The following is a 57,671-nucleotide window of genomic DNA, read 5'->3' on the forward strand; positions in this document are numbered from 1 at the left end:
CCTTTATTTATTGCCGCTTCAGAAATAATGAAGAAAATAGGTTAAGAAGATATTCAACCTTACATCGGTTAGTACGCCGTCAATTTCCACAAGGCTTAAAAGGAATGATCGCCCAGCAAGGAATTAATTTATTAAAGTGGAACAACAATCCAATTGATTTTCGAGTCCATACGAATAAAGATGAGCACGGAAATTGGCGGATAAGTGCGATCGCCGCAAAAATTTCTGGTACAGGTAGCATTACGACCCATGTAAAAAGTGGTGGTGAAGTAAAAACGGTGAAAGAAATCCTCCGTGATATTGGCGCAAATCCAGGGATAACTAAAAAAATACATGAGACTGCCTTATTATTGAGCGAAAAAATTGATGAAAAGATGCCTGGCTTCATTGGCGAAATTGGATTTGATATAGGTGTGGATCAAAGTGAGCATGTATGGATGTTTGAGGCAAATTCCAAACCTGGTAGGACGATTTTTTCTCATCCAAAATTAAAAGCTGATGACTTACAATCAAGGCGACTCCCGTTAGAATACGCAATCTATTTATTCAAGCAGTCCGTTGAAAAACAGCCAGAACTTGTGAATGCTAATGGACATTTTTTACAATTATAAAGAAAATAAGTGGCAGAGTAACTGCACAAATACGAGTCTATTTGGTAAAAATCTCCTTGAAGTTACTCCTGGGAACATCAATGGTCATCCCGGTTTTCCAGTAAAGAAACGAGACGACAAAGTCGGCCCTCTTGTTGCTATTTTAACAAGTAAGGAAGGCCGCCCTGATTTTTATGGAAATCGCTCTACATTTAAGCGCATTCACGACTGTTTACAATCATCAGGCGGGATCTCCTTTGTGATGACACCAGAAGGTTATGACGGTGAAAAAATCGTAGGCTACCTTTATGATGATGGGGAGTGGCGAAAAGTTCACTTCCCTCTTCCTGATATTATCTATAATCGAGTAGCTTCTTACAAAGCTGAAAAACAGTTAGGAGCAATCCGAAACATGGCGTTTAATAACGCTATTCCTTTTTATAACCCGCATTTTTTTGAGAAATGGGAAACATACAAACAATTAAATGAGAACGAGTTCTTGAAAAAGTATTTACCAGATACAGAGCTCTTAGAATCTAAAGCACAACTGGAAAACTGGCTTGTTCTATATCGTTCTATTCTTATAAAACCTATTCTTAGTAATCGTGGTAACGGAATTTTTCTAATCAATAAATTAGACGATCTTATTGAAGTAAAATCCAATAACTCGAGAAAACAATATGAAAGTATCAGTGACGTTTGGGATGAACTTAATCCCTCACAGCAGAGGAGCAACATTATTCAAAGAAAAGTAAACTTAAAACAATACAATAAGCGCCCTTTTGACTTACGAATATTAGTCCAACGTAAAAAAGATTTATGGGAAATTACCGGCATCGGTGTTCGCCGTGCTGCGGACAATGCGATCACAACACATGTACCTTGGGGTGGGCAAGTTCTTCCCTTTGAAACGATTAGTACGGGATTATCTATCGAAGAGGTAGACTTTCTAGCAGACCAAGTTGCCAGGCAGCTTGAACTGGCATACGGCTACTTATGTGAATTTTCGATTGACCTTGGCATTGACGAGGACGGACACCTTTGGATATTCGAAGTAAATTCAAAACCAATGAAATTCGATGAACCACATATTCAAGAAAAAGCACTAACTACCCTAATTGAATGCTTTAATGCAGATGCTGGATTTAGTTAGGAAGTTGCTAAACAAAAAAATAATGCTAAAACAGATTTAATTGACTGTTATTATAAAGGCTGTCCCAAGCCAAAGTATCAGCACCTCGTTTTTTATGATCCACTTCTGTAATTCGTATCACTTCAAGATGAGTTGACACTTTTGGGACAGCACTGTTTTAAATAAGTAATTATTACATAAACTACTTTTGAAATTCTATATTTAAAGGAGGAATTGTCTATGAATATAAAAAAAGACTCGCTACATGATGGCAGAGATAAAACATATGTTGATGTCGATCGGATGACAAACGAAGGAGTAGCAGGTGGAACGGTTACTGACCGATATGACCAACCGCAAATCGAAGACGCTCAAAAGTTTAAAGAGGAAGAACGTCCAAGAGAAGTTTAAAATTTTTGATTTTTATCTAACATTCGATAATACAAATAATGATTTATTAAAAAAGGTTGTTTTATAAGCATCTGTTTGATACCCTTTCAGTTAAGACATGTTAATTGGAAGGGTTTTTTATGATGTTAGAACAACTAAAATTAATTTTAAAAGATGCACTTATTGATGAAAATGATGTTGAACAACATAGGCAATGTTTACAATACAAAACTAATGATGGTGTAGTTCTTTCGTTATGTAAAGATACTTTGACTGAAGAACAAATTAATTTATTAGATATCTTTTTAACACCAATGCAAAAACAAAGCGTTAACGACACAGAATTTTTTTGGCAGACTTTACTTACAACTGGCAATATGATGTCTAGTTACCAGCCTTCACCATCGTCAACGTACCGATTTATTCACTTTTACATAAACGGAAATTTACAAGATAAAGTTGATTTTTCCGAAGCGATCGAGAGCTTATTTCAAAGTGAGGCTATCCTTGTGTGGATTGCCCAGAATGAAGGAGTTATCGTTGAATATCTAACAAATGAAGATCTTGACGCTGAAGTCGAGAGCCTAGTGGATACAATCATGACCGATTTTTTTGTGAAATTGTCTATTTTTGAAGGCAGCATCTTTACGAACTTGGAAGATGCAAAACAGATATTTGATTGGGAAAAATCTGCATTTTTATTGGGCAGAAGGGTGTTACCTAAACTAGCGGTAATTCGAAAGGAACAATTAATTCCCTACTTACTAACTTATGAAGTCTCAAAAATGACAAACACAATGTTGTTAAATTCAATATCCCACTTACTTGAGGATAAAGAGCTTTTAAAAACGATAAAAGTTTTCTTTGAGTCAAACTTAAACACAACTTTAGCTTCGAAAAAATTATTTATGCACAGAAATAGCTTACAGTATCGAATAGATAAATTTATTGAGAGAACCGGAATTGACATTAAGGAATTCCAACAAGCAGCGGCTATCTATATGCTAATTGCTCTTGACGAAACGGCGAAAGGATAAGCTTTTTGCAATGTGCACAAATTGAGGATGAAATCTTTGTGCACGCTTACAATTTACCTTAGGCTAATCTATGGGTACAATAAAGTCATCCTATAATAAGAAATTGGAGGCGTTAGTAATGGCTGAAATTACTTTAAAAAATATTTATAAAATTTACGAAGGTGGAGTTGAAGCTGTATCAGATTTTAACCTTGACATCAAAGATAAGGAATTTATCGTTTTCGTAGGTCCATCTGGTTGTGGTAAATCAACAACACTTCGTATGATCGCTGGTCTTGAAGATATCTCTAAAGGTGAATTATATATTGGCGACCGCCTTGTAAATGATGTTGCTCCAAAAGATCGTGACATCGCCATGGTATTCCAAAACTATGCACTATATCCGCATATGAATGTATATGAAAATATGGCATTTGGACTTAAGCTTCGTAAGTTTAAAAAAGACGAAATCGACCGTCGTGTAAGAGAAGCAGCGGCTATCCTAGGCTTAACTGAAATGCTTGACCGTAAACCAAAAGCAATGTCAGGTGGTCAACGTCAGCGTGTCGCTTTAGGACGTGCGATCGTTCGTGATCCTCAAGTATTCTTAATGGATGAGCCATTATCAAACCTTGATGCAAAATTACGTGTACAAATGCGTGCTGAAATTACAAAATTACACCAACGTTTACAATCAACAACAATTTATGTAACACATGACCAAACAGAAGCAATGACAATGGCAACTCGAATTGTTATTATGAAAGACGGAGTTATCCAACAGGTTGGAGCACCAAAAGAAGTTTACGATTTGCCAGAAAACGTATTCGTTGGTGGCTTTATTGGATCACCAGCAATGAACTTCCTAAACGGAAAGCTTGTAAATGGTTATTTCGAAATGGGCGATGTGAAAATCAAAGTCCCTGAAGGAAAACTTAAAATGTTAGCTAAATATGCTAATACTGAAATTCTTTTAGGAATTCGTCCAGAAGATATCCATGATGAGCCTGTATTTATAGAGTCTTCTGCTGAGACTAAAATTACTGCAATGATTGATGTAGCTGAATTAATGGGTGCTGAATCATACCTTTACTCTAAAGTTGCTGACCAAGATTTCATTGCTCGAGTAGACTCGCGTACTGACATCAAAAACGGTCAAAATATTACATTAGCTTTGGATATGAACAAAGCTCATTTCTTCGATACAAAAACTGAATTACGTATTCGTTAATAACATTTGGCTTTAATAAAAAACGTTTACCTATTAAGAAAGAGGTCCGCTAGTATTAGTGGGCCTCTTCTTCTATTAGGATTGTTTTTTCTAATTGACAATTGGAACAATAAAACACATGAGGACATAGCTGCCTTTGTTGATCATTTTCTATTCCATCAAATAACTTCATACCATCAATGTCTAGATAAGCACTATAATCATCAAAATAATCCATTAGCCTACCTTTTTCATCCATGACAGTGTTACATGTTTCACAAGTCACTGATACAGACTGAATTCCATTGCATAAAGGACACATACCCATAAGATGACTTCCTTTTTTAATTTTCTTATCTACTTGAAGAAGGGGATGGTATAAGCCATCCCCTAATGCCAAAATATTAAATTATTCTTACTGAATACGGCCACCTAGCTGTTGCTCAGCCATTTGGACAAGACGCTTCGTGATTTCTCCACCAACTGAACCATTTGCACGTGCTGTTGCATCTGGACCTAATTGTACACCAAATTCAGTAGCAATTTCATACTTCATTTGGTCTAATGCTTGTTGTACACCAGGAACTAATAATTGATTTGAGCTGTTGTTGTTTGCCAAGATAATCACCTCCTCTTGTAATACTATTTTGTTTCATTTCGCTCTAAGTATGTGCATTATTTTCTAGTAAATATTAACATAAAAGCGGAAGCGTCCTGATCAGGACCGACAAGCAATTAAAAAAGCGGCCTTATGCAAAGACCGCTAATTCCCAATAAGTGATTGTGTCTAAAATACCAATTAAAACAATAATAATTCCTGCACTTCGCTGCACAATCAAACCGATTTTTCTACCTTTTTTCATAAAAGTTCCACTTAGTCCAAAGTACCAAAGAAGAAATACAGAAATGATGATTGGAATTGATGTTCCTAATGCAAAAACAGTTGGAATAATCACACCATACGGAACAGCCAAAGCCATTGGCATAAGGACGATAAAAAATAAAATAAACATTGTTGGGCAAAAACCTAAGGAAAAACTAAGTCCTAATAAAAATGAACCTAACCGTCCGCCCCGTTCTTTATTATTTTTCCATAGGGAGAACGTCCAACGCATTGTAAATAAACCAATTAAGTAAAGTCCGATAATGATTAACATTGGGCCTAAAAGCTTCCTAACCCATGGAAAATAAGTGATTAGTGATTGTTGGAATTCTACTCCTAAGATCCAGACGATAAATCCTAACGCTGAAAAAGCAACAATCTTTCCTAATATAAAAAAGAAAGTCTCACTCCAAGCTGCTTTTTTCTGCAAGGAATGATTTCCAAAAAGAGTAATTGCACTTAAATTCCCAGTAAATTGACACGGTGCTAGAGCCCCCACAATACCTAGCAAAAGTGCAGATAAGATGGGAAGATGTTCAGTTCCATATGCTGCATTCATGAATGGTTCGCTCAAAAAATGACTAATTTGTTGAAAAAATTGATACATACTTTTTATTCACCACCTCTAATGGGTATATTTCTATTTTTTCATAGGTTATCAAAAAAATATAGAGGAAGTATGAAGAAACATTGGCAAAGTTTTGCGTCATTTTATGATCTGCTCTTAGTCACCTTTATCAGTTCAGCTTACGAGTCAGTTTCTATTAATATCACGGTAAATCGATTAATAAGAAACGTGTAGTCTCTTTAGCATCAATAAACAATGTCGTCGTATCCGTGATCCTTGCTGTATCACGTGTCATAAGCGTACATTGATTATTTAAAACAATCTCACCATCAATAACAAATAAGTAAATTTTTCGATCACTTTCTTGTGTATATGTGCTTTTATTTCCAACTTCGAGATCTGAAAGATAAAGTGTAGTGTCTTGTTGAATATAAGCAACGTTTTCAGAAGAGTTTTTTGAGACAACTGGTAATAGATTATTTTTCATCTTTTCGATTGGAAACTTCGTTTTTTGATAAGATGGTTGCAAATTTTCCTTATCAGGTAAGATCCACAACTGTAAGAAGCTAACTGGCTCTGCTTTGGAAGGATTAACTTCTGAATGAAAAATTCCTGTTCCTGCAGACATACGTTGAATTTCTCCAAATTGAGTAATAGCCGTATGTCCTTCACTATCTTCATGCTTCAATTGTCCTTGTAAAACAATTGAAACTATTTCCATTTCCTTATGTGGATGCATGCCAAAACCATTATTTGGTTGAACAATATCATCATTAAATACTCGAAGAGGACCAAATTGAAGGTTGCTCGGATCATAATAATTAGCAAAAGAAAAACTAAAGTTACTAGTTAGCCAACCATGCTCTGCTTTATAGCGTTCATTTGCACGAACAACTTTAATCATAATTTTTACCACCCTTTCTCTACCTAGTATTATTTATTGAAACTAAATATATTGCAAATACATTGCATTTCTAAGACAGAAAAAACGTCCACAAGCCTGTAACTCACTTGCAGACGTTCCTTCTTTTAAATCACATTCTCACTCATCTTCTCAACCTGCTGACCTAGTTGAAGCTGATACATTTGATAATATTTTCCTTTTTGCTGCATCAGCTGATTGTGGTTGCCCCTTTCGACGATTTTCCCACTATCAAGAACTAAGATTTGATTAGCGTTTTTGATTGTTGATAAGCGGTGGGCGATAATGAAGGTTGTTCGCCCCTTCTTTAATACTTCCAAAGCCTCTTGAATGATCGCTTCTGTTTCCGTATCAACACTTGCCGTCGCTTCATCTAATATTAAAATCGCCGGATTAAAGGCAAGCGCTCTAGCAAATGAGATAAGTTGTCGCTCTCCAGCTGATAATGTACTCCCTTTTTCAATCACAGGCTCATCTAGACCTTTTGGTAGACGATTAAATAATTTGTCAGCCCCAACATCTTGAATTGCTTTCTCAACTTGCGCTCGAGAAATTCTTGGATCATTCAAACTTACATTTGTAGCAATTGTTCCTGTGAATAAAAATGGGTCTTGGAGAACGATTGCCATATGCTCTCTTAATTCTTGTTTAGATATTTTCAAAATATCAATTCCATCTACTGTAATTTTCCCATGCGTATGATCATAAAAGCGGAACAAAACATTCATAATCGAACTTTTCCCAGAACCGGTATGCCCTACTAGCGCTACTGTTTCTCCTTGTTTTGCTTCCAAAGAGATATTGTTTAAAACATAGTCATTGTCAGTATAAGCAAATGAAACATTATCAAAGCGAACATTCCCTTTATACCTCGGTAAGATTTTACTTGAAACATCTTCACCTGTCTCATCTAATAACTCAAAGACCCTCTCTCCGGCAACACGAGCTTGTTCTAACTGTGCTAATTGATTTACTAATTGTGAGATCGGTTGAAAAAGACGATTTAAGTAGTCAACAAACGCATACAATACACCTAATGAAATAACAGTACCAACGCCAAGTGAGGCACCACCAAAATACCAAATTAAAGTTACAAAAGCTAAGTTACGAAAGACACCGACTAAATTGTGCGAAGTTAACGAATTTAGTTTTAATAACTTACTTTGAAACTTGAAGTGTTCTTGATTAAGTTGTTCAAACTCTTGACTCGATTTTTTTTCTCTGCCAAAAGCTTGAATAATCCTCATACCTTGAATTGACTCATTAATCATTCCATTTATCTCACTTAATACTGAACGAATTCGGTGATTATATTTTGAGGCGTAGACTCGGTATAACTTTATCCACACAACTAAAATTGGTACTAGCACTAAAGAGATTAACGCTAATTTTGCATCTAATAAAAATAACGCAATATAAATCCCTGCCATATAGATAATAGAAGTAAAAAACGTTGCAAGTACTGTTACATACAAATCACGAATTGCTTCCGTATCATTTGTTACCCTTGAAACGATTTTCCCTGCTGGAAGGCGATCAAAATACTCCACTGGTAATTGCTGAATTTTTGAAAAGACATCTAAACGCATTTTTTGAATTATTTTATTGGCAGACATCTGTAATAAATATTTTTGACCGTAATGAAACAGCGCTGCAATACAAATCAATCCAAAGTAAATTCCCATTAGTTGAACTAGCATAGGTATTTCAGGTTGAAAAAACGTAAATGCCTCTTTGTTAGCTAACTTTTTGACAAGATAACTCGCTTTCTCTCCTTGATTGGAGATGACAAGCTGATCCTCAATTAGCTCCCTTTTCCCATCAAAAGAAACTGATTCATCAATGAAATAGTAAGCTCGATCAATCTGTAAAATACGTACTTCTTTGAGTAAGTCATGATCCTTAACACGATCTTCACGAATATAGAAACGATCGTTAAATTGTACAGCATCTTCGCTTAAAGTCGTTTCATACCATGGAAATTCGACACCTAGTATATGAGTATCAATCATTTTTTTGGCAATAAATGGCCCTGTTAGTTCAGCAGCAACAGCCATTGTTAATAAAGCTAATGCTATCAGAATTGATTTTTTAAAGGTTAATGCATATTGAAATAAGCGTTTACTTACATTCATTTAGTTCACCTGCCCTTCATCTGTGCTCGTATCTAGAAGAAGTTGATGTTCATACTGCTGTTTATACCAGCCATGATTATTGATGAGTTGTTCATGTGTCCCTTCTTCAACCACTTGACCATCCTCTAAAACGAGAATCCAATCGGCATGCTTTACAGCAGACAGGCGATGCGTCGAAATGAAGGTCGTTTTACCGCCTCGTTCCTGACGAATATTCTCAATTATTTTTGCTTCTGTTTTTCCATCGACAGCTGACATCGCATCATCTAAAATCAGAATTTCAGGATTTACAAGCAATGCTCTTGCTATCGAAATTCGTTGTTTTTGTCCCCCCGATAAGGAAACTCCTTTTTCACCTACAAGTGTTTCTAAGCCTAGTGGCAGTGTCGCAACATCATTTCGAAAGCTTGAAAGTTCCAACACTCGGTACAACTCATGTTCACTAGCATCTTCCCTACCAAATAAAATATTTTCCTTTATCGTTCTTGAAAATAAAATTTGTTCCTGGGGAACATAGCCAATCCAGCCTTTTAGTGTATTCATTTCTATCTTTTCAAGAGCAATTCCAGAAATAGTAATTGATCCAGAGCCAATTGGGTATTCCCTTAATAACTGTTTTAGTAATGTTGTTTTGCCACTCCCTGTTTTCCCAACAACCCCTAATGTTTGCCCTCGTTTTAACGTAAAATCAATGTTTCGTAAATTCTCTGTTTGCGAACTTGGGTAACGGAAGGTAACATCTGAAAAGGAAATCGTTTCAGGTTTTGCCATCGCCACTAGGAAGCCACCCTCTTGAACGTCAGGTTCATATGTTAACGTTTCAGTTACTCGGTCTAAGGAGGCATTTCCTCGTTGCATGATATTTATAAGTTCACCAATAGCAAACATTGGCCAAATTAACATACCTAAATAAATATTAAAGGTAACTAATTGACCTAGCGTTATTTCGTTGTGAAAGACAAGAAATGCTCCATATCCTAACCCAATTAAATAGCTAAGTCCTACAAGGACTTTAATTGTCGGTTCAAATAAGGCATCGATCTTGGCTACGGATATGTTTTTTTCTAATACATCATCAGTGACATGTTTAAAGCGTTTTTCATCTGCCCCCTCTTGTACATATGCTCGAACAACACGAACACCAGCAATTGACTCTAACACCTGATCATTCATATCTCCAAACGCATTTTGGGCTTTAGTAAAACGCTCATGAACGATTTTCCCATAAACCTTCATCAATATCGCCATAATCGGTAATGGTAAGAGCGCAGCTAAAGTAAGTTTCCAACTTACAAGAAAGCCCATTGTAAAAAGGATAATGACTAAAAACATCGTCGAATCTACTAAAGTTAAAATTCCAAAGCCTGCAGTAAGGGATACCGCTTTTAAATCATTCGTAGCCCGCGCCATTAGGTCACCAGTACGATTCTTTTCAAAAAAAGTTGGTGTCATCTTTAAGAAATGGCTCATCATTTTAGAACGATACTTTCTTTCTAAAAGAAAAGCACTACCAAAAAGCTTATTTAACCAAACGTATGAAAAAACATACATCAACAAAGTGAGTAAACCAAATCCCAATAGTATTTGCATGAGAACTTCTTTAGTTAATGACCCTTGATGAATTAAGTCAATCGAAATTCCAATTAGCTTTGGTGGAATAACCTCTAATAAACTTACAATCAATAAAAATACGATTGCAATCGTGTACTGACGCCAATTTTCTTTAAAAAACCAGCTTAATTTTTTTAAGACTGAAAACAAGCCGTTTCATCCCCTTCTTTTATCGTTAATTTTTATCTGGCGATCTTTTAAGCAAGCCTTCTATATAGGCTCTAAGTTAACAGCAAAGTAAAATGACATCGCCTGACATTTACATTCTGGGTTGAAGGCTACTGTAAGAAAGGAGAGTAGCTAACCACTCTCTTTCTCTTCTTCCTTTGACTTCTTTACCTTCTCCTCGTAAATAAGAATGAGTTGCATAAGTTGTTCCATGACTAATCCCTCCAAAATTTTTTTATATTAAACACAGATTGTGTTAATACCAAAGGTAAGTTTCTAAATAAAGAAAAAAACACACCATCAGAATCGGTGTGCTTTAACGCAATTTGAAAATATTTTTTATAATAACGTCCCATTTGCAGGAAAACTTTCCTACGTTTAACTAGGAAAGAAACCCACTACTGAACCAATATAAAAAAGCGCATGCCACACCATTGTGACACACACTTAACTCAATAATAAACGTAGATTATACTCTAGAATCCAGGTGGGTCACTTTAGATAATATTAAGTTGATTTTGTTTACAACTGTAATCTGCTTCATTATTTAACCCTCCCTTTCCAAAATTTTCATAATTTTAGTGCGACTTAATATTACCACCAACTAAAATCTGATGTCAACAATAATTTTTTTTATAGTAAAATTAAACGGTGCGATTTCTTACTTTTGAACTATTTTCTTTATCGCTAAGATACCACGGAAGGCTGGCTTACTGTTTCACCTTCCTCTTGATCTCTAACCTCTTCTTTATATAAATGATCGTCAAACATATAAAGTAAAGACAATAATAGTCCTCGCTGTAAATTGTTTCTAATAATACTTTTGTTATATTTTAGCTTTAGTACGTTTAATTCCACTAAAATTTTATCTAAGCTAAAGAGAGCTCCGATACTAGCTACCATTACCCACTTCTTACGTAGTACAAATATTGCTGTATAGAGCACGGAGATGAAAAGACTATACAAAGTTGCAAAAGCAATGTGACCCCGTGCTCCATCCTTAAACCAAGGAACTTTAAAAAAATATGCATTAAAAAGAACAACCAAATAAAACATATAAGTTGAATATAGGGTAAAACTTTTCAAAAAAACTGTTATACCTTTTAAAAGTGGTTTATCGCCTATTCTGTATAACGATTTATAAAAATAGTCTGAGAAGAGAAAAAAAACAATAGTAAAAACACCAGTATATATAGTTTTCCACCAAAATTGCTTATAGATCTTTAATTTCTTAAATATGATTTCAATGATCATTAAGTACCCTGAAAAGAAAAGTTTCCAATGGATCTTAAGCTTAAAATTAGTAATAAAAGTAGCAATTGCTGGGACGATAAAAAATTGAGATATACTTGCTCCTAGAATATTATCAAAATAAACTCTTTTGAAGAACTTTGGATAATACCGATAAGCTTTAAGTAAAACGAGGACAATATATTCAAAAATATACGCTAAACCGGTCAGTGTAAAGAAGTGAATAATCATTATTTTTTTATCTTTATTTCTTTTATAGGCTATGTAGAAAAAGATCAAACCTTGGATCCATAAACATGAGTAAAGGAGAAAACTTCTTTTAGCTTTCATTATAGCGACTCCTTTTTTACTTAGAGGGTTATTTTAGTGTCGTTTTAAAACGAAAATTATATCTATCTAAGTTTATTTACAATCTCAGACTGGCCAATAAGGATACTAACTACTAGAAATCGGTAAATTCAGTCCGTAAACATGACGAATATGGACATTAACTCCTAGAAATCGGTAAATTCAGTCCACAAACATGACGAATATGGACATTAAATCCCAGAAACTGGTAAATTCAGTCCGCAAACATGACGAATAAGGACATCAGCTCCTAAAAACTGGTAAAATCAGTCCGCAAACATGACGAATAAGGACGTTAACCCCTAAAAACTGGTAAATTAAGTCCGCAAACATGACGAATAAGGACGTTAACCCCTAAAAACTGGTGAATTAAGTCCGCAAACATGACGAATAAGGACGTTAACCCCTAAAAACTGGTGAATTAAGTCCGCAAACATGACGAATAAGGACGTTAACCCCTAAAAACTGGTAAATTCAGTCCGATAACATAGCGAATAAGGACACTAACTCCTATAAAACAAAAATTCTCATCCCACTCTATTTTTCAGGCTATCAGATGCTATTGTCATGCAACGATATTAATAAGAGGCTGTCCTAGAAGCAAAGTGTTAGCCAACACAAATACCTAAATTAGAGTATGAGATCATTGACCCCTAATCAAATAGTATACTGTGGCGAGCTATACTTACCGGGCAGCCTCTTAGTTAAATGCGATTTACCTTAGCTTCAATTAAATCTGCTACAAGAACGTATCGTTGCTTTGCTGGTCCAACAAAAGTGAAAGGATAACAAGTACTAACAGTCAACGTTGCTTTTGGTTTTGGAACGATAACTGTTAAATCGTCAGCTTCAACAATTCTCACTTTCCTAACTTTATAAGTCAACATTTCACTATTATTTTCAACCTTAAGTATGTCTCCTATCGTTACTTCATCCAACTTCTGAAAAACTGTATCACGATGACCAGATAAAACAGCGTTATTATTTTCACCTGGAAAAGCGGTTCCGATGACATGTCCAACTCCCTTTATCAGTTCATCATCATTTGTCCCATGATAAATCGGGATTGAAATCTTTAATTTAGGGATGTGAAGCCTACCGATTTCCTCGCCAACTTCAGGCTTAGCTTCTTTTGTAGTCCTCTTCATTCTTGTCATTTCCACAGATTTTGTAGACACGCTATTAGCCTGTGATACCTCAACTTTTTTTACAGCATTCATTCCTTTATAAATGAGGGTGATATTAAAAAACAATACATATAAACCGAAAATTATTAGAATTGTTCCTACTAAAAATAATCCCATTTTCCCGTTTTTCTTTGGCGCGATCAAACGATAACTCTCCTTCTAACTACTAACATTACAAGCCCAGCAACAATGAGCAAAATACTTACTAACACTTTTGCAACATAATGCCCGGCAGTTATTGGAAGTTTTTCCTTGACTAGAACTTCTTGATACTGCAGCGCAAGTTTTACAATTTCACCAAACTGCTCTAATGATTCGTACATTAAATGAGAATCAACCATATCTTCACTAAAAATAAATGTAGCTAATACATCACCATCTAAATTATGAAGAGCCATATATAAACTAGATCCATCTACTGTGTCTCGTGTTACTAAGCTCTGGAGTTCGGTTGGTGTCATAGAATCATCTTTTACTAAGTAATATCTTGCATCGATATTTAGTGCGCTAAACATCTCGTCCCAAAGCGAGAAAATTTGCTCCTGTTCTTCTCTTGATAACTCGTCAACACCTTGTAAATATGAAAGAGCTTCTAGCGATTCAAAAAGATTGGCTAACTTTTGATTAGAAACCTCTTCGTCTAATGAACTAACATGGTCAAATACATTTTCCATTTCATCTTCTGTTAAACCAAACAGAGACAAAAAGTCGCTTACAATAGCAAATTCTTCTTGATATCGCAAGAAAAATTGTACATCTATCTCTAGATCATCAATGAATTTATAATCGTCTAATGTCTCACCATATTCGGCCAATAACGTCTCTAAGTCATTATGAGTCATATTATACTTTCCTAATAAATCATTGAGGTTATTGTTAGTGATAGACGGACCAACAAACGTCTTTAATTCCTCAAGTGAATGAAACGCATCTATAGAAGAATTTAAAGTAGCTAAATACTCTTCTAGTTCTCCTTGCGTCCAGTTGAGAGTCGACAAATATTCTTCCAAATGCCCCTCATTTACTTGAGCTTTTGTTACTTGTTGGAATGAGCCAATTGAAAATATCATGACCAAAAAACATGTAAAAAATAAAACACTACGCTTCATTATTTATCCTCCTACGAAATGAGATAATAATTGTAGTGTTTGTTAGAAAAAGAAATATATACCATTAGTCATTTAAAATTGGAGACTTCTGGCTCGATTATTGCCATCAAGTATTTGTAGCAAATCTGCTAATGTATTTTTGCCACGATCTTGAATATGCTTCAATAATTCACAAAAAAGATGTGCTGTCGTTAATGCATCACCAATAGCCGAATGTCTTTGAAATATACTTGTGCTGAACGTTTTAGCGTAGTGTTCTAAATCCCTCATATCCCAGGAAGGATTTAGGTAACCTATCATATCCAACGTATCAAAACAAAGGGGGGAATCGTACGTAAATTTTTCCCTAGCTAATTCTTTTTTTAACACCATTAAATCAAAGCTAATATAATGACCAACCAAACCATCACTACCGCAATTTTCTATAAATCGAAAAAAGTCTTCTATTGATTGTAAAGCTGCGGGTGCATCTTTAACCATGTGATTATCAATACCAGTAAGCGTAATTATATTATTAGGAATGTCTCGATTAGGATTAACATAAGTTTGGAATTGATAGTCAGTTACTTTTAAATTTTCAACGTGAACCGCCCCAATTTCGATTAAACGGTCTGAAGCACCAATCGCAAAGCCCGTTGTTTCTGTGTCAAAGACCGTAAAAGACAGCTGATCTAAGGGGGTATTCAGTGATGGTTGCCGATCTAGTTCATAGTTCATTTTTTTCCGTTTCCAAAACATCACGGTCACTCCCTTTATCATTTTTGCAAACTATTTAGTGAGTAATGAAACAGCTGAAATGAATTAGCATTGCTCACTAAGGAGATAGCTTCTTGCTCCATTAGAGCATACCAAAAGCCGCTAAGACCTGTTGTTGTACTTGTTTTACCGTTTTTAAAGCTTTAATCAAAGCTTCCTTATCCCTAGATTTCATTTGGGTAAAGGTAATTTTAGAAGAGCTTTTTTCACCGCGCTGATACTTTAGCCACGCTTGAGTCACTCTTATTCCTAAAATTACTTCAAAGGCATCTCTTAATTCTTCAGCAAATGTCTCTGTAAAAATGCCGATATTAACAAGAGCTGCTATTCGTTCAGTAGGTGTACCGAAAGCGACATTATTTAACGTTGATAGCGTTTGCAAGCAGTGGTGTAACGGAAATAAGGCATCCATCTTAATATCAATCGAATTTCTCTCTATTCGAAACATTGCACGAATTGGATGATCTAAATTCGGGACAGGTCGATCCTTTTCTAGTTCAGCGAGACGATATAATATTGTTCCTGATTCTTTAACATGAGCCATTACCATTTCTTTAAATTGATCATTTAACAGGGCATCTCCACAAAGCATACGAAACGAAAAGAAGTTTTGTACTAATAGTAAATTTTCATTTGTAGCCCGTAATGCCCAACCCTTTAAGCGGTCTTTCCATTTATTCATTGAACCCCGCCACATCTCGTTATCGGACATCATATTCCCAATGCATCTTTCATAACCAGCTTGTTCTAAATAATTTACAATTTCCTCTCCTAACATTTTAAAATAATGATGGATCTCTTCATCATCTTTATCATTATCATAGACTAGGAAATGATCTTGATCTGTCAGTAAAAACTGCTCGCCTCTGCCACCACTCCCCATTTGGTACCAACAAAATCGAACAGGTGGTTTACCTAATCCCTTGTCTTCTAATGATTTGATTGCCAGTTCTAGACAATGTCTTACTAATCTGTCATAAAGCTTGGTGACAATCTCCAATGTATTTAAAATTGGAATTCTATCATTTAGTAAGCTAGCAAGAACTTCATAAATTGCATCTTTAACCGTTTCTATGTTTTCTATTGTTGATTTTTCAATCGTTTGTAATATTTGCAGTGTACCTCGATTTTTCTTACGCAGTAGATCTGACAATGTAATGATGCCAATCACTTCATCTTCTTGGACAACAGGCAAATGCTTAATCCCATTCATTAAAAAGCAAGACAAGGCTTCATAGTAGTAACTTTCCCGCGAAATTGTCCTTGGGTTTTCAGTCATAATCTCACGGACTGCATCGGATAATGGACGTTGCCGAGAAATGACCCGGCTAACTAAGTCTTTTTCAGTCACAATACCGACTAAGCGTTCATTCTTTAAAACTAAAACCGAGCTTTTCGAGTTTTCCACCATTTTCTGTGCCGCGTGTTGGATCGATTCCGTTTCCTGAACAGCAACGACCGGATGAGCCATAATATCCTGAACTCTACGCATAAATGGCTCACTTTCACCCCATTGGCTCGCTAGTTGAACCTGTTCAGTTAGTGAAGCATATATATCTTTTAAGCGAACGGCCACTTGTCTTAACACATAGTCACGAACCTGCTCATCAATCCAACGTTCTTCAAGGACTGAAAATGGGATTTGTAAACAATATGAATCTTCAACGGTAACAACACTTACATTAAATTTTGAATGATGATTAGACTTTTCACCTAAAAAATCTGCTAAACTAGAAAAACCAATACTATCCCCTGTTTGTAACACTTCTAACACTTCTTTATTATTCTGGTTTGTTTCTCCCTCAACTAAAACCTCAACCATACCTTCGAGAATTAACAAAAGACCTTCGCGAGGTGTTTTTGAATATAAGACTTTGTTAGACTTTTGATAATGCTTCAAAGAACATTTTTCAATTAATCGATAAAAATCCTTTTCTCCAAGACCGCGAAACAGTGGATGCTTATATATTTGATTATACAAGCTTTCAATTTTACGCTCCGCCAAGTGAGTTCCCCCTCATTGGTTATTCCTACTTCTAAACTATTTCTCCAGTCCGGTACTACCTCCTTATTATATTATTTTCCATTTTTTTGCGCTATAGTTGTTTGAAAATTAAAAATTTTTAACATAACTGAATGCCTTCGATTGAATAGGAAAAGAGGCTGCCTCATAGTATCAGTCACCTCGAACACTAAAAATAGACTTTGTACAAGTATACAAATACTATCTATAGTAAGACTTCGAGTCGTCTACCCTGTAGTAGTATCTACAGGAAAGTTCACTTTCTCTGATTGGATGTTTTGTAGCGATCATATTTTCATCCATGTTGGTGAAGTTGACTTTCTTTGGTGCTCTGATACTTATTGGAAAGCCTCTAAAACAGTTATTTCGTTAGTTTGATTTTCATTTCATCTCTAATACGTGATGGGTAGTCGGAAAGCTTTAAATGAAGATAATCTCCTTCTAGTCCTTGGAGCGTAAAAGCAACGCTTTTTTTATGATCACCTTCTTTTCGAAAGCTCATCCCATCGGATACTTCATACACTTTCCCCTTTTCATCATACATTTCCATGTTAAATAGGCTGAAAATACGGTCACGGTCTACTTCTTCTGTTGTTTTTACTGAGAACTCAAAATAGTAGTTGTCACCATTAATCTCCATTTCCTCTAAGACGAGGAGCTCTGGTCCTTTAACAATTGTTTTATTGGCTAAGTCAACAACAACGTCTAATTCATCCTTTGGAAGCGCTCGAATGCTAGTGGCTTCTAGAAACAATTCTTTTCCGTCTGTGAAATAGTTACTCTCTAAGTATAGATTCCAGTAATTTTCACTATAGCTAGTACCACTGAACTCAAGTGTTCCAGGATTACTAGCCTCCCCTTTTTCATTAGTTATTCTCAAATCTTCAAAGCCAAAAATTTTCATCGTGTTTTCCTCTGCGAATTCAACTTCAACTTCAACTCGTGTTGGAAAAATAGTGACATTATGAAATGTTAGCTTCTGTCCTGCAAAAAAAACTGTTTCATTAAGCTCAAACTCTCTTTTTACGTCTACGAATTTACTATGGTCAATCGGGATTTGAATTTCCCAATACTCATTTTGTAAAGGAATTTTCTTTCGATTTATATCTTTTAGTGAAAATGACGCTTGAACTATTAATATCTCCGGAATAACCATTTCATTTGAAGAAAAACTAACGTCGAATTTACCTTGACTTTTGTTATTATTTTTTGTTAGCTGGTCATGTTCTCTACCAAAAGTGTAAGCAGCTGCTATGCGTTTTCCACTGCTATCAAATAAATGTAATTCCTCGTTCATCGCATAATCAATATTACTAAAGTTCTCAACAGTATAAAATAAAACCAGGCGACTTTCATCAATAATCATTCCATCTACTGTAAATCCTAATCCATTTTGAATATCAGTGATGTTCACTTCTTCGTAAAAGTCATTTTCAATCGCTGACGTTAGGCCTTTATCGTTATGGATTAACTCGACAATTCCCTTCATACCAGGAATTTGACTGACAAACCCCGCAAACGCTGGTGAAACTCGAATAGATGTTAACATGACGATTATTAGGATACTTGCTGCTAAGCTAGACCATTTTAGTGTAGTCGATTTTTTTTGTTGTTGCTTTGCTTTTAACATTCCAAGGCGAATTGCATCATCTAGACCTGCTGGAATTTTCGGCTCATATATTTCATCTTTCATGCGACCGAGCTCCTGTTCCTCTTTTTCAAACATAGTAATCCTCCCTTTCCATCATTGTTCTCATTTCAAGTAGTGCTTTATGAAGCCATGTTTTAATTGTTCCCTCAGGGCGTTCTAACACTTTTGCGATTTCTGGAACTGTTAGATCATGTAGGTATTTTAAGATGACCACATGTTGATAATCAGCCTTTAGCTTGCCAAGAACTCGCTTCATTTCTAGTTTTGATGATGGCTCTTCATCATGGTGACTCTCTTCTTTCGTCAATTCAATAACAACTCGTTTTCTTCTTCTTTGTTCATCAATGCAATAGTTTATTAAAATTCGAATTAACCACGTTGAAAAATAACTAGGTTTTTTTAACTTCTTTAACTGCTTATAGGCCCGAAATGTTAGTTCTTGAATTGCTTCAACTGCATCAGCTTCATTTTTTACATATGAAAAAGCAATTCGATAAAGCTGCTCTTTGTGACTTTGCATTAATTCGTAAAAAGCCGTATCATCACCTTTTTGGGCTTTTTTAACAAGAGTTTGTAGTGTTGGCTCCACTTTAAAGCCTCCTTTTTTCCTTTTCTACTCATTAGACTAGCAAATCCTATAAAACGTTTTTGTTTTTGAGTATTTTCTTAATATTTTACTGAGCATTGACTTGTCTTTTTCTATTTCATAAAATAATCTTAATCTTATATTTAGAGGTGATGCTAATGATTATTAAATCTCGTAAAGTGCCAGCAGAATTAAAGATACTAAGACTCTTAAATAACCGCATGAAGTTAACAGAAAAAGAACTAACTCACTTTTTACACCTTGAAAAAGGCTACGAAGGAGAAAAAATGTTTGACGAATGGCTAGAGCAACTCTCCACTAATTTTCTTGTCCTAAATGATTTATTACTAGAAAATAATAATACTTTTTTTCAAATTGACTCGTTAGTCATATCCCCAGAAACGATCTATATTTTTGAAGTTAAAAACTTTGAAGGCGATTATATTATTGATATTACTGCCGATAAATGGAGAAGCCTATCTGGCTCAGAAATTAAAAACCCCATACACCAATTGAATCGCAGTGAAATCCTCTTACGGCAACTGCTGCAAAAAAGCAAACTTAACCCATCCATCGAATCCTACGTCGTTTTCATCAACCAAAATTTTCACCTTTATCAAGCCCCTGTTGATCTACCCATTATTTTTCCTACTCAAATTAATCGTTATATGAACAAGCTCAAACTAAAATCTTCGAAACTAATTGAAAAACATAACAGATTGGCTAAACAGTTATTAGCTTTGCACTGCAACGATTCACCATACAAGCGCTTACCAGCCTATAATTTTGAGCTTTTGAAAAAAGGGACGACTTGTGTATATTGTAGTTCTTTTAAAATTTCAAACAATGACAAAATGATAGTTTGTCATGACTGTGGCAAAGTAGAAGCTAGTACAAGTGGAATTATGAGAGCAGTTGATGAAATACAAACCCTTTTCCCCGAAAAAAAAATAACAACAAACATTGTATATGATTGGTGTGAATTAAACTATTCCAAGAAAACGGTATATAGGACACTCACCAATAACCTCCAACAAATTGGATTTGGACGATCTTCGTACTTCACTCAAAAAAATGGAGCTGACGAATCAGGGGCTAACTAGATTTCTTATCTGACGCAAGTGGTAGTTCCCTTATTCTACTGGGGTGTTCTATTGTTTGCGGACTGAATTTTACAGTTTTTAGGAGTTTGCGTCCTTATTTACTTGCTTTGCAGACTGGATTTTACAGTTTTTAGGATTCGGTTTCCTTATTCGCTCGCTTTGCGGACTGGGTTTTACAGTTTTTAGGAATTGGTGTCCTCGTTCGCTCGCTTTGTGGACTGAGTTTTACAGTTTTTAGGATTCGGTGTCCTTATTCGCTCGCTTTGAGGACTGGATTTTACAGTTTTTAGGATTCGGTGTCCTCGTTCACTCGCTTTGTGGACTGAATTTTACAGTTTTTATGAGTTAGTGTCCTCATTCGCTTCCTTTGCGGACTGAATTTTACAGTTTCTATGAAGTGGTGTCTTTTTCTTAAATACCAAGGTAATCTTTTAGATTTAGTTGCCAATTAGTAGTTATTGTAGGAATATACATCCACTAAAAAATAGAAAAAACACCTCTCTCAAGGTGCAATAATCCAGACTCGGAGAACAAAACCACCGCAGCCACATTGGTCGATGAATTTTACATTGATGCGATCTCCGAATTTCTCTTTTAAAATAGGTGTTAAATAATGATCTGGATTTCCAAATGTGTGTGGTGTGACGAGGTTTACGTGAAACCCTTTTGCCGTTTCAGCTACAGCACCTAGGCCCTCTGCAATAACCAAATCTCGATCAGTTTCATATACACCGTGCTCTAGTCCGCATGACCAACTTTTCATTTTCAAAAATGATCCCCCCTCACCAATATTATAGATTAGTTGCTCGATTTTGTTGGTGAGGGAAGTCACCATTCTCATTATTATTGTAAGTCATTATTCAATCTTCATTTCACCGTGGTTGTCATCTAATATTCGTTTTCGAATTCGCTATTGAGGCATTTACTAATAATTTCAATTCGTTGCTGAGCTATCATTTAGTATTTTAAATCGAATTCGTTGCTGTGGTATTAGTTACTATTAGTTCAAATTCGTTACTGAGGCTTCATCATACTATTTTTAATTCAAATTCGTTGTTTAGGTATTATTCACTATTAGTTTTTAGCATACAATGCCGCGGTAAAAAGACTATTAGTCTTTCTTTTCTTTAACTTCAGCAATCTTAACTTGGCAACAAGATTGGACCTTATTCGCCTCTTCCATTTCGACTATTTTCACCTGGCAACAAGATTGGTCTTTCGTTGCACTAACCTCTTTAAACCCTAATAGCTTTTTTAATAAGTTCACAATAAATCACCTCCTATATCATATAAAATAGTAGTCCTGAAAATGTTGCTAGTGTTATAACTGAGCCAATAAAAGCGATGACTAGCTTTTTCTGAAAAATAGAGTTTAATAGTGCAATTTCTGGAAGGCTAGCACCTGCAGAACTAATCATTAGTGCCATTACAGGAGCAAGAGCCATCCCTTTGAAAATTAAGATCTGGGAAATTGGGATCATCGTTGAAAGGCGAATATATAATGGAATACCTACAACAGCGGCAATTGGTACTAGCCACCATGCATCCCCTCCGAAATATGTGACAATAAACTCCGTTGGCACTAATCCTTTGATAATCGAACCGATTCCAGCACCGATAATGATATAAGGATAAACAGTTTTCATTAGAGCCAATGTTTCTTTTAAACTATCTTTTAGACTAAAGCGCTTTTCTGATTTTTCATAGCCGGTCATGACAACATTTTTCACATACTTTTCAAACCCTAATTTTTCTAAAGTCATACCAATTGTTGCAGCTAAAATAGCTGTTATAATCGTATAATAGAAGGCGACCTTTGGCCCCAATAAAACACCCATTAACGTAATAATCGTTGGATCTAAAACTGGTGATGCAAACAAAAAGACCATGACAATGCCAAAGCGAACTTTTTGCTGCAGTAAATTAACAATGACCGGAATGGTCGAGCATGAGCAAAATGGTGTAACAAAGGCTAGTAATATTGCCGCAAGTACTCCGATTAAAGGATTTTTCCCACTTAAGTACTTTTCTAATTTCTCAAATGGAATAAATCCTTTTAGTACATTAATTAATAAAGAGATACCTAAAAATAGCAATGTAAGTTCTAAAGCTAAAAGTAAAAATCCAATAAAGTGTTCCATAAAAAACCTCCTAAAATATTTGTAATTTGCAAGTAATAACTTTAATCAATAGCTGGAGTGATCCAGCTTAAAACATGTTGGGCTGACAGCATCTAGATGATTTCGCCATCGCATCATTTAACAATTTTATTGATTGTAAAACCTTTTCTCTATCCTCAGGACTTAAATGTGAAAAAATCTCCTCTAAGTAGTCTTTCATTTGTTGATCAATTGCCCCAGTTACAAATTTCCCTTGCGTTGTTAATGATAATAGCTGCACACGACGATCTTCTTCGTGAGGTGTTTTTTCTACTAATTTCATTTTGATAAGATTTTGAACTTGCCTTGAAAATGTTGTAATGTCGGTCCCTAATGCTTCTGCTACTTCTTGCATCGAAGGGAGATTTCTTCGTTCGACTTCAAATAAAATATGACTATGAATCATTGAAATTTCAAATTCACCTATTGAGCAACAATTTTTACTTAGAAATCCAAATCTTCTTGTTAAAATTTGAAATAACTCTCGAGTGTTCTCCAATCAATACCCCTCCTATTCAAGGTTTTTAGGATAATACCTAAATATTATATTATTTGCAACTTGCAACCTTAACCTCAACTTTAGTATATATTGGATACTTGCAAAACGCAACTAATATTTTAACCTTTTTAAAAAAGTCTTCTTTACTGCCTATTTATTTTTTCAAAAAGCAATCTCGATTACCAATTTTTTCAAAAGAAGACTTTACTGCCAATTAAAAAATAGGCGACTAAGATAAATTGTCGCCGCCTATTTTTTCCTAAATAATGAAAAAGTTCATACTGTACTCCCTTAACTAATCCTCTCTTTTTCTAATTTAGTTAACTCATAAAAATGCCCTTGCTGTTCAATCAATTGTTGATAAGAGCCTTGTTCTCCAATTTCACCTTTTTCAAAAACAATAATTTCATCCATTTTTTCAAGTCCTACTAAACGGTGCGTAATATAGATAACCGATTTATGCTCAATCTTCGGCCACAGTACTGATAAAACTTCCTGTTCTGTTATCGAATCGAGTCCTGTTGTCGGCTCGTCGAGAAGTAGCACTGGCGCATCCTTTAGCAACATTCGTGCAATCGCCAAACGTTGTCGCTCGCCTCCCGATAAAGACAGCCCTTTTTCAATTAGTTGATTATCTAAAGAAAGGTGGGAAAGTGAAACATCAGCTAAAACTAGCGCCAACTCGTCATCTGTTGCTTCTGGCTTAGCTAATAGCAGATTTTCGCGGATCGTACTGCTGAAAAAGTGATTTTCTTGAGCAACAACAGCAAAGAGATTTCTTGCTTCATCTTCACTTATTTCAGCTAACCGTTTCCCAGCTAATGAAATGTCGCCTTCATAGTTACCGTAAAACTTTAATAGAAGATTAACGAGACTACTTTTTCCTGAGCCACTTGCTCCGACAATCGCTATCTTCTTTTTGGCAGCTACTTCGAACGTGATGTTATTGATCGCTTTACGCGCTGTGTTAGGATAAGAAAAACTAACATTCGTAAAATTAATCTTAAACGGCTCAGTGATCGTTGTTCCTACCTCTTTGCCAATTTCGTGTGAGGTTTCTTGTGAAGTTTCTTGTGATGTTTGTTGGGATGTTTCTTCAGATGTTTTTCGTGATGGTTCTTGGGTAGCTCCTTTATCACCTGTTAATTGAAACAGCCTTTCTGAAGCAACCTTACTTTCATCAAGATGACCAGGGATGATCGCCATTGGTGTCGCAGCCTCAAATACTGTTAGTGTAATAAGCACTAGCATTGCCAAATAAACACCACTTAGCGTACCATTTTCTACGTAAATAACTCCAAATAGGAGTGTAAACCATGCAGTCAGAAAAGCTAGTGTTAAACTAATACTCTCTCCTTTTGCTGCAAGTAATCCATCCTTCTCTTGCTCTTCGATTAACTTCTCAGAAATCGTCTCAATTTCCTTTTGTTTAGCTTTTAAACGACGGTTTGTTCGTAAATCGGTAAATCCATATAAATATTCTGTCGTTTCCACTGAAAGTTGCGAACGTTTTTCTCTAAGCTTCAGACCATGATTTTGCGTGAATAATGTAAAAATTAAAGGAATAACAAACCCGACAACAACAAGGCCCAAAAATAAGATAATCGAAAGCCCAATCGAAAATGTATAGATCAACACCCCGGTAGCTATAAACACGACAACCATTACAAAGGGGGGATAGAACACACGTAAAAAGAAATATTGAAGGCGATCAACATCAGCGACTACGCGAGAAAGTAAATCTCCACTTCGGTACGTTGAAAATAATGCTGGCGCTAACGGTTCGATCTTGTCGTAAAAGTAAACGCGTAACTTCCCTAAAATTGAGAACGTTGCTTTATGAGAAAAATAACGTTCCGCATAACGACTAGCCGCCCTTGCTAACCCAAAAAAACGAACCGCAATGATTGTTAATGTTAACGTATATAGTGGTGGTTGTAAGGCTGATTGTGAAATTAAATAGCCACCACTACCAATTAAGCCAACAGAAGAAATAGCGGCAATAAAGCCTAGCAAAATAGCGAGAAAAACCGCCTTTTTCTCAGCCATCATGACTTTTGTTAATGTTAGTAATTCTTTCATTTAGCGCTCACCTCGATAGACGGATACAATTGTTTCATATAGTTTCGAGTTTTTAAGAAGCTCAGCATGAGTACCTATTGCGACAACTTCGCCTTCTGAAAATAAAACAATTTTGTCAGCTTTCATGACTGTTTGTAATCGATGAGCAACCGTAATGACAGTTGCTCTTTCGCAAAGTTTGTCCATTGCTCGTTTCAAGTAATGCTCGGTTTCGAGATCTAATCCTGCAGTAGGTTCGTCTAGAAAAACAACAGAAGCACTTTTTATGAAAGCTCTAGCAACTGCGACTCTTTGCTTTTCACCACCTGACAAACCTTGGCCACCTTCTGCTATGATCGAATCATAGCCGTCTGGAAGTTCACTAACAAAACGGTCAACACCTGCTAACTTTGCCGCTTCTAACACTTCTAGATCACTTGCTTGTTGATTTCCAAGTTTGATATTATCCTTGATCGTCCCAGAAAATAAATATGGTTCTTGGGAAACATAAGCTACGTTTTGTAACCAATGATCTTCAGTAGTTTCCGTAAGCAAAGTGCCATTGACAAGAACTTCCCCTTCAGTGGGTGGAAGTGCCCCAAGCAAGATCTTTAAAAGCGTTGTTTTTCCTGAACCGCTTTTACCAACAAAGGCTACGTTTTCTCCACTACCAATACTCAGATTAACATTCTTTAAAACTGGTTGGTTCTCTCTATATTGGAAAGATACGTTTTCAAGCTTAAGTTCAGGCAGAGTAGCACCTTCAAGTTTCTTATTCCCCCAAGACAGTTTTGTTTCTTCATCATCTAATACTTCCCATATTGTTTCGGCAGCAGCAATACTGTTTTTACCAGAATGGAAGCTACTGCCTAGGTTTTTCAATGTCATATACAGCTCTGGTGCCAATAACAGGACAAAAAATGCCGTATGGAATGTTAAATGTCCGTAAACAAGTCGTAAACCAACTTCTACTGCGATCATTGCCGTAGCAATAGTCGCTAGCACTTCTAACATTAAGGCCGAGAGAAACGCTATTTTTAATACATCCATCGTTGTATCCCGAAAATGATTGCTCATCTTCTCAATTTCCGCTCGTTGCCTTTTGCTTTGACTAAACATCTTTAAGACTGGTAAGCCTTGGAGTACATCTAAAAAATGCCCTGAAAATTTCACCATACTGTCTAGTTGTTCTTTAGATTTCTTTTCAGTCATTCCGCCGATAATGATCATAAAAACTGGAATTAATGGAGCTGTAACAAGCATAATCAACCCTGAATAGACATTTTGTGAGAAAACAACGACTAAAATCATCAAAGGAATGACCCCAGCTTGCATCATTTGTGGTAAGAAACTCGTATAGTAAGCGTCTAATTGATCAACTGCATCTGTTAAAACACTGACTCGTTTACCTGTTTTTTCTTTATATAGATGGCCTGCTTCTGACCTTGTAATTTTCTCAATTAACCTTTTCCTTAAGTTCACCTTCACAAAACTAGCAATATTGACTCCAAACTTAGTAGTGATATATGAAAGCAAACCACGACATAAAAACACAAGTAACAACAATACAAACAAAAGCCAAATCTCTTCGAGTCCTTTTCCTTTTAAAAACACTCGATCTACGATTGTCGCAATAAAGAACGCTTGTAAGATTGTTAACACGCCGCTCGCAGTTGCAAAGGATAGGAGAAAGGCAAAAATCCTCCCTTTGATCTTTGCCTCCTCGTTTAAACGTTTATTCATCATTGTTTAATACCCGTGTCGCTCTGGAGATGCCTTGCCTCGAAACACATAATAAACGTATATTGTGTAGGCGATGACAAGTGGCATTCCAATCAGAGCAATGATAAACATTACTCGAAGCGTTAAATCTGTTGAAGATGCGTTGTAAATGGTTAAATTCGCAGCAGTGTTTGTTGAAAAAACTAAGTTAGGGAACATTCCTGCAGCTAACGTGCCAATCATCGTTACAATCACTAGCGAACTAGCAATAAATAATTTTCCGTAGTGGGCAATGACTAAGAGCATTGGAACTGCTATTAAACAAGCAACTGTAGTTAATGGAATAATAAATAAAATTGGATAATTAAAATAGTTAGTATACATATGTGGAGCATATATTTGCGCCGTTAATGTCCCTAAGACCCATGCGACAATGATGAAAATACTAAATAGCTTTGTTAAACGAATCGCTCGTTGTTGAATTGCACCTTCTGTTTTTAAAATTGTATAGGTTGTTCCTTGTAATAAAAAGCCAATTAACCCGACTACACCTAAAAGTAGAGCATACGGATTTAACAAATCGAAAAAGCTTCCTACATAGTTTTGCATATGATCCATTGGTATTCCGACAACAATATTGCCCATCGCTACACCAAACAGGAACCCTGGGATAAGACTCCCTATGAAAAATAGTCTTCCCATTAGCTTTTGTAGTTTTGGGTCGTCCTCGGTTTTAAAATAATACTCAACGGCAATTGCACGAAAAATTAAGCCGAATAAAACAAGTAACATCGCTAAATAAAAACCACTAAATACGGTTGCATATACGAAAGGAAAAGCAGCAAATAACGCCCCACCAGCCGTTAATAACCAAACCTCATTGCCATCCCAGACAGGTCCTATCGAATTAATTAACGTTTTCTTTTCGTCTTCCGTCTTACCGAGGGTATAAAATAAAGTTCCGATCCCTAAATCAAAACCATCCAAAATCGCATAACCAATAATTAATACTCCTAAAAGGATAAACCAAATGATGTTTAAATCCATTATGCAGTCGCCTCCCTTCTAGTTTCTTCATGTTTGTCTTTAGCAAATGCTTTATCCATATCAAATTTCTTCACTTCTTTAACCATTAAATAAATCATCAGATAAAGCAGAAACGTATAAATTCCAACAAAAAATCCTAGAGATAAAATTAATTCGATTGTACTTAACTGCGAAACGCCATCAGCAGTCTTTAATACGCCATAGACGATCCAAGGCTGTCTGCCCCATTCAGCAACAACCCAACCAGCTGTGTTAGCAAGATAAGGCGTTGGTAAAAGGAACAACGATGTTTTTAAAGCAAAATGGTTATCATATAGTCTACCTCGGCTCATTTGAAACGCTAAATACATCGTCCAGAAAATGAACACCATCCCTAAGCCAATCATCACACGAAAGGCAATAAAGTTTCCAAATATACCAGGGCGCTCGTCTTCCGGGAATTCTTTCAATCCTAAGACCGGCTCATTTTTGTCACCATGAGTTAAATAACTTAATAATCCTGGAATTCCAATTTCAAACTTATTTCGTTCATTTTCATAATCTGGAATGGCAAAAAGTAATAGATGAGCATTACTCTCTGTTTCCCAATGAGCTTCATATGCTGCAAGTTTTGCTGGTTGTGTCTCTGCTACTAGTACTGAGTGAGCATGACCTGAAAATGCTTGAGTCACTGAGAAAAACAATCCAAAAATCACCGCGTATTTCATTGACTTTTTGGCTAGTGAAATGTTTTTCTTTTTTAGTAGATAATACGCGCTAATCGCGATAACAAAAAATGCCGTTAAAATGTATGCACCTTGCATAACATGGACAAATCTCACCATTGTCGATGGATTAAAAACAGCCTCTACAAAGCTTACCATCTCTGCACGGTTCATTTCCTCGTTTATAATAAAACCTGCTGGTGTATGCTGCCATGAGTTGGCTGCAATGATCCAAAATGATGACATTGTCGTACCTAATGAAATCATCAGTGCAGCAAAAAAACGCATTCCTTTCGAGATTTTGTCTCGTCCAAAAACTAGTAAACCAATAAACGTTGATTCTAAGAAAAAGGCAAATACTCCTTCAGCAGCTAGCGGTGCTCCAAAAATATCACCGACAAAGCGAGAATAGCCTGCCCAATTCATTCCAAACTGAAACTCCATCGTAATCCCTGTAGCGAGACCTACTCCGAAATTAACAAGAAAGAGCTTAGTCCAAAAACGTGCCATTTTATCGTATAAAGGATTTCCCGTTCTCCAATACTTAAATTCCATAAAAGCAATTAATACAGCTAATCCGATCGTTAATGGGACGAAAAAATAATGAACAATAATTGTAAACATAAATTGTAGCCTTGATAACAATAAAACATCAAACATTTCCAACATAACAATTCCCCTCCGTACATCTTAAAATTAGTTAGATTGCTCAAAACTGAACAAACTAACAAACACTTGCTCATTACTGAACATTGCAACTAATGCTCGAACATGCTCAAAATTGAACAATTAACTTTTCACGTATAATAGATAATTTATTTTGTCTGTGATATAAATCACTTTAACACTATTGTAATAGGGAATACGGTATAGTGGCGGCTGAAATTTTGGCTATTTTGTGAAGTTTTCTTTTTCTAGCTTCACTATATATATAAGAAAAGAAACGGAATTTACTTTACAAAAATAATTTTCAGAAGAAAAAAATACTGATACTTAACAACTTCCTCCAGTTAAACAAGGAAACACAAGGTTCCCTACTCAGAGTTCCTCGTGTTTCGTCGCTGTTACTATTAAGTTATCATTCGGTAACTGTATTTGCTAACAATTCATGAACCTTCTCAAATGTATCGTTTTCTGTTGGACGATCAAACTGGTTCGAACTAACGTAACTATAGACAATCTTCCCATCACCATCAATTAAAAACAAACTTGGATGAGCAAGCCTGAAGGCATCAAAACTAAATGCATTATAAACATCGAACTGTTTAATAACCGAACGATCCGCATCGATTAAGAATGGAAAAGGCATTGGATTTTTTTCTAACCAATTTGATGCAGTTTGTTTATTTTGACCAACTATGACGACAATAGCTATTCCCAATTTTTCATATTTAGAAGCATTTTCACGCAGTTGACCTAACTGCTTACGACAATTTGGTCAAAATGTACCTCTTAGGAAATAAAGTAAAAAAGGTTTTCCTTTAAAATCAGTACTTGAATATGTTTTCCCTTCGACATCCTCTAGAACAAACGCTGGGATTTGTGAACCTGGTTTTAAACCTTTATCTTTTTTAGGCAATGAATTCACTCCGCTTCCCTATTTTTTTCTTATCTTTAATTTACCTCTTATATTTAAGAATGTCACTTATTTGCTCTATTATTTTATCTTTCTTCAAATCCCCATTAATATATGCGTAAAAGTTCTCCTTCTAATGTTAGCACTGTATTATTTTTTTCCAATTAGTCCCTTACCTGGATATTAAAACAATTTTGAAGGGGTATGACTTGTCCATTTGGATTTATTGTTTTCTAATAAGAATTCAATTATTGTATAAACGGTCACCATTTAGCACATTTTACTCTTGTTAGATTATATTGTAAGGGAGTGTTTTATATTGAACGATAACTTACCTTCTTCTTTTCCGCCCCAGCATCAAACAAAACAACCAGGAATTGAAGCAAAGATGAAGCCACGCCCAATTTTTGATGATCCTAATTACAAGGGCAGTGGCAAGCTAACTGGAAAAGTCGCATTTATTTCTGGTGGTGATAGTGGGATTGGAAGGGCTGTTGCTGTTGCCTTTGCTAAAGAGGGGGCGAACGTAGCAATCGCCTATTTAGACGAGATTGAAGATGCCGAAGAAACAAAACAACTTGTTGAATCTAAAGGGGTAAAGTGTTTAGTCTTACAGGGCGACATTGCCGAAGAAGCTACATGTCAAAAAATGATTGAAGATACTGTCAACCAACTTGGGCAGTTGGATATTCTTGTTAATAATGCCGCCTGGCAGGTCGTGCAAAATAATATAATAAATATTACTGCTGAACAACTGGAACGGACTTTTCGAATTAATATATTCTCATGCTTCCATTTTGTTAAAGCGGCAATGCCTCATCTTAAACAAGGAAGTTCTATTATAAATACCACATCTGTTACAGCCTACCTTGGTCATGAACAGCTCGTTGATTATTCATCGACAAAAGGAGCGATGGTTACCTTTACAAGATCTCTATCAATGCAATTGGCAGGACAAGGTATCCGTGTTAACGGTGTAGCACCTGGACCTATTTGGACGCCACTTATTCCCGCTTCTTTTCCTGCAAGTCAAGTCGCTAGCTTCGGTAGTAATACCCCAATGAAACGGGCTGGCCAACCATTTGAATTAGCTCCCGCATACGTTTATCTGGCCTCCACAGATTCTTCCTACGTTTCAGGGCAAATCATCCATGTTAATGGTGGTGAAATCGTAAACGGATGACCCTTTGGGTTGTCCGTTTTCATTTCGCCTTTACTAATATAACGATTTACATACTGTTATTTTTGTTCGATCCGATTTTAATATTTTTTGTTTTAATAAATTCCTACTGTCCTATTGCTAATTTTTAAGCTAAAATAGGAGTATAGTTCTATTACTTAAGTCAACAACTAGAAAAAGGTAGGTGATTCCGGTGAATCTATATATTACTATACTTTTAATCTCCATTCTATTTGGAATTACGGCCAATGTTTTTCAATTTGTAATAAATGATAAATGGAATAAAATAATCTTAATAGCCCTCGCATTTGCAATTGTAATCATATATGGGATCGCTTTCAATTTCTCAAATCTCTCTTGGCAACTTTTATTTGTCATCTTTATTTCTTGCTACTTATTTCAGCTAAAAGGAGCAATCTTCTCTGCAATAGTCAGCTGGCTCATTGTAACACTTCAAGCTGAAGCAAATTTGCTGATCTTAACGAGCTATATAATTTTTGCAATTTTTATCGGAATGGCAACTCAATTTTATGAAAAAAAATCGAAACAACAAGAGCGCTGGCTTTCTACCTTAATGACACAGTCAAAGCAATTAGATGTATTTAGAGAAGTTAGCTTAGCGATGCAACAAACACTGCAATTGGATAAACTACTACAAATTATCCTAGTGTCTGTTACAGCTGGTCATGGGTTAGGCTTTAACAGAGCGATGATTTTTCTTAAGTCCTCGGAAAAAAATCAATTGAATGGAATTATGGGGATCGGCCCTATGAATGCAAATGAAGGCTTCGGTACTTGGGAGAGGCTCGCCAAAAGTAACTTAAAGCTTCTTGATATTATTAAATTAAACTATGACAAGGATGCCATTGATCCGCAACTTAATGCGCTAATTAAATCCATTTCGATTGATTTAGATAACCAAACGATATTAGAAAAAGCTCTTCGCAACGGTATTCCTTATAATGTTGAGCAAATTGATAAAACTGATCATTCACAACAACTTTTTTTAAATTTTTTCCAAATGCAAGCGTTTGCTGTAATTCCTTTACTTAATCAAGGAAAGCAAATTGGCGTGTTAGTTATTGATAATATTGTAAATCAACAGCCAATCACAGAAGACGACATTGATAGTGTGATCCCATTAGCAAACCAAGCAGCTATTGCTATTGAACATGCAAACCTTTATGAGCAAATTGAAAATATGGCTTTAAAAGACGGCTTAACTGGTTTATTAAATCAACGTTCGTTTGAAAACTATTCTAACAATCTTTTTTCAAGCGCTGAAACAACTAAAAATCCACTTTCTATCGTAATCCTTGATATTGACTCTTTTAAACATTTTAATGACACAAATGGTCATCTTCTAGGGAACGAAGTATTGATTGAGCTTGCTGCAATTTTACAAAATTCAGTAAGAGAACAAGATATTGCTTTTAGATTTGGGGGCGAAGAATTTATTGTTTTATTACCTAATACAAAAGAGGATAAAGCTGTCCTTGTCGGCGAAAGAATTCGTGAAAATATTGAAAAAGCGACTTTTCCTAGCGAAGAAAAGCAACCTAATGGGACTTTAACAGTTAGTGTCGGAGTTGCCTCGACTGAAAAACTATACTTCGATACCATCAACAATTTAATTGATGCGGCAGACAATGCGTTATATCAAGCAAAAAGCCTAGGCAAGAATAAAGTTGTCTTATATAAGGAGGACTCTAGCCATGAATGAATTCATCTTTATAACTAGCATTGTCCTCTTTTTAGCAACGATTGTACTAACCAACAATTACTTTAATCAATTGGCAATGAAATTGACAGAGAGACAATTTCAGAAGAAATATGGCTATTCGATCGAAAAAATGAGTTTTTCTTATGAACAAATGGTCTATCTCGTTAAGTTACCGAGTAATTCTCCTGCTCTTAAAGGAACGAAAAAGGAGCAAATTTATATAGATTATGATTATTCGTCGTTTATCTTTCCGAGCTTAAAAGGGATTAGCGTAAACTTAAAAACGGGTAATGAAAAAATAACATTAGCCTATCTAACTATTGATAACTACCGCAGTCCAATACTAGATAAGCTCTTTAAAGAAGGAATTATTGATGAAGAGATGTATCGTAAAATAAGTACATCGAAAATTAAGCATCCAAAGATTAATGAGATGATGATCGATGAAGTGTTTAAGAAACTTCAAGTAGGAAGATACAAAACAATAAAAGAAGGAGTTGACAACTAAATGTCAGCTCCTTCTTTTTATATACTTATTTTCTAGTTAATCTAGGGATGAGATACAAAGCTAAGCAAGCAACAATCACATGTACAATATGCCCAGCTATTTTATATTGATCTAACAAATCGGTCTCTGCCATCAGCGTGTTTCCTAAAAAACCTAAGATAACTACAAATAGGAAGTAAATCGTCGGTCGCTTCGTATATCTTTGCAACAAATAGAAAATGAGCGCACCAAGGAAAACTGCTATAAAGGAAACGAACAAGATAAATACTACATACAACGTATCTCTACTCTCACCAATTATTTCAATTGAAAACCCAAACATAAAACTTGAAAGAATAAACGCCAAAGCTGCAATCATCGCTGTTAAAAGTCCAGCAATAAGACCTGCTTTTACATAAGGAAGAAATCTATCTTTAAACATAACCCATCACCTCACACCGTAATTTTCGTTTTTGTTTCCCAAGTATTCTTATGATCACGAACAAACTGCTTAAATGTAATTGGTTTTCTTTGCATTACTCTCTCTAAATCGTCGGTAACTTTTTCTGCTGTTCCCATCTTTGTCAGTAAATAAAGCATTGTCATCACATTAGCAAACTCTTTCTTTGTTCCTCGTTTAATTGTCTCTCTCCTAAATTCAAGAAGTCCAGGATTTTTATAAACAACTTTTCTCTCAAGTTCCTCAGATAAAATTTGCGCTACCTCATAATAATCAATCGCTTCGCTTCCCGTTAAAGTATAAGACTGATAGATATGTTTATCAGAAGTAAAACATTCAGCTGCAACAGCCCCGATATCCCTTGTATCAATAAAGCTCGTTTTTGCTTTTCCTACTGGAACAAAAATTTCGTTTCGATCCCGGATCTCTGCTGCGTGTGTTGTGCTTAAATTTTGCATGAAAAACCCAGGTCTTATAAATGTATAAGGAATTGCCATTTGTTTAATCATGTCTTCAATTTTGCGATGTGGTACAATCGGGTTTTTCTCAACTCCTAATAGGGAAATAAAGACCACTTGTTTTATCTTTTTGGATGCTACCACTTCCAAAAATGGACGCATATCCTTTTTCGGATTGGCAAGCTGTGGTGGCCTTACTAAAAAAATTCGGTCAACATCCTCTAAAGCTTCCGTAAATGTCTCTGCATTTAGAAAATCAAACTTCACCTTTTCACAGGCAACATCTTCTTTAATGTCAAACAAAGCTGCTTTTACTTCTTCCCCCCTTTTCATTAATTCATTAACAACACTCTTTCCTATATTGCCTGTTGCCCCTGTTACTAAAATTTTCCCCATTGTCAATCTCCTTTCAAATTTCTTACTAGTTTATTTAAATATGAAACTAACAATTCTTTGTCGGATTCGCTAAAATCTTTTAATGATTCTTCAATTGTAGCTTCATTCATTTCTTCAAGCTTTGGTAGAAGCGACAGAGTAGCGTCCGTTAGATTGATAATTTGTGATCGCTTATCTTTTGGATGCGGTTTCTTCTCTACGAAGCCCTTCTCTACAAGGCGATTAATAATCCCAGAGATTGTTGGCTTATCCATGTCTAATCGCTCTGAAATTGCTACAGCTGTAAAATGATCAACGTTAGCATTAAACTGCGCTTGCATTTCAATATCTTTAATTACTGCCCACTGCGCAACGGTAAAATTTTCTTTCTCTAGTCGCCTGTGTAAACTCCCTTTCATCAACTTTGCTGATAACTGAATTAAATATCCGATATTCATTTTCTTCACCTACATAATTTTAGTTTGTGTACTAACTATATTGTAACACAGAATTAGTTAGTACACTAACTTTTTTTATAAATCTATGAGTGTTTCTCTCAAATAGTCACAGGATTTCCTTTCTCTTCGCTGTAAAACTCTAACGAATTTTAGAGGCTCTTTCAAGGAAATCCTGCGTCATCTGCTTCCAATGAAAAAGTCGCATGACTTCCACTCTCGCTGTAAAACTCTAACAGGTTTTAGCGGCTCGTTTAAGGAAATTATGCGACATCTTCTAGTACCAAATTTCAACATATATGTATATTATCAAGACACTCAAAAACTCAGAAAAAAAGTGCTAAGTGAGATAACTATCACTCACTTAGCACTTTTGCTACCTATCCTAAATATGCTTTTAACATCCACACGTGTTGCTCTAATGATGTCTTGATACCAATAAACATATCAGCAGTAGACTCGTCTCCGGCTTCTTCCGCTAGGGCAATCGTTTCGTTTGATAGGGCAATTACCTTTTCGAAATCTGCAGCAAGAATAGCGACCATTTCTTTTGCATCTTCTTTACTTGATGCTTCTTCGATCGATGATGCTTCAAGATACTCTTTTAAAGTAGCAAGAGGCTTGCCTTCAATCGTTAATATACGTTCTGCAATTGAATCAATGTACGTTGCAGCTTCTGTATAATACTCCTCGAATTTAGTGTGTAATGTGAAAAATTCAGGACCTGTTACATACCAGTGGTAGTTGTGAAGCTTCGTGAATAAAATATTCCAATTTGCTAATTGAGAATTTAGTGAACTAACTAAATTTGCTTTTGTCATGTGTATAAACACTCCTTAATATCTTTGATATGTTTAATGATAACAAAAATTAAAATTAATATCAAATGAGAACCATTATCAAAAAATAATTATTTTATAAAACGAAGTTTCTCTACTTATTAAGATAACCTTTAACCAGACATTCGAAACATATTTTTCGTTCTATACAATAATTCTAGATTTTACTTGTATTTCCTCTAAAGAATATTGAACAATATATGACAGTTATCATATATGCAATCGCTTTCCTATTAGGTACAATAAAGAAGTACATAAAACTTAATACTATATTCTATTACCAGGTAATGGAATATCCACTCGTGAATAAATGTGTTTAGTTTAGAAAAAAATTTAAAGAAAAAGGGTTTGATCGCCATGAATAAGAAAATCGCTTGGGTTACTGACAGTACAGCATTTATAACTGACGAACTAAAACAAAATCCAGATGTTTATGTAATGCCTCTTGCAATTATTTTTCCCGACCGTACGTTTGAAGACGGTGTTGATTTAACAACTGAAGAATTATATTCAAGAATTAACAGCGCTAAAGAAGTCCCAAAGACATCACAACCTTCTGTTGGGAAATTTGCGGAACTTTATGAAAAACTTAAAGCTGAGTATGATGGTGTCATTGCCGTTCATGTCTCTGGGAAACTAAGTGGAACAGTGGATAGCTCAAGAGCAGGCATGGAGATGGCTGAACTTGATGGCGAAATCGTTGACTCAAAATCAATGTCCTATACAATTACGACGTTGCTTTATAAAGGAATCGAATTAGCAAAAACAATTGATGATCATAAAGAAATTGCTGCAAAACTCCGTGAAGAAGCGTTAAGATCTGAGAAATATGTATTATTAGGGAGCTTAGATCAGTTTTACAAGGGCGGTAGAATGTCGGGAACACAGTTTTTACTAGGAAATCTCCTACAAATTAAACCAATTATTACAATTACAACTGCGGGTGAATTTGATTTATTCCAAAAGGTTCGCTCCGAGAAAAAAGCAGTTAATCGTCTAATTGAATTTTTAGCCACTGCTAATGAAAAGCATAACATCCCTGAAGTTCAAATAATGCATGGGAATGTATTAGAAAAGGCTTTAGATGTCCAAAAGAAAATTGCCGAGCAATTTCCTAAAATGAACATTGTTGTCGGAGAAATTAGTTCGACAATAGCAGTTCATGCTGGTGAAGGAACTGTAGCTTTGATTTGGCATAACGAGGCAAAATAATAACGGAAGTCGCCCATAAATCAAGAGGACTGATTTATGGGCGACTATTATGTTGAGCGAATATGACTAATAACGTTTACCCTTCCATTTTATACCTCTTCACTAAAGCGATAAATTCATCTGGCGGAGAACAAACATAATAAGGAAAAACTCCTTGGTTTGTATGTAGGTAAAGGGTGCCGTATTTATTTGTTGAGTGTAAATACGATACATCAAGAACATCTTTTAGCTGAAACGTCTTAACAGGTGTAACTATTTTTGTTTCATACAAGAAGAGACTATACTCAGTCTCGATATATCTTTGCTCAATTCCATGTATTTCTCTTAATACTTTCATGTATGGCTGCTGATAAACCTGAGACAATTTCATCATCCTTTTACGTTTGACTTCCCTTTATCTTATCATTCTTCATCTATTTAATAAAATTACTATAAACAAGAGAAAATAAATGGTACACTCAACATTAGAGTTTTACTATTTGGTTTCAAAAAGGAGAATAACAATGTCTGAACAAACAGAAAAGAAGAAAGTTTCATTACAGGAAGCTATTAAACAACAGCTTGCCAATAAGAAAAGCCAAGCGAGTAATAAAGGTAATAGTAATTGGAGCAATACTACTCAATCGATGAAAAGTCAGCAAACAAAAAAAATAAATAACCAACGAAAACGTCAGGGAGTATAACCCTTGACGTCACGCTCTCTGAGGCTGCCCCATAAGTGTCAGCTCACCTCGAAGTGTTACTATTTGTAGAAGTGTATGTTTGTACACGATCTATTTCTAGTAGATGAGGTGACTGATACTTTACTTTTTGGGGAGCCTCATTTTTTATTCACATAGGTATTTCAGTAAACGGTAATCCTAGTTAAGAGAGGCCGAGAGCCGACAGAGACTGGAGGAGCTAACATGGATTTTTCACAAAGAATAATGGAGAGGTCCTTTTGTATAAATGAGTTTGGGAAGCTAAAAAAAGTAATATTATGTGAACCTAAGCATATGACAATCCGAGATGTCATTAATGATACGCAAAAAAAGTTCAAAGACGTAGGGATCCATATTGAAAAAGCAATGAAGCAGCATAAAGAGTTTGTACGAAAACTTGAAGATCACGGCATAGAAGTAATTTTATTACCGCCTGCTAGAAAATTTCCTGAACAAGTGTTTACTCGTGATATCGGTTTTACTCTAGGTCAAACGATCTTCGTTGCTGATATGGCAAATAGAGTTAGACAAGGAGAAGAAGATATCTTAAAAGATTGGCTAAAGGGTGAAGAGGTCTCATATTATAATATCGTCGGTGATCCTATTGAAGGCGGAGATGTCATGATTAATGACGGTACAATATATGTTGGACTTAGTGACCGCACAACTGAAGCATCTATCGAACATTTAGAAAGTTTGCTACCTAAGTTTAAGGTTATCGCTATTCCCTTTAAAGAAAAGTACCTCCATTTAGATTGCGTCTTTAATATTATTTCGCCTACTGAAGCGTTAATTTATCCTGAAGCACTTACAAAGAGAGATATCGAATTATTTGCTTCTCAATTTGATTTAATTGAAGTAACGAAAGAGGAGCAATTCACATTAGGAACGAATGTCCTTTCGATTGGCGACAAAAAAATATTTAGCTTACCTGTAAATGAAAAGGTTAATCAAGCACTAAGAGCAAAAGGATTTGAGGTAATTGAAGTTGATATTACTGAAATTATTAAATCAGGCGGTTCATTCCGATGTTGTACAATGCCACTAATAAGGGGAGAATAATCCTTCTTACTATAAACTAATTAATGCTTTCTAACACCGTGCTATTTTTCGCCATTGTTTAATTGCATCATCCGACAAAATTTTCTCCAAGGACACCAAAAAAAGACATTCCCAAAGGAATGTCTTTTATAATTTTTAATTAAGCTTTTGTAACGTTAGCAGCTTGTGCACCACGGTTGCCTTCAACGATTTCAAAAGTAACTTTTTGGCCTTCTTCTAAAGATTTGAAGCCGTCACCTTGAATAGCTGAGAAGTGAACGAATACATCGTCTCCGTCTTCGCGCTCGATAAATCCGAAACCTTTTTCTGCATTAAACCACTTAACTGTACCTTGTAACATTTGTTTTCCTCCTGATTTGTGGGATATTCATCCACACGGTTTATTCACTATCCTTGTTCATTTAACATTTTAGAGGAAAACTTATAAAGCAATCCATCCAACATCATTAAAACGATCAAAAATAATTAACCTAAGTATAACACGAAAGCGCTAATATTGGAACCCATTAATTTTATTTATACCCAATCTTTTTTAAATATGGAAATACAAAAGCATTTTGTTTATAAATTCTCTTTCATACATACATTTTCCAAAGTAGTACATTCTAATTTAGAACGGGAAAAGCTGGAGGCAAAGTAAATGGTTACATTAGGTTCATTCATAACATTCACCATTATCTTATTAGTAATTACAATAATTGATACAATCCTCTATGATGTTTCATTTCTAGGTGCTATGCAATTAATGTTTGTTTTCCATATAAGCGTAGGAAGGTTGTATCTTCTTTTTGCGGCTATCTTCGCTCTTGTATCAGCAATTATTGTTGATTTCAGGCGGAAAAAGACCCATTAATGAATAAAAAAGAGGTGGGCAATTTGCAAACTCAAGTAGAAAAAATTAGTTTACTGCAATTATATATTATAATTATCATTTTCCAAATTGGTTCTGCAGTCGTTGTTGGACTAGCCCAAGACGCAGAACAAGACGCCTGGATTGCAATTTTAATCGCAAGTGTCATAGGAGCAATCATTATTTATATTTATACTTTCATTCTTTCTTATGAAATCGGTCAAAATTTATTTGAAATTACCGGTAAACTTTTGGGAAGAATGATCGCAATTAGTTTATCTTTTGTCTATATTGCCTATTTTTTTTATATTGCTTCACGAGTTTTACGAGACTTCTTAGAGTTACTGACGACAACGATCTTTCCGAATACGCCAACCGAAATATTAGCGATTACATTTATGCTTGTTGTTACCTATGTTGTCTATTTAGGTCCTGAGGTTATTGCTCGTACTGCTGAAACATTTGCCCCTTATATCTTTTTGTTTCTAGTTTTAACAAGTATTTTTCTCCTCGCTGGCGGAGATATTAACTTTGCCAATCTTCTACCTATTTTACCTGAAGGGTTTGGGCGAGTTTTTGACGTCATTTTTCCAGACTTAATTGGCTTTCCGTTTGGTGAAGTAATCGTATTGACGATGATTATGGCGAGTACACAAAAATTTCACCATGTTGCTAAAGTGAGTATGGGTGCTGTTATCACAACAGGACTACTGCTAGCTGTGATAAAAATATTTAAATTGGGGGTTTTAGGGACAAATATTTCTGGTAGGTCTACCTTTCCTCTGTTAAGTGCGGGTCGAGAGATTTCCTTTGCTCAATTTATTGAACGCGTAGATCCGATCATCATTTTCGTAATGATGTTAGGCATCTTCATTAAAGTTAGCTTGTTTTTTTTTGGTGGCTTAAAAGGTCTCGAGTATGTCTTTAACGTACCGTATCGACACTTTACCCTTCCAATGGGAATGGCTATTGCTATATTCTCCATTTTAATTTCAGCAAATTACGCTGAACATATCGAAGAGGGGATCCGCTTTGTTCCGCTTTATATGCATATGCCCCTTCAAATTGGTATTCCAGGTATATTAGCATTGCTTGTCTTATGGAAGAAAAAACAAGCAAAAGGAGGGAAACAGGTTGCTAAAAAAATGGTTTAAGAGCTTCTTTCAAAAAAAAGATTTTTCTTTGGACGGTCTTCTACCCAACGAACAGAAAATCGCTCAAAAGTTTGATGGTGATCTACATAGAGTAAAACAGCGAATAAAAATGATTTTCGGAAGTACCGCAGACTTGATGATTGAAAATATTAAAGTTGGCCAACGTGATGGCATGCTCTTTTACTTAACGACGATGACAGATTGGCAAGTCGTAACGAACAAAGTATTATATCCATTAACAGAATCAGTTGATCAAAAGGAACAGATCTTGACTGATGCAGAATGGAAAAATTACGGTAAAAAAGTCTTCTCAGGCTCACAGCATACCTTTATTGAGCTAGAGCAACAAATCGTCGAGGCGATCGTAAACGGAGAAGCGGTGATTTTTGTCAATGGCATGCAATCGGTTTTATCAATAAAGATTAAAGCCTTCGAGAAACGAGGTATCGAAGAACCGACAACGCAAACGATCGTTCGTGGACCGAAAGATGGTTTTAATGAGGATATTCAAACAAACCTTAGCTTAATAAGAAAACGAATTAAAAATCCGGCACTCCGTTTTGAGAATTACACAATTGGCTCAGAAACAGGAACATCCGTTTATCTTGCCTACGTCGATGGTATTATAAACAAAAAAATATTAGCAGAAATTCAAAAAAGACTCGCTAAAATTGATACAAATGCTTTGTTTGATTCAGGGATGCTTGAAGAATTAATCGAAGATAAAACCTTTACTCCATTTCCACTATTATACAACACCGAACGGCCTGATGCGATTGCAGCACATTTGATTTCAGGGAAATTCGCCTTAATAGTAGATGGAAGTCCATTTGTTTTAGCAGCACCTGCCACATTTAATGACTTTACTTCTGTTAGTGAAGATTATTATCAGCCGTTCTTGATGGGCAGCTTTATGCGACTTATTCGCTATTTGGCATTTTTAATGGCATTGCTTTTGCCTTCGTTTTACGTTGCTGTAATTACCTATCATCATGAAATGATCCCTACACAATTATTAATTAGTGTTATTTCACAACGGGAGGGCATTCCATTTCCTGCTGTGATTGAAGCGCTTTTGATGGAAATCACCTTTGAAATTTTAAGAGAAGCAGGTATACGAATGCCACGAGCGGTAGGTGGTACGATTTCAATCGTTGGTGGTTTAGTTATTGGTCAAGCAGCAGTCGAAGCGGGAATTGTTTCGAATATTATGGTGATCGTTGTTGCCCTAACAGCAATTGCTAGTTTTGTGTCACCAATCTATTCTTTTGCAATTTCTACACGACTGTTAAGGTTTCTTTACATAGTCATTGCCTCGATTTTTGGATTATATGGAGTGTTCTTAGGAATGATTATGCTAGTTGCCCATTTAACGAGCCTACGCTCTTTTAGTGTTCCATATTTGGCGCCGTTTGCACCATTTACTTTGCAAGATCATGGAGACGTGGTCATCCGTCTCCCTGCCTGGGCAATGAAGAAGAGACCTTCATACCTGAAAACCGAGTCTCCAAATAAACAACCTAATGTTCAATCGCCAACACCTCCTCAAAAAAGGAGCGATAATAGTTGAAAAATCTATGTCGTTTGCTGCTAATTTTCGTGATTTTTTTAACGGGTTGTTGGGATGCCCAAGAATTAAATGAAATTTCGTTAGTAACCGGAATTGCAATCGATAAAGGAAAAGAATATAAATATGAGCTAACAGTAGAAGTTTTAAACCCTCCAGCATTAGAAGCTGAGGTTGCAGGCTCTCAAACAGCTTCAATCGTTTTTAGTCTAGAAGGCGATAGTATTGCCGAACTAGCTAAGAAAATGAATGTTGGTTATACACGAAAATTAAAATTCTCACATATGCGTGTCGTTGTCATTAGTAAAGAACTTGCCAAAGAAGGCTTACTCGAGTTTATTGACTTTTTTGAGGGTGATCGGGAAATAAGAAGTGATTTTAATTTTCTAGTTGCTGATAATGTCCGAGCTAGTGATGTGCTAAAGATAACATATCCAATCCAACGTGTTTCGTCATTAAAATTACATGTTCAGCTAGATACGATGGTAGATGAATGGGGGGGCGATCCGGATATCCGCTTAAAGGATTTTCTTAGAGCACTTGTCTCACCCGGTCGAGAGCCTGTACTTAGCATAATTAAAGTAAAAGGCTCTGTTACAAAAGGCAATACTTTAGAGAATATGGAGAAAATAGATCTTGATGCGATCGCTGAAACCGAAGGCTTAGCTATCTTCAAAGGATTAGAGTATCAAGGAAATTTGCCAATAAACCATACAAGAAATTACCTTCTTCTTCAAGATAAGCTAAAAAACACCTCAATTACAGCGGCATGCGGGGAGAATAAGGTAATGACATCGCGTATCTATAATTCTAATACAGAAGTTAAAGCATATTACAAAAACCAAATTCCTCACATTAATATTGATATTGATTTAGAAGGGCGTATCGATCTAATCCAATGTCCGAAAGATGTTAAGAAGATTAAAACATATCTCGAGTTGGAAGAGAAATTTGGAAAATCATTCAAAGCTGATATTGAGAAAACAATTGAGATTTTGCAAGAGGAATACCAACTAGATATCTTTGGTTTTGGTGAGCATATGGAACGGCAAGCCTACGATGACTTTAAGAAAGTAGAAGATCATTGGGATAAAGAGTTTGCCAGAGCTGAAATTACTGTTAATGTATATCTTAAATTGCGCCGCTCCGGTCTAATTACGAACCCTGTATTTGAAGATATAAAGTAACGGATGAGCAAGCGCCCTATAAAACGTATGTGTTGACTAATATGTATAAGCAACATCAATCAAAATTGTAGCTTTAAAATACAAAAGAGGGGACTTAAAAGCAAAACGTGAGTCCCCTCTTTTCATTTAATTTACTAGGCTCATTTTTTTGATTTCACTCCCACTTAAACGTTTTTGAAGCAATCGCAAAGCAAACTAAAAACCAAGCAACTAAAACTGCTGTTGGTACAAGGAGTTCTGTCATTGTGGCACCGACATTCATGACTTCTCGTAAAACGCTAGCTAAATGTGAGATCGGAATAATCGCCACTACCGGTTGTAAAAAGTCAGGCATATTCGTGATCGGAAAGAAAATTCCTCCTAAAAAGAACATTGGAAACGAAATAAATCCCGCGATCGGCGAAGCATGTTCTGGTGTTTTTGCCAAGTTAGCAACAAGAAAGCCTAACGACATAAACACAAGGATTCCTAAAATTAGATAAAACAATAAGAGAAACCAATTCCCATTCATCTGTGCGCCAAGTAAGAAGATACCTACACTCAATACTAAAATAGACTGGGTGATGTTTAGTATCGCCCTAGCTGTAATTTGCGCAGCAACAAATGTACTAGCTGGAAGTCCGGTTAATTTCATTCTGCGCAGAACCCCGCGTTCGCGCCATGAGGAGATTTGTGCAGCAACACCATTCAAATTGCTCGATAAGATCATTAGCGCCGCAATTCCTGGCACTAAGAAATCTAAGTATGTCAAGTCTAATGATTTTATTCCAAGACGCTCGACGAACACCGTTTCTTGATAATCTGTTAGCTGTTTGTTTAATTGATCAACTGCTTGATCAATGATCGCAAAGCCGAGCTGAGCTATCGCTTGGTTTGTTTCATCATAGTAGACAGAAAATGTCGGTTGCTCTCCTTCCGCTATTTTCTCAGTAAATCCAGCTCCTATTTCAATCACGAAAGAAAGATTGCCCTCTTCGACTTCTTGCTTTGCTAGATTGAAATCTTCCCATTCTCGTAATTCAATCGCCTCTACGTCTAAAAAGGTATCTTTCATTATTAATGAGTAATCACTTTTATCTTGGTCAATCCAGGCAACTGATATAGTTGTACCTGTTCCACCACCAAGAAATAAACCTAATACAATCATTAAAAATAGCGGAAAAAAGGTTGTCCAAAAAATAACTGCTTTATTCCGAGCAAATAGCTTTAATTGTGCCAACGTTAACTGCCAATATGCTTTCATTCTTCTCTCAAGCTCCTTCCAGTTAACTGTAAAAACACATCTTCTAACGTTGCACTTCTAGTGTGTAAGTCTTGAAGTTGTATTTTCTGAACTTCTGTAAATTTAATTAAAGCGATTAAGCTTTCTTGTAAATTTGTTGTATAGAGAACTGCTTGATCCTTTAATGTCGTTACTTTTCTGACACCAGGAAGTGAATCTAGAAGCTTTGTTTCTAGCTCCCATTTAAATTGAATGGCCGATTCCATTTCTAGTGAGGCAATTAAAATATCGGGCGTGTCTAGTGCCATTACTTTCCCATGATCCATAATTGCCAAGCGGTCACAAAGTACATAGGCTTCTTCCATGTAATGAGTTGATAATATAATCGTTTTGCCTTGTTGTTTTAATGCTAGGATAATGTCCCATAACGACCTTCTTGCTTGTGGGTCTAACCCTGTTGTCGGCTCATCTAAGAAAATAACTTCAGGATCATGAATTAACGCTAAACCAATGGCAAGCCGTTGTTTTTGTCCCCCAGAAAGACCTTTAATCGAGGCTCTTCGTTTCTCAAGTAAGTTCATCTGCTCCAAAATCTTTTCTACTGGTTGGCTTTTTTTATAAAAACTAGCATACATACGCAAAATTTCTTCAACCGTTAACAGATCAAACATCGATGTCGATTGAAGCTGCACACCAATATGTTCAGTAACCTTTTTCCGATGCTTTTTCACTGACAGATTATTAATGATCACCTCACCAGAATCTGCATCCCGCAGACCTTCCATCATTTCCATTGTCGTTGTTTTCCCTGCTCCATTAGGACCAAGCAGACCAAAGATTTCCCCTTCATTCACAGTTAAACTGACCCCATCAACTGCTTTTAAGGAGCCGTAATATTTTTTCAAATCCGTTACTTTGATCATTTCCATATGTTCAACCCCTACAAGTATCTTTATAAGACATTTTATCGAATTGGGACCTACTCATCAATCATTTGCAATTATTTGCCTAATATTTTTTAACACTTCAAACCAACTAAGGTAGGCATCATCACACTAACAATATAAGTCACATTTCTCTTTCATCTTCTACAACTAACAACTCCATCTGTTCCATCGTTCCCCTCATCGTACTTATAAAAAAGCTTCTACACTGACAGTCTTGTCAAAGTAGAAGCTTTTCTTACCTTTAATGTTATCTTTTAATGTCCAACATGTCCAACGTGACAGCCGTGATCATGAATTTAAACCATGACCAGGTTAAGCAAAAAGATGCATATTAGCACCTTTGTGCTCACTTCATTTACTTACTTTATTTGGAAATAACTATTTGCATTGTTATAACAAATATCTTTAATCATTGATCCAAGTAGCTCATAATCAGCTGGAGCCTCGCCTTTTTCAACCCAACCACCTACTAATTGACATAACACTCGTCTAAAGTATTCATGACGAGTATAGGAAAGGAAGCTACGAGAATCGGTAAGCATCCCTACAAAGGTACTAAGTAAACCAAGGTTAGCGAGATCCGTCATTTGTTGAAGCATACCTTCTTTTTGGTCAACAAACCACCAACCTGATCCGAATTGAATTTTCCCTTTGCCAGCCCCACTTTGAAAGTTTCCGCAAGCAGTGGCAATGACATAGTTATGAATGGGATTTAATGTATAAATAATCATTTTTGGTAGCTCATTAGTTTTGTCTAATTCATTTAAAAAGCCATTTAGCTGTCTAGCTAATGAGAAGTCATGAATGGAGTCAAATCCTGTATCTGGACCGAGTTTTGCAAACATTCTTTCGTTATTATTACGAATAGCTCCGATGTGTAATTGCATTGTCCAACCTAAAGATGCGTACAAACGCCCTAAAAATAATAGTGTATACGTTTTGTACTTCATTTCTTCTTGCTCAGTAACTGTTAAGCCTTGACGAGCTTTTAAGAAAATGTTTGCAGCCTCTTCAAATGTACACGGCTCATATGGCAGTGTTTGAATACCGTGATCTGATAGTCTGCAACCAGCCTCATGGAAATAATGAGCACGATTATCGATGGCTGCTAATAGATGTTCATAGCTACTAATCTCAATTTCAGTGACGCTTGATAACTTTTCAATATAGTCATTAAAATCTGGTCTCGTTAACTCAACCGCTTTATCAGGACGAAATGTTGGAAGAACTTTAGTTTGAAATTGTTTGTCATCTTTAATGGCATGATGATATTGTAAATCATCAGTGGGGTCATCAGTTGTACAAATAACTTTCACGTTAGAGTTCTCTATTATTTTTTTCGTTGAAAATTGCGGTGATTGCAACAATTCGTTCGTGTGCTCCCATATTTCATCGGCTGTTTTTTCACTTAGTAATAAATCCGTGTCAAAATACCTTTTCAGTTCTAGATGCGTCCAATGGTAAAGGGGATTACCAATAGTATGAGGAACTGCTTTTGCCCAAGATTTAAACTTGTCATAGTCTTCGCCATTACCAGAAATCAGCTCTTCTGGAATCCCTAAACTCCTCATCGCTCGCCACTTATAATGATCACCATAAAGCCAAATTTCAGTTATATTTTTAAACGACTTATTTTCAGCAATTTCTTTCGGACTTAAATGACAATGATAATCATAAATGGGCATATGTTTCGCGTGTTCATGGTATAAAATTTGCGCTGATTCGTTTGGCAAAATAAAATTATCATCAATAAACGGTTTCATGTCATGCCTCCTCATAAATTCTCCTTATTTCTCTCTCGCTAGCTTAACTGCCCTAACAAATTGACTTGCAACACTTGTTAAATTAGTTAAGTATGTCTCATCAACTATTGCTTTCGTATTAACAAGGGTGCTACCAACTCCTGCTGCCACAGCACCAGCTTTAATATAAGAACCTACGTTTGAAACATTTATTCCACCTGTAGGCATTAATGGAATATGGGGCAGTGGACCGTGAACATCTTTGAAATAACCAGGACCAACGATGTTTGCCGGGAAGACTTTAATTAAGTCTGCCCCGTGTTCATAGGCTGTTAAAATTTCTGTAGGTGTTAATGCACCAGGAACACTTAAGACACCATATCGTTTCGTCATTTTAATCGTTTCTACATTTACAACTGGAGAGAAAACAAACTTTGCCCCAGACATAATCGCTGCTCGAGCTGTTTCTGGATCTAGTACAGTACCGACACCTACAATGGCTTCTTCTTTAAGTTCATCGGCGACCATTTCAACAAGGGATAATATTTTCGGTGTTTCTACCGTTAGCTCTAAAGCTTTCACTCCACCAGCACTTAAAGCTTTGGCAATGGGAATAATATTATCTTTATTTGCTCCTCGAATAACAGCAACAATACCACTTTCTTGAATATCATCTAGTAAACTCATACATACTCCCCTTTTAAATTGGGGAGTTCCCTCCCCAATTTATAATTTAATTAGAAGCAGAAACTGCACTGACTACTTTTTCTACACTTGTCTTCATCCCATTTTCTAATATATCTATTAAGAAAGTTGCAACTGTTTCAGTTAATTGCTCAACCTCAATTAAATTTTGTCCCCAAACTTCGGTGTTTCCTAGTACTTCAGAAACGACTGTCGTTACTGATTGTGTCGAGCCATCATATTTTTGCCAAGCGTCTTTTAATGCTTTGATCGCTTCTTGATTGTCGCGAATCGCATACTCAACTTCGCCACGTATGCCGATTAGGTCATTTCCTTCTTCTCTTACTGGGCGATTGAATGCTAATAGACCAGCTAAAGCGAATGTAATCATTGTTGGTAAACTACCTTTTTGTTCCTTGTAGTTTAACAAAGATGGAATTAAACGAGATTTAAATTTATATACCGAACTTAAAGCAATGTCTTTTAAGTAATGCTTATTGTAAGGATTTAAAAACCGTTCAGTGACAGATTCAACAAAGTGTTTCTTTTCCTCATCAGCAATATCAACTGTCGGATAGATTTCGTGGAGCATCCCTCGTTGAATAAATGCACTAAGCGTTTCATCTTCCATCACTTGTTGCACTGTGTCTGCACCAGCTAGAAAACACACAGCAGACATCATTGTGTGAGGTCCATTTAATAGGCGAACTTTCACGTTACGGAACGGGGTAATATCTCCCCATTTCACATTTAAGCCTGCTTTATCAAAAGGAATGGCCGTAGCTACTTCTTTAGGTGCATCAATTGCCCATAAATGGAACGGTTCTCCTACTGTAATTAAGTTATCTTCATAGCCTAAAAGTTGGCGAAACTCTTCAACAGCATCTCTTGGGTAGCCAGTAACAATTCGGTCAACTAACGTACAGCAAAATTGATTATGCTCATCTACCCAGTTTAAAAAATCTGCTGGCATTTGCCATTCATGTGCTAATCGTAAAACAATTTCTTTTAACTTCTTGCCATTTTCCTCGATAAGTTCACAAGGAATAATAACAAGACCAGCAGCAGGACTTCCTTCAAAATGAGTAAATCGATGATATAGTAACGCAGTTAATTTAGCAGGAAAAGATGTTGGTGTTTTCCCTTCAATATATCGCTCCTCCAAGTGAGCAATTCCCGCCTCGGTTGTATTGGAAATAACTACTTTAATGTCTTTTGATGCTGCTAACGCTAACAGGTCATTCCAGTCTGTATAAGGATTAATTCCTCTAGAAATACAAGAAACGATTTCGTTTTTTTCCACCGTTTGGCCATTTTCAATCCCTCGTAAAACAACGGTGTAAAGGCCATCCTGCTCATTAATCATTGGAATTAAGCCTTGTTCTATCGGCTGTACAACGACTACTTTACCGTTAAATAATCCTTGCTTGTTCATTTCATGGATCATCCAGTTTACAAATGCGCGTAAAAAGTTTCCTTCTCCAAATTGAATGACTTTTTCAGGTAAACCTTGTTGTGTTTCATACGTGACATTTCCCGCTAACGACTGTTTATCTAAACGGTTATTTAATTTCTCCATATTTTCTTTAACTCTCCTTTTCAGCAAAAAATCTAGTAAGCTAGCATCTATAAAATGACACCATCTTTAAAAATTGAAATTTCCTTAAAACCATTTTTTTCGTTATGTGTTAACACTTCAGCAGATGCTAACTGAACAACGTATTCAAACAGTTCATTAGCTACATCATCCATTTGTCTACCTGATAGTAGCTCTCCAGCATTAAAATCAATCCAGTTTCGTTTTTTCTCATATAACTGAGTATTGGTAGACATTTTCACTGTTGGAATAGGGCCACCAAACGGGGTACCTCTACCTGTGGTGAACAAAACGATATGAGCACCGGCTGCAGCTAGTGCAGTTACTGCAATTAAGTCATTTCCAGGACCCTCTAATAAATTCAATCCTGGTGTTTTTAAACGGTCCCCGTACGCAAGGACATCTACAACTGTTGAAAAACCACCTTTTTGTACACAACCGAGGGATTTTTCTTCTAATGTTGTAATTCCCCCAGCTTTATTTCCAGGTGAAGGGTTTTCATAAACGACCTGGTCGTGCTTAATATAATAATCCTTAAAGTCGTTAATGAGTTGAACGGTTTTAGTAAATGTATCTTCATCCTTGGCTCGTTCCATTAAAATCGTTTCAGCACCAAACATTTCAGGTACTTCTGTTAATACACTCGTTCCACCGTGAGAAATTAAAATGTCAGAAAATGCACCGACAAGGGGATTAGCAGTAATGCCGGAAAAAGCATCAGACCCTCCACATTTTAACCCGACTTTCAACTTTGACACAGGTATTGGCTGTTTTTTAAACTTGCTAGCGTAGTTTACCAATTGGTCAAGCACTTCTAGTGATTCAGAGATTTCATCGCCAACTTCTTGCACAATTAAAAATTTCACCCGGTCTTCGTCATAATCACCAATGACTTGCTTAAATTGAGATACATAATTGTTCTCACAGCCTAACCCAAGGACGAGTACAGCACCTGCATTCGGATGGTGAACTAGATTGCTTAATATTTTTTGTGTGTTTAATAGGTCATCGCCAAGTTGTGAACAACCGAAAAGGTGAGGGTAATGATAAACACCATCAATGCCTCGATCTTTAAATTGCTCATTAGCCATTTTGGCAACAATTTCGCAAGTTTTATTGATACAACCTACTGTATTAATAATCCAGACTTCGTTACGTATTCCCACATCACCGTTATCTCTTACATAACCGCTGAACGTTCTTTCAACTTTTGGAACAGGTATTTGCACTGACTCTATTGGTGCGTATGCATATTCTAACGTTCCTGAAAGATTTGTTTTCGTATTATGGGTGTGTACCCACTCTCCAACAGCAATTTCCTCTTTCGCATGGCCAATGGGATATCCATACTTCACAACATTCTCACCTTGAGCAATCGGTTCAATTGCTACTTTATGTCCAAATGGCGCATCTGTTTTTAAAACGATTTCTCTTCCATGAACGATAATCGTCTCTCCTTTAGATAAGTCCTTCAACGCTACGACAACATTATCGTTTTTATAAACTAAAATATAATCGGCTTTCATTTTGCCCCTCCTAATTTTGAAGACATTCATCATTCAACAAAATAACAACGTTGTTATTTTATTTTAAAACCCTTTAACAACGTTGTCAATCAGTATGATTAAAACAATTTCATACTCAGTTTATTATCTACTTATATCTTCACTATCAGATTGGTTCATAAAACGATTTAGTTCGACACGTTCTGGTAACCCTTCGAAATCTCCTTTTACTTGTGTAGCTAAAGCACCAACACCATTAGCTCTTTCAACAGCTAAAGCTAGTGGTAAGTCATCTAATAGTCCAGAAATGAAGCCACTTGCGAAGCCATCCCCTGCTCCAACTGGATCAATAACTGTTTTCACTGGAAAACCTGGCACTAGTTTACTTTCTGTTTCCGTGAAGTAATAAGCACCTTTTGCCCCAACTTTTAAAACAACTAATTTTGCACCTTGATCTAAAAATAGTTGGCCTAATGTTTTTGGATCACTTTCTCCAAACATAAATCTTCCTTCATCTACGCCAGGTAAAACAATATCTGCTAAGCTAGCTAATTGTAATAATACTTTTCTAGCTTGCTCTTCAGACCATAGTTTCCTTCGTAAATTTGGATCGAAAATTACTTTCACACCATTACTTTTCGCTATATTAATAGCTGCTAGCACCGTTTCATAGCAACTTTCACTTAAAGCTGGCGTAATTCCAGTAAGATGAAGATACTTTGCTTTAGCAATATATTCTTCGTTTAAATCACTAGGGGATAGTGTGCTTGCCGCTGACCCACTTCGGAAGTATTGAACTTGGACGTTATCACCACTTCTAACTTCTTTGAAGTAAAGACCTGTTGGAGCACCTTGGCTGAAACGAACTTGGCTAACATCCACACCCTCACCACGAATAAAAGCGACCATTGCTTTTCCAAACTCATCCTGTCCTACTTTACTAATCCAACCTGCTGAGTGTCCAAGTCTAATTAAACCTATAGCAACATTCGTCTCAGCACCACCAAATTTTCTAGCATACGTATTTGCATAGCGCATTAAAGGCGAGTTTTCAGGTTCGAACAAAACCATCGTTTCCCCGATTGTAATTACATCCATCGTTATCCCTCCATCATTTAAGAGAAGAAGAGTCCTACTAATTTTGCGTATTAGGACTCTGCTCAAATTTCCATGCTATCTTGCCATCCAACCGCCATCTACGACTAATACATGACCATTGACGTAATCTGCTGCTTGAGATGCTAAAAATATAGCAGCACCTGTTAAATCACTTGTTTGTCCCCAACGCCCTGCCGGAATACGGTCTAAAATAGCTGTACTTCGCTCTTCATCTGCACGAAGAGCTGCTGTATTTGCAGTTGAAATATAGCCAGGTGCTATTGCATTAATTTGAACTCCTTTACTAGCCCATTCATTGGCAAGTGCTTTTGTTATTCCAGCTACCCCATGCTTACTTGCCGCATAACCAGGAACTGTAATCCCACCTTGGAATGCTAATAGAGAAGCGATATTAATAATTTTACCTGAACCACGTTCAAGCATTTGCTTCGCTACTTGCTGAGAAACTAAGAATACTGCACTTAAGTTGATATCAATTACTGATTGCCAGTTGTCTAACGAATGATCCACCGCTGGTTCACGACGAATAATACCAGCGTTATTTAAAGCAATATCAATTGTATTTTCAGCTACAATTTCGCCAATTTTGTGCGGGATTTCATCAACTTTTAACAAGTCAACAGTGTATGATTTTACATTCTTTCCTAATTTAGTGATTTTTTGCTCTGTCTCTTCCATTGCTGAGGGTCCAACTAAAATTAAATCGGCTCCAGCCTGAGCAAAAGCGATAGCCATCGCTTGCCCAATTCCTTGTCCTGCTCCTGTTACTAATGCGGTTTTTCCTTCTAATGAAAATACGTTTGTCATCTATAAATCCCTCCGTTTTTGTTTGTTCTTTTCTGTATTTTGAAACACGACTGATTACTTTAAGTCGTTCATATCAACGAAGTCCATATCTGTGAACGTGTAATTTTCTCCAGCCATTGCCCAAATAAATGTATAATTTCCTGTGCCAACCCCAGAATGAATTGACCAGCTCGGTGAAATAATCGCTTGTTCGTTGGCAACAACGATATGACGCGTTTCATTCGGCTCACCCATAAAGTGCATGACGCGATTTTGTTCGTCTAAATCAAAATATAAATAAACTTCGTTTCTTCTGTCATGAAGATGGGCAGGCATCGTATTCCACATGTTATTAGGTGCTAAAATGGTCATTCCCATCATCAGTTGACAAGTTTGAATTCCTTCACCATGTAAATATTTGTAGATTGTCCGCTTGTTTGATTGACTGTCATCACCTAAATGAACAGGTACCGCCGCGTCAATCGCAAGTTTTCTAGTTGGATATTCCTTATGCGCTAAAGCTGAAACAAAATAAAACTTAGCCGGATTTGCAGGATCAACACTATCAAACGTCACCTCTTGTTTGCCTAATCCAACATATAAACAATCTTTCGTATTAACAACGAACTCTTCACCATCAACCTTTACAACACCTTGTGGTCCAATATTTATAATTCCAATTTCACGACGCTCTAAGAAAAAACCAGTTTTCCAAGTTGCATGTGGTTCTAAACGAATACTAGTCGTCGGAACGATGCCACCAATAACAACACGGTCTTCGTGACTATAAACCATTGTTATCTCACCAGTAACAAATAACTTCTCAATTAAAAACTCTTCACGAAGTTGTTCTGTCGTATAATGTTTTGCGTGTTTTGGATGTGTACAATGTCTAATTTCCATATAAAAATCCTCCTATTTTTTCAACTTTCTTTAGACGCTAGTGTGGATACTTAATATCTCTTCAATCTTAATTGGTCGGTTCTCTTTCGTTGAACGCCAAATGGCCTCTCCTACTGCAATCGAGTTACCACCCGCAATTGCTCCTGCTAAAATATCGTAATTACGACGTGGGTCATTACCTAAGAAAATATCCTCTAACAATAATGGGTCACCACCGCCATGACCACCTTTATTTTGAACAATGTGAATAGTTTCCTTCGATCCAAACAGTGGGAAATATTCCACTGCTTGTTGAGCAGGATGTGGAAACGGTATTCTTGAAGGTTCATGAAATTCAGTTGTTTCAATTCTACCTTTTGTTCCGTTAATGGCTAAACGATAGCCTTCGTAAGGTGTTGAAAAATTAATTGAGTAACTAAGTAGCGCACCTTTATCATATTTAACAGTTGCTACATACGTATCCTCAATGTTGATTTCTTTATCATAAATACAAGCATCTTGACGATAGTTCGTATACTTCGTTCCCATGTTAAATGAAGGCTTGACATGATCATCGTCAGCGGCTGTCTCTTCTGTTCGGTTCGTCCATCTCATGTAATAATCACATTTGATCTTTTCATCACAGGTCCCACAGTAGCGACTATCTTTTTTTGAAGGATTTAACTCTCCGTCTGGTCCATAATAATTTAATGCACCATACGCAAATGCCTCCACTGGAGTTTGGTCAACCCACCAATTGATAAGATCGATATGGTGGGTAGATTTATGAACAGACAATCCCCCAGATGATTCTCTTACTCGATTCCAACGTTTGAAATAAGAAGCACCGTGGTATGTGTCGATATACCAGTTCAAATCAATAGAAGTAACTCTACCAATTTTACCTTCTAATATTAGTTCTTTAATTTTGCGATGAGGGGGTGCATAGCGATAGTTAAAGGTAACAATTACTTTTCCTTTGCTTTTTGATTCTGCCTCAATAATTCTTGCTGCATCATGAGCTGTTGTAACCATTGGTTTTTCAGTTATTACTTCTAAATCAAGTTCAAGAGCCTTTAAAATATACTCAACATGAGTGTCATCCCTACCAGCTACGATAATAGCATCCGGTTTTGTCTCTTCGATCATTTGCTCAAACTCATTAGGCATATAAGTCGGTATGTGTTGTAACTGGGGAAATTGTTCTCTTAAGACATCAAAACGAACAGGGTCTAAATCTAGAAGACCGACAATATCACTATGGCTAGCAAATTTCTCTAACATCGGTCCAATGAACATTCCAAAAGCTCGATTACTTAAACCACAAAAGGCATACCTTTTCATACTTCAAATCTCCTCCACCAATTGTTATCTCTTTAGTCATAAAAGCAGTTTAGGTATTTTACGTTTAAGTAACGAACGTAAAATACCTTAAGTTTCTTTGTAGCTTGCTAAATTATTTCAAACCTGTAGTTGCAATACCTTTTACAATATACTTCTGACAGAAGATAAATAGGATAAATTGAGGTAATAACGAAAGTGATGACATCGCAATTAGTGGCCCCCAAGCTGTCATTGCGTCAGGATCCATAAATCCTCTTAGTCCTAAAGCAACCGTATATAATTTAGTATCTTGTAAGAAGATTAATGGCGTAAAGAAGTCGTCCCATGTCCACATGAAAGCAAAGATCGTAACTGTGATTAACGCTGGTTTACATAAAGGTAAAATAATGTACCAGAAAATACCGAACTGGTTACAACCATCAATTACTGCTGACTCATCTAATTCACGAGGAATTCCTCGAATGAACTGAACCATTAAGAAGATGAAAAAAGCAGACCCTCCTAAGAAAGCAGGTACGATTAATGGAAGAAATGTATTCACCCAACCAAGATTGTGGTAAAGAATATATTGAGGAATGATAACTACTTGAACTGGTAGCATTACCGTTCCTAATAAACAAGCAAATAATACTTTTTGAAATTTGAAGTTTAACCTAGCAAACCCATAAGCTACAACACTTGATGAAAAAACCGTACCAATAACTACGAAGCTTGTAACGATAATTGAGTTTTTGAAGAATAGGTCAAATCCAAAACGACCATATCCTTCCCAACCAATCTTATAGTTTTCCCAACGAAACTCTGAAGGAATTAATGATGCTGAGTTTTGAAAGATTTCTAGTTCTGGTTTTAAAGCACTGGCGAACATCCATAAAATTGGATAGATCATTATAAATCCGAGGCCAATCATAAACGAATGATATACGACAGACGATAGTTTTGATTTTTTGTTAAGCATTATGATTTACCTCCCTCAGATTCGTAATAAACCCATTTTTTACTCGATAGAAATACGATTGCAGTTAAGCATCCGATGATTAATAGTAATACCCAAGCTAACGCCGAGGCATAACCCATACGGAAATACTCAAAGGCATTTTGGTATAGATACAATGCATAAAGTAATGTTCGGTCAATCGGTCCACCGGCTGTAATTAAAAACGCCTGTGTAAAAGTTAAAAATCCATTAATAATCGCGAAAATTAAGTTAAAGAAAATAACCGGTGTTAACATTGGTAACGTAATTTTGAAGAAACAATGTATGCGGTTCGCACCATCGACAGCAGCAGCTTCATATAACTCTGTTGGAATTTGTCTTAGTCCAGCTAAGAAGATTACCATCGGTGAGCCGAATTGCCATATAATTAGTAAAATTAAAACAGATAACGCATAATCTGGATGAGCAAACCAGTTGTAACCTTCAATATTAAACCAACCTAATACGTGGTTTAATGCACCCTCACGTCCAAAAATTTGTCGCCAAATTACAGCTACTGCAACACTTCCGCCGATAATTGAAGGTACATAATAAATTAAACTGTAAAACCCGGACCCACGATGTCCTGTATTCATTAACATAGCTATACCTAAGGCGAAAATGAGCCTAAGCGGGACAGCTATGGCAACGAAGATTAAAGTTACCTTTAACGTTGTCCAAAATCTAGGATCACTCGTGAACATTCGCACATAGTTGTCAAAACCGACCCATCTCGGAGCACTTAATAAA

The 57,671-nt window shown here is 36.1% G+C and carries 56 protein-coding genes and 1 pseudogene (2 of these 57 cut by a window edge); 16 read left to right on the forward strand and 41 right to left on the reverse strand.

Annotated features, from left to right (window positions below; genetic code table 11):
* The 5 genes from ACK4M9_RS00565 to ACK4M9_RS00585 form a co-directional block, all read left to right on the forward strand.
* Positions 1–611: the end of a YheC/YheD family endospore coat-associated protein gene (locus ACK4M9_RS00565; RefSeq protein ID WP_409846763.1), read on the forward strand. 790 nt of this gene lie to the left of the window's left edge; the window shows 611 of its 1,401 coding nt (coding positions 791–1,401); the start codon falls outside the window, past its left edge; it ends in the stop codon at positions 609–611.
* Positions 589–1,743: a YheC/YheD family endospore coat-associated protein gene (locus tag ACK4M9_RS00570; protein ID WP_409846765.1), complete on the forward strand. Its 1,155-nt coding sequence runs from the start codon at positions 589–591 to the stop codon at positions 1,741–1,743. The genes ACK4M9_RS00565 and ACK4M9_RS00570 overlap by 23 nt, the downstream gene beginning before the upstream one ends.
* 219 nt (positions 1,744–1,962) lie before the next feature.
* The gene (locus ACK4M9_RS00575; protein ID WP_409846767.1) at positions 1,963–2,133 is read left to right on the forward strand and encodes a hypothetical protein; all 171 of its coding nucleotides are present in this window, start codon (positions 1,963–1,965) and stop codon (positions 2,131–2,133) included.
* Positions 2,134–2,252: 119 nt separating this feature from the next.
* The gene (locus tag ACK4M9_RS00580) at positions 2,253–3,149 is read left to right on the forward strand and encodes a PucR family transcriptional regulator (protein WP_409846769.1); all 897 of its coding nucleotides are present in this window, start codon (positions 2,253–2,255) and stop codon (positions 3,147–3,149) included.
* A 118-nt stretch (positions 3,150–3,267) separates the two neighbouring features.
* Positions 3,268–4,359 (forward strand): ABC transporter ATP-binding protein, encoded by a 1,092-nt coding sequence (locus tag ACK4M9_RS00585; RefSeq protein ID WP_409846770.1) that lies wholly within the window; start codon positions 3,268–3,270, stop codon positions 4,357–4,359.
* A 55-nt stretch (positions 4,360–4,414) separates the two neighbouring features.
* On the opposite strand, the gene ACK4M9_RS00590 is transcribed toward ACK4M9_RS00585, so the two are convergent.
* From ACK4M9_RS00590 to ACK4M9_RS00650, 13 genes are all read right to left on the reverse strand, one after another.
* On the reverse strand, positions 4,415–4,666 hold the full coding sequence (locus ACK4M9_RS00590) for a hypothetical protein (protein ID WP_409846771.1): 252 nt from the start codon (positions 4,664–4,666) through the stop codon (positions 4,415–4,417).
* Positions 4,667–4,753: 87 nt separating this feature from the next.
* Positions 4,754–4,957, reverse strand: a complete 204-nt coding sequence (locus tag ACK4M9_RS00595) for an alpha/beta-type small acid-soluble spore protein (RefSeq protein WP_409846772.1) — start codon at positions 4,955–4,957, stop codon at positions 4,754–4,756.
* 130 nt (positions 4,958–5,087) lie between these two features.
* Positions 5,088–5,828, reverse strand: a complete 741-nt coding sequence (locus tag ACK4M9_RS00600) for an urease accessory protein UreH domain-containing protein (protein ID WP_409846773.1) — start codon at positions 5,826–5,828, stop codon at positions 5,088–5,090.
* Positions 5,829–5,991: 163 nt separating this feature from the next.
* The gene (locus ACK4M9_RS00605; protein WP_409846775.1) at positions 5,992–6,693 is read right to left on the reverse strand and encodes a pirin family protein; all 702 of its coding nucleotides are present in this window, start codon (positions 6,691–6,693) and stop codon (positions 5,992–5,994) included.
* 125 nt (positions 6,694–6,818) lie between these two features.
* Positions 6,819–8,846 (reverse strand): ABC transporter ATP-binding protein, encoded by a 2,028-nt coding sequence (locus ACK4M9_RS00610; protein ID WP_409846777.1) that lies wholly within the window; start codon positions 8,844–8,846, stop codon positions 6,819–6,821.
* Complete coding sequence (locus tag ACK4M9_RS00615) at positions 8,847–10,607, reverse strand: ABC transporter ATP-binding protein (RefSeq protein WP_409846779.1); 1,761 nt, start codon at positions 10,605–10,607, stop codon at positions 8,847–8,849. It abuts the gene before it with no gap.
* Between the two features lie 705 nt (positions 10,608–11,312).
* The gene (locus ACK4M9_RS00620; RefSeq protein WP_409846780.1) at positions 11,313–12,206 is read right to left on the reverse strand and encodes a hypothetical protein; all 894 of its coding nucleotides are present in this window, start codon (positions 12,204–12,206) and stop codon (positions 11,313–11,315) included.
* 722 nt (positions 12,207–12,928) lie between these two features.
* Complete coding sequence (locus ACK4M9_RS00625) at positions 12,929–13,528, reverse strand: class D sortase (protein ID WP_409847341.1); 600 nt, start codon at positions 13,526–13,528, stop codon at positions 12,929–12,931.
* A gap of 23 nt (positions 13,529–13,551) precedes the next feature.
* Positions 13,552–14,520 carry a processed acidic surface protein gene (locus ACK4M9_RS00630; RefSeq protein ID WP_409846782.1) on the reverse strand — a complete coding sequence of 323 codons (969 nt, stop codon included), beginning with the start codon at positions 14,518–14,520 and terminating at the stop codon, positions 13,552–13,554.
* Positions 14,521–14,592: 72 nt separating this feature from the next.
* The gene (locus ACK4M9_RS00635) at positions 14,593–15,258 is read right to left on the reverse strand and encodes a 3'-5' exonuclease (protein WP_409846783.1); all 666 of its coding nucleotides are present in this window, start codon (positions 15,256–15,258) and stop codon (positions 14,593–14,595) included.
* A 100-nt stretch (positions 15,259–15,358) separates the two neighbouring features.
* Complete coding sequence (locus ACK4M9_RS00640; RefSeq protein ID WP_409846784.1) at positions 15,359–17,281, reverse strand: DUF294 nucleotidyltransferase-like domain-containing protein; 1,923 nt, start codon at positions 17,279–17,281, stop codon at positions 15,359–15,361.
* Positions 17,282–17,660: 379 nt separating this feature from the next.
* Positions 17,661–19,025: a DUF4179 domain-containing protein gene (locus ACK4M9_RS00645; RefSeq protein WP_409846785.1), complete on the reverse strand. Its 1,365-nt coding sequence runs from the start codon at positions 19,023–19,025 to the stop codon at positions 17,661–17,663.
* Positions 19,018–19,539, reverse strand: coding sequence for a sigma-70 family RNA polymerase sigma factor (locus ACK4M9_RS00650; protein WP_409846786.1), 522 nt, complete (start codon positions 19,537–19,539; stop codon positions 19,018–19,020). The genes ACK4M9_RS00645 and ACK4M9_RS00650 overlap by 8 nt, the downstream gene beginning before the upstream one ends.
* A 155-nt stretch (positions 19,540–19,694) precedes the next feature.
* Between ACK4M9_RS00650 and ACK4M9_RS00655 the strand changes: the two genes are divergently transcribed.
* Positions 19,695–20,639 carry a nuclease-related domain-containing protein gene (locus ACK4M9_RS00655; RefSeq protein ID WP_409846788.1) on the forward strand — a complete coding sequence of 315 codons (945 nt, stop codon included), beginning with the start codon at positions 19,695–19,697 and terminating at the stop codon, positions 20,637–20,639.
* A 502-nt stretch (positions 20,640–21,141) separates the two neighbouring features.
* Here ACK4M9_RS00655 and ACK4M9_RS00660 read toward each other — a convergent pair.
* The 10 genes and pseudogenes from ACK4M9_RS00660 to ACK4M9_RS00705 all read right to left on the reverse strand — a co-directional run bounded on the left by ACK4M9_RS00660 (position 21,142) and on the right by ACK4M9_RS00705 (position 30,410).
* Entirely contained in the window at positions 21,142–21,402 is a 261-nt protein-coding gene (locus ACK4M9_RS00660) for a CGCGG family putative rSAM-modified RiPP protein (protein ID WP_409847344.1), read from the reverse strand.
* A gap of 348 nt (positions 21,403–21,750) precedes the next feature.
* On the reverse strand, positions 21,751–21,906 hold the full coding sequence (locus ACK4M9_RS00665) for a hypothetical protein (RefSeq protein WP_409846790.1): 156 nt from the start codon (positions 21,904–21,906) through the stop codon (positions 21,751–21,753).
* A 13-nt stretch (positions 21,907–21,919) separates the two neighbouring features.
* A complete protein-coding gene (locus ACK4M9_RS00670; protein ID WP_409846792.1) occupies positions 21,920–22,780 on the reverse strand; it encodes a permease in 861 nt (286 codons plus the stop codon).
* Positions 22,781–22,847: 67 nt separating this feature from the next.
* Positions 22,848–23,297: a MarR family winged helix-turn-helix transcriptional regulator gene (locus tag ACK4M9_RS00675; RefSeq protein WP_409846794.1), complete on the reverse strand. Its 450-nt coding sequence runs from the start codon at positions 23,295–23,297 to the stop codon at positions 22,848–22,850.
* A gap of 291 nt (positions 23,298–23,588) precedes the next feature.
* Positions 23,589–25,379, reverse strand: a complete 1,791-nt coding sequence (gene cydC / locus ACK4M9_RS00680) for a thiol reductant ABC exporter subunit CydC (protein ID WP_409846796.1) — start codon at positions 25,377–25,379, stop codon at positions 23,589–23,591.
* Positions 25,380–27,104, reverse strand: coding sequence for a thiol reductant ABC exporter subunit CydD (gene cydD, locus ACK4M9_RS00685; RefSeq protein WP_409846799.1), 1,725 nt, complete (start codon positions 27,102–27,104; stop codon positions 25,380–25,382). It lies immediately after the preceding gene.
* Between the two features lie 3 nt (positions 27,105–27,107).
* The gene (gene cydB / locus ACK4M9_RS00690; RefSeq protein ID WP_409846801.1) at positions 27,108–28,127 is read right to left on the reverse strand and encodes a cytochrome d ubiquinol oxidase subunit II; all 1,020 of its coding nucleotides are present in this window, start codon (positions 28,125–28,127) and stop codon (positions 27,108–27,110) included.
* On the reverse strand, positions 28,127–29,500 hold the full coding sequence (locus ACK4M9_RS00695; RefSeq protein ID WP_409846803.1) for a cytochrome ubiquinol oxidase subunit I: 1,374 nt from the start codon (positions 29,498–29,500) through the stop codon (positions 28,127–28,129). Before ACK4M9_RS00695 ends, cydB begins: the two co-directional genes overlap by 1 nt.
* Positions 29,501–29,909: 409 nt before the next feature.
* Positions 29,910–30,257 (reverse strand): annotated as a pseudogene (locus tag ACK4M9_RS00700) (peroxiredoxin family protein); the annotation flags it as partial.
* A 12-nt stretch (positions 30,258–30,269) separates the two neighbouring features.
* Entirely contained in the window at positions 30,270–30,410 is a 141-nt protein-coding gene (locus tag ACK4M9_RS00705; RefSeq protein ID WP_409846805.1) for a thioredoxin domain-containing protein, read from the reverse strand.
* A 316-nt stretch (positions 30,411–30,726) separates the two neighbouring features.
* Here ACK4M9_RS00705 and ACK4M9_RS00710 point away from each other — a divergent pair, with 316 nt between their 5' ends.
* From ACK4M9_RS00710 to ACK4M9_RS00720, 3 genes are all read left to right on the forward strand, one after another.
* On the forward strand, positions 30,727–31,590 hold the full coding sequence (locus ACK4M9_RS00710; protein ID WP_409846806.1) for an SDR family oxidoreductase: 864 nt from the start codon (positions 30,727–30,729) through the stop codon (positions 31,588–31,590).
* 190 nt (positions 31,591–31,780) lie between these two features.
* Entirely contained in the window at positions 31,781–33,310 is a 1,530-nt protein-coding gene (locus tag ACK4M9_RS00715; RefSeq protein ID WP_409846808.1) for a sensor domain-containing diguanylate cyclase, read from the forward strand.
* Positions 33,303–33,818, forward strand: coding sequence for a death domain-containing protein (locus ACK4M9_RS00720; RefSeq protein ID WP_409846810.1), 516 nt, complete (start codon positions 33,303–33,305; stop codon positions 33,816–33,818). The genes ACK4M9_RS00715 and ACK4M9_RS00720 overlap by 8 nt, the downstream gene beginning before the upstream one ends.
* A 25-nt stretch (positions 33,819–33,843) precedes the next feature.
* Here the strand turns inward: ACK4M9_RS00720 and ACK4M9_RS00725 are convergent, their stop codons facing one another.
* The 4 genes from ACK4M9_RS00725 to ACK4M9_RS00740 form a co-directional block, all read right to left on the reverse strand.
* Positions 33,844–34,239 (reverse strand): DUF6069 family protein, encoded by a 396-nt coding sequence (locus ACK4M9_RS00725; protein ID WP_409846812.1) that lies wholly within the window; start codon positions 34,237–34,239, stop codon positions 33,844–33,846.
* Positions 34,240–34,250: 11 nt separating this feature from the next.
* On the reverse strand, positions 34,251–35,111 hold the full coding sequence (locus tag ACK4M9_RS00730) for an SDR family oxidoreductase (RefSeq protein ID WP_409846814.1): 861 nt from the start codon (positions 35,109–35,111) through the stop codon (positions 34,251–34,253).
* Between the two features lie 2 nt (positions 35,112–35,113).
* The gene (locus ACK4M9_RS00735; protein ID WP_409846816.1) at positions 35,114–35,548 is read right to left on the reverse strand and encodes a MarR family winged helix-turn-helix transcriptional regulator; all 435 of its coding nucleotides are present in this window, start codon (positions 35,546–35,548) and stop codon (positions 35,114–35,116) included.
* 377 nt (positions 35,549–35,925) lie between these two features.
* A complete protein-coding gene (locus ACK4M9_RS00740) occupies positions 35,926–36,366 on the reverse strand; it encodes a Dps family protein (RefSeq protein ID WP_409846818.1) in 441 nt (146 codons plus the stop codon).
* A 375-nt stretch (positions 36,367–36,741) separates the two neighbouring features.
* Here ACK4M9_RS00740 and ACK4M9_RS00745 point away from each other — a divergent pair, with 375 nt between their 5' ends.
* Entirely contained in the window at positions 36,742–37,596 is an 855-nt protein-coding gene (locus tag ACK4M9_RS00745) for a DegV family protein (protein ID WP_409846820.1), read from the forward strand.
* A gap of 76 nt (positions 37,597–37,672) precedes the next feature.
* On the opposite strand, the gene ACK4M9_RS00750 is transcribed toward ACK4M9_RS00745, so the two are convergent.
* Entirely contained in the window at positions 37,673–37,960 is a 288-nt protein-coding gene (locus tag ACK4M9_RS00750) for a hypothetical protein (RefSeq protein WP_409846822.1), read from the reverse strand.
* Between the two features lie 139 nt (positions 37,961–38,099).
* On the opposite strand from ACK4M9_RS00750, the gene ACK4M9_RS00755 reads away from it, so the two are divergent.
* Complete coding sequence (locus ACK4M9_RS00755) at positions 38,100–38,279, forward strand: hypothetical protein (RefSeq protein ID WP_409846824.1); 180 nt, start codon at positions 38,100–38,102, stop codon at positions 38,277–38,279.
* A 222-nt stretch (positions 38,280–38,501) separates the two neighbouring features.
* The gene (locus tag ACK4M9_RS00760) at positions 38,502–39,359 is read left to right on the forward strand and encodes a dimethylarginine dimethylaminohydrolase family protein (protein WP_409846826.1); all 858 of its coding nucleotides are present in this window, start codon (positions 38,502–38,504) and stop codon (positions 39,357–39,359) included.
* A gap of 139 nt (positions 39,360–39,498) precedes the next feature.
* Here ACK4M9_RS00760 and ACK4M9_RS00765 read toward each other — a convergent pair whose 3' ends face one another.
* Positions 39,499–39,699, reverse strand: a complete 201-nt coding sequence (locus tag ACK4M9_RS00765; RefSeq protein ID WP_409846828.1) for a cold-shock protein — start codon at positions 39,697–39,699, stop codon at positions 39,499–39,501.
* Positions 39,700–39,999: 300 nt separating this feature from the next.
* On the opposite strand from ACK4M9_RS00765, the gene ACK4M9_RS00770 reads away from it, so the two are divergent.
* From ACK4M9_RS00770 to ACK4M9_RS00785, 4 genes are read left to right on the forward strand one after another with little or no spacing between them, the layout of a single operon-like run.
* Positions 40,000–40,212 carry a hypothetical protein gene (locus ACK4M9_RS00770; RefSeq protein WP_409846830.1) on the forward strand — a complete coding sequence of 71 codons (213 nt, stop codon included), beginning with the start codon at positions 40,000–40,002 and terminating at the stop codon, positions 40,210–40,212.
* A gap of 23 nt (positions 40,213–40,235) precedes the next feature.
* Positions 40,236–41,363 carry a GerAB/ArcD/ProY family transporter gene (locus tag ACK4M9_RS00775; protein ID WP_409846831.1) on the forward strand — a complete coding sequence of 376 codons (1,128 nt, stop codon included), beginning with the start codon at positions 40,236–40,238 and terminating at the stop codon, positions 41,361–41,363.
* On the forward strand, positions 41,344–42,933 hold the full coding sequence (locus ACK4M9_RS00780) for a spore germination protein (RefSeq protein WP_409846834.1): 1,590 nt from the start codon (positions 41,344–41,346) through the stop codon (positions 42,931–42,933). The genes ACK4M9_RS00775 and ACK4M9_RS00780 overlap by 20 nt, the downstream gene beginning before the upstream one ends.
* The gene (locus ACK4M9_RS00785) at positions 42,930–44,117 is read left to right on the forward strand and encodes a Ger(x)C family spore germination protein (protein ID WP_409846836.1); all 1,188 of its coding nucleotides are present in this window, start codon (positions 42,930–42,932) and stop codon (positions 44,115–44,117) included. Before ACK4M9_RS00780 ends, ACK4M9_RS00785 begins: the two co-directional genes overlap by 4 nt.
* A 154-nt stretch (positions 44,118–44,271) precedes the next feature.
* Here ACK4M9_RS00785 and ACK4M9_RS00790 read toward each other — a convergent pair whose 3' ends face one another.
* The 12 genes from ACK4M9_RS00790 to ACK4M9_RS00845 form a co-directional block, all read right to left on the reverse strand.
* Positions 44,272–45,360 carry an ABC transporter permease gene (locus ACK4M9_RS00790; protein WP_409846838.1) on the reverse strand — a complete coding sequence of 363 codons (1,089 nt, stop codon included), beginning with the start codon at positions 45,358–45,360 and terminating at the stop codon, positions 44,272–44,274.
* Positions 45,357–46,268, reverse strand: a complete 912-nt coding sequence (locus ACK4M9_RS00795) for an ABC transporter ATP-binding protein (protein WP_409846840.1) — start codon at positions 46,266–46,268, stop codon at positions 45,357–45,359. The genes ACK4M9_RS00790 and ACK4M9_RS00795 overlap by 4 nt, the downstream gene beginning before the upstream one ends.
* A gap of 377 nt (positions 46,269–46,645) precedes the next feature.
* Positions 46,646–48,049, reverse strand: coding sequence for a glucuronate isomerase (gene uxaC / locus ACK4M9_RS00800; RefSeq protein ID WP_409846842.1), 1,404 nt, complete (start codon positions 48,047–48,049; stop codon positions 46,646–46,648).
* Positions 48,050–48,073: 24 nt separating this feature from the next.
* The gene (locus ACK4M9_RS00805; protein ID WP_409846844.1) at positions 48,074–48,715 is read right to left on the reverse strand and encodes a bifunctional 4-hydroxy-2-oxoglutarate aldolase/2-dehydro-3-deoxy-phosphogluconate aldolase; all 642 of its coding nucleotides are present in this window, start codon (positions 48,713–48,715) and stop codon (positions 48,074–48,076) included.
* Between the two features lie 46 nt (positions 48,716–48,761).
* Positions 48,762–50,291, reverse strand: coding sequence for a tagaturonate reductase (locus ACK4M9_RS00810; protein ID WP_409846845.1), 1,530 nt, complete (start codon positions 50,289–50,291; stop codon positions 48,762–48,764).
* Positions 50,292–50,338: 47 nt separating this feature from the next.
* Positions 50,339–51,835 (reverse strand): UxaA family hydrolase, encoded by a 1,497-nt coding sequence (locus ACK4M9_RS00815; protein ID WP_409846846.1) that lies wholly within the window; start codon positions 51,833–51,835, stop codon positions 50,339–50,341.
* 123 nt (positions 51,836–51,958) lie between these two features.
* Positions 51,959–52,912 carry a sugar kinase gene (locus tag ACK4M9_RS00820; protein WP_409846847.1) on the reverse strand — a complete coding sequence of 318 codons (954 nt, stop codon included), beginning with the start codon at positions 52,910–52,912 and terminating at the stop codon, positions 51,959–51,961.
* 75 nt (positions 52,913–52,987) lie between these two features.
* Complete coding sequence (kduD, locus tag ACK4M9_RS00825; RefSeq protein ID WP_409846848.1) at positions 52,988–53,740, reverse strand: 2-dehydro-3-deoxy-D-gluconate 5-dehydrogenase KduD; 753 nt, start codon at positions 53,738–53,740, stop codon at positions 52,988–52,990.
* Positions 53,741–53,794: 54 nt separating this feature from the next.
* Complete coding sequence (kduI, locus tag ACK4M9_RS00830) at positions 53,795–54,622, reverse strand: 5-dehydro-4-deoxy-D-glucuronate isomerase (RefSeq protein WP_409846849.1); 828 nt, start codon at positions 54,620–54,622, stop codon at positions 53,795–53,797.
* Positions 54,623–54,652: 30 nt separating this feature from the next.
* Entirely contained in the window at positions 54,653–55,945 is a 1,293-nt protein-coding gene (locus ACK4M9_RS00835) for a Gfo/Idh/MocA family protein (RefSeq protein WP_409846851.1), read from the reverse strand.
* A 112-nt stretch (positions 55,946–56,057) separates the two neighbouring features.
* A complete protein-coding gene (locus ACK4M9_RS00840; protein WP_409846852.1) occupies positions 56,058–56,903 on the reverse strand; it encodes a carbohydrate ABC transporter permease in 846 nt (281 codons plus the stop codon).
* Positions 56,903–57,671, reverse strand: partial view of a carbohydrate ABC transporter permease gene (locus ACK4M9_RS00845; RefSeq protein ID WP_409846853.1) — the 3' portion only. The gene runs 179 nt beyond the window's last position; the window shows 769 of its 948 coding nt (coding positions 180–948); the start codon falls outside the window, past its right edge — the gene reads right to left on this strand; its stop codon occupies positions 56,903–56,905. Before ACK4M9_RS00845 ends, ACK4M9_RS00840 begins: the two co-directional genes overlap by 1 nt.

Source organism: Anaerobacillus sp. (genome assembly GCF_046314235.1).
Taxonomy (GTDB): domain Bacteria; phylum Bacillota; class Bacilli; order Bacillales; family Anaerobacillaceae; genus Anaerobacillus.

Bases quoted from the DNA above. Each gene is read 5' to 3' on its own strand.
- ACK4M9_RS00645 (WP_409846785.1), bottom strand. From the start codon at position 19,025: ATGTTTGAAAAAGAGGAACAGGAGCTCGGTCGCATGAAAGATGAAATA.
- ACK4M9_RS00840 (WP_409846852.1), bottom strand. From the start codon at position 56,903: ATGCTTAACAAAAAATCAAAACTATCGTCTGTCGTATATCATTCGTTT.
- cydB (WP_409846801.1), bottom strand. From the start codon at position 28,127: ATGGATTTAAACATCATTTGGTTTATCCTTTTAGGAGTATTAATTATT.
- ACK4M9_RS00655 (WP_409846788.1), top strand. From the start codon at position 19,695: ATGATTATTAAATCTCGTAAAGTGCCAGCAGAATTAAAGATACTAAGA.
- cydC (WP_409846796.1), bottom strand. From the start codon at position 25,379: ATGAAAGAATTACTAACATTAACAAAAGTCATGATGGCTGAGAAAAAG.
- ACK4M9_RS00625 (WP_409847341.1), bottom strand. From the start codon at position 13,528: ATGGGATTATTTTTAGTAGGAACAATTCTAATAATTTTCGGTTTATAT.
- ACK4M9_RS00810 (WP_409846845.1), bottom strand. From the start codon at position 50,291: ATGGAGAAATTAAATAACCGTTTAGATAAACAGTCGTTAGCGGGAAAT.
- ACK4M9_RS00570 (WP_409846765.1), top strand. From the start codon at position 589: ATGGACATTTTTTACAATTATAAAGAAAATAAGTGGCAGAGTAACTGC.
- ACK4M9_RS00610 (WP_409846777.1), bottom strand. From the start codon at position 8,846: ATGAATGTAAGTAAACGCTTATTTCAATATGCATTAACCTTTAAAAAA.
- ACK4M9_RS00815 (WP_409846846.1), bottom strand. From the start codon at position 51,835: ATGAAAGCCGATTATATTTTAGTTTATAAAAACGATAATGTTGTCGTA.
- ACK4M9_RS00740 (WP_409846818.1), bottom strand. From the start codon at position 36,366: ATGACAAAAGCAAATTTAGTTAGTTCACTAAATTCTCAATTAGCAAAT.
- ACK4M9_RS00820 (WP_409846847.1), bottom strand. From the start codon at position 52,912: ATGGATGTAATTACAATCGGGGAAACGATGGTTTTGTTCGAACCTGAA.
- ACK4M9_RS00660 (WP_409847344.1), bottom strand. From the start codon at position 21,402: ATGAAAAGTTGGTCATGCGGACTAGAGCACGGTGTATATGAAACTGAT.
- ACK4M9_RS00630 (WP_409846782.1), bottom strand. From the start codon at position 14,520: ATGAAGCGTAGTGTTTTATTTTTTACATGTTTTTTGGTCATGATATTT.
- ACK4M9_RS00760 (WP_409846826.1), top strand. From the start codon at position 38,502: ATGGATTTTTCACAAAGAATAATGGAGAGGTCCTTTTGTATAAATGAG.
- uxaC (WP_409846842.1), bottom strand. From the start codon at position 48,049: ATGAAACCGTTTATTGATGATAATTTTATTTTGCCAAACGAATCAGCG.
- ACK4M9_RS00695 (WP_409846803.1), bottom strand. From the start codon at position 29,500: ATGTTGGAAATGTTTGATGTTTTATTGTTATCAAGGCTACAATTTATG.
- ACK4M9_RS00730 (WP_409846814.1), bottom strand. From the start codon at position 35,111: ATGGGGAAAATTTTAGTAACAGGGGCAACAGGCAATATAGGAAAGAGT.
- ACK4M9_RS00575 (WP_409846767.1), top strand. From the start codon at position 1,963: ATGAATATAAAAAAAGACTCGCTACATGATGGCAGAGATAAAACATAT.
- ACK4M9_RS00790 (WP_409846838.1), bottom strand. From the start codon at position 45,360: ATGAAAGCATATTGGCAGTTAACGTTGGCACAATTAAAGCTATTTGCT.
- ACK4M9_RS00725 (WP_409846812.1), bottom strand. From the start codon at position 34,239: ATGTTTAAAGATAGATTTCTTCCTTATGTAAAAGCAGGTCTTATTGCT.
- ACK4M9_RS00835 (WP_409846851.1), bottom strand. From the start codon at position 55,945: ATGAAAAGGTATGCCTTTTGTGGTTTAAGTAATCGAGCTTTTGGAATG.
- ACK4M9_RS00620 (WP_409846780.1), bottom strand. From the start codon at position 12,206: ATGAAAGCTAAAAGAAGTTTTCTCCTTTACTCATGTTTATGGATCCAA.
- ACK4M9_RS00795 (WP_409846840.1), bottom strand. From the start codon at position 46,268: ATGGAAATGATCAAAGTAACGGATTTGAAAAAATATTACGGCTCCTTA.
- ACK4M9_RS00580 (WP_409846769.1), top strand. From the start codon at position 2,253: ATGATGTTAGAACAACTAAAATTAATTTTAAAAGATGCACTTATTGAT.
- ACK4M9_RS00605 (WP_409846775.1), bottom strand. From the start codon at position 6,693: ATGATTAAAGTTGTTCGTGCAAATGAACGCTATAAAGCAGAGCATGGT.
- ACK4M9_RS00585 (WP_409846770.1), top strand. From the start codon at position 3,268: ATGGCTGAAATTACTTTAAAAAATATTTATAAAATTTACGAAGGTGGA.
- ACK4M9_RS00745 (WP_409846820.1), top strand. From the start codon at position 36,742: ATGAATAAGAAAATCGCTTGGGTTACTGACAGTACAGCATTTATAACT.
- ACK4M9_RS00755 (WP_409846824.1), top strand. From the start codon at position 38,100: ATGTCTGAACAAACAGAAAAGAAGAAAGTTTCATTACAGGAAGCTATT.
- ACK4M9_RS00590 (WP_409846771.1), bottom strand. From the start codon at position 4,666: ATGGGTATGTGTCCTTTATGCAATGGAATTCAGTCTGTATCAGTGACT.
- ACK4M9_RS00765 (WP_409846828.1), bottom strand. From the start codon at position 39,699: ATGTTACAAGGTACAGTTAAGTGGTTTAATGCAGAAAAAGGTTTCGGA.
- cydD (WP_409846799.1), bottom strand. From the start codon at position 27,104: ATGATGAATAAACGTTTAAACGAGGAGGCAAAGATCAAAGGGAGGATT.
- kduD (WP_409846848.1), bottom strand. From the start codon at position 53,740: ATGACAAACGTATTTTCATTAGAAGGAAAAACCGCATTAGTAACAGGA.
- kduI (WP_409846849.1), bottom strand. From the start codon at position 54,622: ATGGAAATTAGACATTGTACACATCCAAAACACGCAAAACATTATACG.
- ACK4M9_RS00735 (WP_409846816.1), bottom strand. From the start codon at position 35,548: ATGAATATCGGATATTTAATTCAGTTATCAGCAAAGTTGATGAAAGGG.
- ACK4M9_RS00670 (WP_409846792.1), bottom strand. From the start codon at position 22,780: ATGGAACACTTTATTGGATTTTTACTTTTAGCTTTAGAACTTACATTG.
- ACK4M9_RS00635 (WP_409846783.1), bottom strand. From the start codon at position 15,258: ATGTTTTGGAAACGGAAAAAAATGAACTATGAACTAGATCGGCAACCA.
- ACK4M9_RS00805 (WP_409846844.1), bottom strand. From the start codon at position 48,715: ATGAGTTTACTAGATGATATTCAAGAAAGTGGTATTGTTGCTGTTATT.
- ACK4M9_RS00770 (WP_409846830.1), top strand. From the start codon at position 40,000: ATGGTTACATTAGGTTCATTCATAACATTCACCATTATCTTATTAGTA.
- ACK4M9_RS00600 (WP_409846773.1), bottom strand. From the start codon at position 5,828: ATGTATCAATTTTTTCAACAAATTAGTCATTTTTTGAGCGAACCATTC.
- ACK4M9_RS00720 (WP_409846810.1), top strand. From the start codon at position 33,303: ATGAATGAATTCATCTTTATAACTAGCATTGTCCTCTTTTTAGCAACG.